This is a genomic window from Pseudoalteromonas sp. Z9A4, from assembly GCF_011378845.1.
GTDB lineage: Bacteria > Pseudomonadota > Gammaproteobacteria > Enterobacterales > Alteromonadaceae > Pseudoalteromonas > Pseudoalteromonas arctica.
The window spans coordinates 288,358-346,028 of the sequence record NZ_WTLA01000002.1; the positions used below are offsets into that span (position 1 = coordinate 288,358).

The following is a 57,671-nucleotide window of genomic DNA, read 5'->3' on the forward strand; positions in this document are numbered from 1 at the left end:
TTTCAGTAGGTAACGAATATAATGCTAAATATGATGTGAGTTATAAATTAAATATAGATAACAATACCGCTGAAATACTTTTTCTCGATAAAAACAAAAACCTTACCTCTACATTAATCTTACCAAATAAAGCGGCATATATTGAAAAAGAGAAGTTACGAGAGTTTTGTAGCTCAGATGATGTTTTATGCCCTAGAAAAAGTTATGAAAGTAACGTTATCACTTGGTCACCTGATAATGAATATTTAGCTGTGTTTGTGGGTAATACAAAAGGGTTTTGGTTTATCCCCAGTAAAGAGATAACAAAAGCCGCATTCAATAAAAATAATGTAGTTAAAGTCGGCGTACATACTCAAAACGATAAAATAAATATTGCTCTATTTCATGGCGCGGCAGGATGGGTTGATAATCATCATTACGTTTTTTCAGCGGGTTTAAGTGGTGACAATTTTGTTTATAAGTTTAACCCAAAAACAAAGGAACTTAAGGGTTTTCCTTTTGAGCTAAATGAAGATTCTACGGTAAGCAGTTTTAAAGAAGTTTTTGTTGAAAGTTTTAATTCACAAAAAAGTAGTTTTAAATTAAGTGATGTTATTCAACAACTAGATAAATTGAAATAACTACAAAAAATAAACATAAAAAAGCGCAGCTTGTGTTGGAGTAACAAGCCGCGCTTATGAATTAGTTATACAAATAAGTTTATGTGGTGCGTATTAAATAACGCTAATTTTGTTACGAATGATTTTAACCCCATCCATATTTTCTAAAAACTTTTGAGCCAGTGCGCGCTGAAAACCAGTTTGTGCTTCACCGTATAAATCTACTTCACCATTTTTTACCTGCACGCGAATATCACTTAACGCTAGGTTAGGATTAGTTCGTAGGGTGTTGGTGATAGCTTGTTGTAAGTTAGGTTGAGTGGCTACACTGCTTACTACGGCCATGTTGGTTGCTGCACTTACTTTTGTAGCGCAAGCTAATAAAAATAAACAACAAAATGATACTAAAGCGATAGTTAACTTGAAGCGGTTCATAACTTAATCCTTACATTACGGTGAATAGTGCAGCCACAATATGGAAATTCCATCGGCTAGGTTATCTTTGTAGTTACAATTTCGGTGCCAATATTAACGCTATGAAATATAAGGGAATTTTATTAAGTGGGAATTCAGGTGGGCAAAAATTACATTTAAATGAGTATGAGTTACATGCTTGGGTTACATATGTAACAGGTACAAACAGCAGAGCCTGCAAGGCTTGCATTAAAAAGCCGACAAAAGTCGGCTTAGTATAAAAATGTTTTAGGTTACTTTTTCTTTTTAACCTTAGCCTTTTTCTTGGCTTTCATTTTTACTGGATCTTTACGTTTTTTAGCCGGTGGCTTAGCTTCTTTATGCTGTGGCTCGACACCTCTAATTACACGGCGTTTTAATTTTTGTTCAACGTAGCGCTCTACTTTATATAAAATACCAATATCGTGTGCTTCAACTAGCGATATTGCTATCCCTTTTTTACCAGCACGGCCAGTACGACCAATACGGTGTACATATACGTCGGCAGTACGCGGCATATCAAAGTTAATAACGTGGCTGATGTCAGATACATCAATACCACGTGCAGCTACGTCGGTAGCAACTAATATGCTTGTTTTGCCACTGTGGAAGTTTTCCATGGCTTTCATACGTTTGTCTTGTGGCATTTCGCCGCGTAACCACGCCGCTTTTACATCATTAGTTGTAAGTTCGCCAATCAATGTTTCTAAGCGTTCGCGAGTTTTAACAAACACAATCGCTTTAGTTACGTCAGGGTTTTTTAGCGTATTAACTAATAATTCAAGTTTGTGATGATAATCGTCGGCTAAATGTACCCATTGGTGAATTTTAGCTTTTTCTTTACGTGACGATTCGGCTTCTAATAGAGCTGGGTCGCTTAATGTTTTTTCAGCAAACCTTTCTACGCTGTCACCTTCAAGTGTTGCTGAGAATAAAAAACATTGGCGACGATTTTTAGCTTCGTCACAAATACGGCTCATTTCTTTTTTGAAACCCATATCTAACATGCGATCTGCTTCATCAATAATAAGCATTTCTACGTGTTCAGCATGAAAGTTTTCGGTTTCTAGGTATTCCATTAATCGACCTGGTGTGGCGATTAAAATATCATTATTTTTTTCAAAAATTTCTTTATGCGTGCCGTAGTTAATACCGCCTGTTACTACACCAATTTTTAGGTGTGTGCGTTTAGCTAGCAGTTCACATTGTTCATGAATTTGATAAGCCAGCTCACGAGTCGGGGTCATAACGAGTACGCGCGCAAAACCAGGGTCACGACGTGGGAAATCCAGTAAGTACTGAATAGCCGGAATTAAAAATGCCGCTGTTTTACCTGTACCAGTAGGCGCAGATGCTAAAATATCGCGCCCCTGTAGTGCTTCAGGAATAGCTTGTTGTTGAATGCTGGTTGGCGTCTCGTAGCCCATTTTATTAATGGCATCGAGTAGCTTGTTATCAAGATCAAATTCAGAAAATTGCATAGAGTGTCTAAAATAAGGGACAATTACCCTGATTATACGCGCTATGCTGCGCTTGGTGAATGAAAAGGTGAAAAAATGTCTGGTTTTGTATTTAAACAATTTAAAGTTGAACACGACCACTGTGCAATGAAAGTTTCTACCGATGGCATTTTGCTTGGCGCATGGGCTAATTTAAGCGGTGCAAAGTCGTTACTTGATATAGGCACCGGCACCGGCTTACTAGCACTAATGTGTAAGCAGCGCAGTAATGAGCTTGATATAACTGCGGTAGAAATTGACGAAAGCGCCTATACCCAAGCATTACAAAATGTAGCTAATAGCCCGTGGCCAACTATAAGTATTACGCACCAAACTATTCAACGCTTTAGTAGTGAAGTTAAATTTGACGTGGTTATCTCTAATCCACCGTATTTTAATCACAGTTTAAAAGGCGATAATGTTGCGCGTAATACCGCACGCCATACCGACGGCCTAAGTTTTGAAGAGTTAATTAATGCGTTTAAACATTTAAGCCATAGTGGTTCCCGCTTTAGCTTAATACTCCCAAGCGTTGAAGGCGCATTATTTATTGAGCTTGCTACTCAAAATGGGCTTTATTTAAATGCTCATTGCCAAGTAAAAGCCACGCCCAATAAAGATATTAGCCGCAGTTTAATGACATTTAGCTACGTAAAAAGCGATATAGAATCATCAATCCTGTGTATTAGAAACTTAGATAATACCTACACTGCTGATTATATAGCCCTATGCAAAGCATTTTATTTGAAAATGTAAACTGCCTAGTTATGTAGGTTATCTAGTAATAAAGGATAATTTACCTATTATGCATACGTATTCAGTTTTTATTTAATCAATTACCAATCTAGTGTTAACCACTTGTAAATAACATCGAGTAGTTGTTTTGCTCGCTCAACAATTGGATCACACACTATGAAACTCAATAAAATAATCACCACCGCAGGTTTAAGCCTAGGGTTGCTCTTACCTAGTATTGCGACTGCTACGCCCACCACATTTGTACATTTGTTTGAATGGAATTGGCAAGATGTAGCGCAAGAATGTGAGCAATACCTAGGACCAAAAGGCTACGCTGCAGTACAGGTCTCGCCACCTAATGAGCACATTACAGGAAGCCAATGGTGGACACGTTATCAGCCAGTAAGTTATGAACTGCAAAGTCGTGGCGGAAACCGTGCACAGTTTATCGATATGGTAAATCGCTGTAGTGCAGCTGGGGTTGATATTTACGTTGATACGCTTATTAACCATATGGCAGCAGGAAGTGGCACAGGCACAGCCGGAAATAGCTTTGGTAATAAAAGCTTTCCTATTTATAGCCCACAAGATTTTCATGAAAGTTGTACCATTAATAACTCTGATTATGGCAACGATCGCTACCGAGTACAAAACTGTGAACTAGTTGGACTTGCCGATTTAGATACCGCTTCAAACTATGTGCAAAATACCATTGCAGCATATATTAACGACTTACAAGCTATTGGCGTAAAAGGCTTTCGGTTTGATGCTTCTAAACATGTTGCAGCAAGCGATATCCAAAGTTTAATGGCCAAAGTAAATGGCTCGCCAGTGGTTTTTCAAGAAGTGATCGATCAAGGTGGGGAGGCTGTTGGTGCCTCTGAATATTTAAGCACAGGTTTAGTTACTGAATTTAAATATAGCACTGAGCTTGGTAACACTTTTAGAAACGGCTCGCTTGCATGGCTGAGTAATTTTGGCGAAGGGTGGGGCTTTATGCCAAGCTCTTCTGCGGTGGTTTTTGTAGACAATCACGACAATCAGCGCGGGCACGGCGGCGCTGGCAATGTTATTACCTTTGAAGATGGCCGCTTATATGACTTAGCCAATGTATTTATGTTGGCTTATCCGTACGGTTATCCAAAAGTAATGTCGAGTTATGATTTTCATGGTGATACAGATGCTGGTGGGCCAAATGTACCGGTACATAATAATGGTAACTTAGAGTGTTTTGCTAGTAATTGGAAGTGTGAGCATCGTTGGTCATATATTGCAGGCGGGGTCGATTTTAGAAATAACACCGCCGACAATTGGGCAGTAACAAACTGGTGGGATAACACGAATAATCAAATATCATTTGGCCGAGGTAGCTCGGGTCATATGGCTATTAACAAAGAAGACTCAATGCTTACTGCAACTGTGCAAACCGATATGGCGCCAGGGCAATACTGTAATGTGTTAAAAGGCGAACTGTCAGCTGATGCTAAAAGCTGTAGTGGTGAGGTTATAACGGTTAATTCCGACGGTACTATTAATCTTAATATTGGCGCTTGGGATGCGATGGCAATTCATAAAAATGCCAAGTTAAATACCAGTTCTGCCTCAAGCACTGAAAGTGACTGGCAGCGAACGGTTATTTTTATTAATGCACAAACACAAAGCGGACAAGATATGTTTATCCGTGGTGGAATTGACCACGCTTATGCAAATGCAAACCTTGGTCGAAATTGCCAAACAAGTAATTTTGAGTGTGCAATGCCTATTCGTCATAACAATTTAAAAAATGTCACAACAAGCCCTTGGAAAGCAAATGATAACTACCTTGATTGGTATGGTATAGAAAATGGGCAAAGTAGCGAAGCAGAAGGTTCTGCTACCGACTGGACAACGAACGTTTGGCCAGCAGGTTGGGGCGCTGAAAAAACGGTAAACACAGATGGTTTTGGTGTGACACCTTTAAATATATGGGGCGAACACTATTGGATGCTTGATGTAGATATGGATTGCAGTAAAGCGGTTAATGGATGGTTTGAACTAAAAGCATTCATTAAAAATGGCCAAGGATGGGAGACTGCCATTGCACAAGACAATCCACTTTATACAAGTACTAATCATATGGCGCAATGCGGAAAAATTAATAAATTTGAGTTTAATAATTCAGGTGTAGTAATTCGTAGTTTTTAAAAGTAAGCAAAAAAGCTCATATGACAACCTAAACTAATGATTATTAGTTTAGGTTTTTTATTTTATGTACAGCGCTTTAATAGTGTGTTTATAAATCACCTGATATGATTTAGCCATTAGCCCCTTAATTTAAAGGCAGCACAATGAAAAAATTAAATAAAATAGCATTACTTAGCACGTTAGCAGCCACCATTTTTGCAAGCCAAGGTGTGTTTGCTGCTATTACGCCTATAGGGCTTTGGAAAACGATTGACGAGGATACAAACCAAGCTAAGTCGTATGTACGTATTACCCAAACCAGCGGTGTATTGACCGGCAAAGTTGAAACCATTCTTAACCCTGCAAAACAAAATGATATATGCAGTAAGTGCGATGATGAGTTAAAAGATCAGCCTATTTTAGGAATGACTATAATCACGGGTGTAAAAGCACAAGATGATGGTGTTTGGGGAGACGGTGAAATACTCGACCCAACAAATGGTAAAACCTACACTTTACAACTAACCCCGCAAGATGAAGGTAAAAAACTCGAGGTACGCGGCTACATTGGCTTTTTTTACCGAAACCAATATTGGCTAAAAGTAGAGTAAGTTTTACTACTTATTTAATCACTGGGCGTTAAATAATTAAGTATTAACTGAAATCATTTTTGCGCTTTGCCTTTCTTACTCACTAAGCCAGCTATATTTAATTGGCATTCAATTTTGAGTAATAATAAAGGAAAAAAGATGATTAAGTACATAGTTGCTTTAATAATGCTTAGCGCACTGTTAATAAGCGGTGGGGCAAATGCAAAGGATGATGCTGTAAATACGGGTTGGTTTAATAACACGGCTGTTAAAGGGTACGACAGCGTTGCTTATTTTACGCAAAATAAAGCCGTTAAAGGCAGCGACAAATACACGTTTAGTTATTTAGGTGCCAACTGGCACTTTTCGAGTGAAGAAAACAAAACGACATTTGCAGAAAACCCAAAACGTTATGCACCGCAATACGGTGGTTGGTGTGCTTATGCAATGGCTGATGAAGGTAACGCTGTAGGTATAGACCCAGAAGCATTTTATATTCACGAAGGTAAGCTTTACTTAAACTATAGCGAAAGCGTGCAGCAAAAATGGTTAAGTAATTTACTACCGTACATTGTTATGGCTGATGGATATTACCCACAAACGACCAATGTGATGACGTTTCAATAAATTACTCATATTACTAATCAAAAGCCCGCAACTAAACTAGTTGCGGGCTTTTTGCTTTTTATTTATTAGCTTATTAATTAAAGCGTTTCGCCGTATTCAGTCATTACCTGTTCAACCCATGTTGCAATGCGGTCGTCGCTTAGCTCGTATTGACTGTCTTCGTCGAGCGCGAGTCCTACAAACTGTTTACCATCAGGCGTTAATGCTTTTGAAGCTTCAAACTCGTAACTACTGTCGTTTGGCCAAAAACCAAGTTGAGTAAATGTTTGCGTATTTATTTCGTCGTGTAGCATGCCTAGCGCATCTTGAAACCACTGCCCGTAACCTTGTTGATCGCCCATGCCAAATAAAGTAATGGTTTTACCATTTAGGTTTACGTCGGCTATGTCGTCCCACTTTGACTCCCAGTCTTCTTGTATTTCACCAAAATCCCATGTTGAAATACCAAAGATGATAAAGTCATACTGCTCTGCATTTTTTAGTGGCTCGTCTTTAATATTGTGCAGGGTAACTATATCGGCACCAATAATGTCGCGAATCTTTTCTGCTGCCATTTCGGTGTAGCACGTAGTAGAACCAAAAAATAAACCAATTTGCATCGTATTTATCACTGTGTAATTGCCTGATATGATAGGCTCAAGTTTACCGTAAGGTATTTTTAATTGATACCTTAGCAAAGCATGAGAGCATAATGTGACAACGCTATCTGACGATTCTTTTGAAAATAACAGCAGTATGAGCAGTAATAGCGACTACCTAGAAACCTTTTTAGATAGCCTGTACTTAGAACAAGGCGTAAGCGAAAACACATTAAGTGCTTATCGCAGTGATTTAGATAAGTTTTGCCTATTTTTAAAGGGCGAAAATTTAATGACGGTAACAGGGCTTGATGTTGAAAGTTACTTAGCGCACCGAGTCGATTTAGGCTTAAAACCACGCAGTACGGCACGCAGTATTAGTGCGCTAAAGCGTTTTTATCAGTACTTTGTGCGCGAAAAACTAATTAGCGACACCCCCATGCTAAATATTTCTCAGCCAAAAGCAGGGCAGTCGTTACCTAAAACACTCTCAGAGGCCGAAGTTGAGGCATTATTAAATGCGCCTAATACCGAAGAAGCGATGGGACTGCGCGATAAAGCCATGCTAGAGCTACTTTATGCAACGGGTTTGCGTGTAAGTGAGCTTGTTGGACTGCGCATGGAGCAAATTAATTTGCGCCAAGCAGTGGTGTTTGTAAAAGGTAAAGGTAATAAAGAGCGCTTAGTTCCACTGGGTGAAGAAGCCATGTATTGGCTTGAGCAATTTTTAAAGGGTGGGCGTGCGCAAATGATAAAACATGCCACCGATTTTGTGTTCCCATCTAAACGCGGAGTAGGCATGACGCGACAAACCTTTTGGCATAGAATTAAACACTATGCTATTTTGGCAGCAGTTGAGTCTCCATTATCGCCCCATACTATGCGCCATGCTTTTGCTACGCACTTATTAAATCATGGGGCAGATTTACGTGTGGTACAAATGATGTTGGGCCATAGCGATTTATCAACGACGCAAATTTATACCCATGTTGCCAATGAACGGTTAAAGTCGGTACATGCAGAGCATCATCCGCGTGCGTAAGTTTGAAAGTAAATATCATTAAGCCGGTCAATATATTAAGTATTTTTAGGATAGAGAGAAGTTATGAAAAAATTAATGTTAGCAGGTGCCATGTTGTGCACAAGTATTAGTGCATTTGCAAATGGCGTTGCTGTAACACCAGATGCTAATGATCCTATTATTACTAAATTTGCCGAGCTTGGTGTAACTGTAAAGCAAATTAACCCAAGTCCAGTAACGGGTTTAAAAGAATTGATTACTAACAAGGGCGTGCTTTACGCAAGTCCAGACGGTCAATATTTAATGCAAGGTACGTTAATTGATTTAAATAATCGTAATAACCTAACAGAGCAAGCATTAAATGGCGTGCGTGTTGAAGGTCTTAAAGAATACGAAGAATCGATGATTGTGTACAAAGCGCCAAACGAAAAACACAGCATTACTGTATTTACCGACATTAGCTGTGGTTACTGTCGTAAATTACACCGCGAGTTAGACGATTTACTTGATGCGGGTATTACCGTTAAGTACTTAGCGTTTCCACGTGGTGGCTTACAAGGTTCAGGTTACGCAGATTTAATGAACGTATGGTGTGCACGCGATCAGCAAGAAGCACTAACAGAAGCTAAATCGGGCACAAGCACTAAAGTAGTTGCAGGCTGTAGCGCACCGGTTGCAGAGCATTACCAATTAGGTCAAAGCTTTGGTATTAGCGGCACACCCGCTATTATTTTAGAAGATGGTACGATGATCCCTGGTTACCAGCCAGCAGCAGCACTAAAAGCAGCATTAGAAGCTAACAAAGCGTCGTAATTAAACGCTTAGTTATTATTAAAAAGGCCTTAATGGCCTTTTTTTGTCTTTTTAATACGACTCAATAAGTTAAAACCCTGCATGAAAAAACTAATCATTGCGCGTGAAAACGTTGACGACTCGCATCTGCCGAGTAATTTACACCCTGTAATTAAACAAATTTATGCTAACCGCAATGTATTCAATGCCGAAGAGCTAAATAACAGCGTAGCTACGCTTCACGACTTCAAATTGTTTAAAGACATCGACAAAGCCAGCGACTTATTAATTGAAGCATTAAAAGCGCAAAGCCAAATATTAATAGTTGGCGACTTTGATGCCGATGGCGCAACAAGCACTGCAACATTAATGCAAGGCCTTGAGATGTTTGGCTTTAAGCATTTAGATTACTTAATTCCTGACAGGTTTAGCTTAGGATATGGCTTAAGCCCCGCGCTTGCTGAGCAAATAGTACAAATAAAACCTGATTTAGTGATCACCGTAGATAACGGCATATCGTGTATTGCCGGTATTGATATTTTAAAAGCGGTTGGCATAAAAGTGCTGGTAACAGATCACCACTTACAAGGTGAGCAGCTGCCAAATGCAGATGCAATCGTAAATCCAAATAGACATGAATGTGATTTTCCGTCTAAATCTATTGCAGGCGTTGGCGTTGCTTTTTACTTATTAATAGCGCTGAGAAGCGTAATGCGAGATTTAGGTTATTTTGAGCAGCAACCGCCGCCTAATTTAGCTAACTTGCTCGACATTGTAGCGCTTGGCACGGTTGCCGATGTAGTGGCACTTGATGCAAATAACCGTACCTTAGTACACCAAGGTTTAGCACGTATTCGCAGTGGTAAAACACGCCCTGGTATTACCGCGCTTATTGAAGTGGCTAACCGCAATGCTGCGCGCTTAAGCGCAAGCGACTTTGGCTTTTCACTTGCGCCGCGTTTAAATGCAGCAGGGCGATTAGACGACATGAGTTTGGGTATAGCGTGCTTGCTTAGCACCGATATAAACCAAGCGCGTAGTATAGCGGGCGAGCTCGATAGCTTAAACTTTGCAAGGCGCGAAATAGAACAAGGCATGCAAGCCGAAGCGCAAGCCGTGCTTGATAGACTCGCATTTAGCGACGATAACATCCCTGATGCTATTTGTTTGTTTCAAGACGATTGGCATCAAGGTGTTATTGGGATTTTGGCTGGTCGCTTAAAAGAAAAATACCACCGCCCAACAGTTATATTTGCTGGTGGCGAAAACGGTGAAATTAAAGGCTCGTGCCGCTCTATTGAAGGGCTACACATGCGCGATTTACTCGAAGGGCTTAATACAGCCGACCCACACTTGATTAATAAATTTGGTGGCCATGCCATGGCAGCCGGCTTAAGTATTAACGAGCAACACTTTAACGACTTTAAAAAAGCGTTTGATGCCGCAGTTAGCGCGCAACTGAGTGAAGAAAGTAAACGCTGTATTGTATTTACCGACGGTGAGCTGCCAAACGACTGCTTTACGATGGAATTTGCCCAGCTATTAAAGCAATCGGGCCCGTGGGGTCAGCAATTTCCTGAGCCGGTGTTTGAGCATACCTTTGAAGTAATACAGCAGCGCATAGTAGGCGAAAAGCATTTAAAGCTCGTGTTAAAGCACCAATCTGGTCGTTTAGTTGATGCCATTGCTTTTGGTATTGATGTAAAAGAATGGCCAGATACTGAGGCGAAGTTTGTAAAAGTAGCGTACCAGCTCGATATAAATGAGTTTAGAGGTAAATTTACGCTGCAATTAATAGTTAGAGAGCTTGAAAAAGTACACTAAAAAATATGTAATATCATGCATAAAATGCTAATAAAGCGCGCGGTTTTTTGTTAAAATCGGGCGTTTTTATCATTTGACGATAATTTATTGCGAAAATCCCATTTAAAGGGGCGCAATTACCTAGCCATTTTGGAGTGATGTACATGTTTGAAGTGAATCCTGTGATTAATCAAATCAAGGAAATTCGCGAACGTACTGAATTGCTTCGGGGGTACCTTTGACTACGCTCTTAAACAAGAACGCTTAGAAGAAGTTAACGCCGAGCTTGAAGATTCAGCCGTGTGGAATGAGCCTGAACGCGCACAAGCGCTTGGCCGTGAAAAATCAGCATTAGAAGCTGTTGTTGAAACAATCGACAACCTTGTAGCCGGTACTGATGACGTTGAAGGCTTACTTGAGCTTGCTGTAGAAGCTGAAGATCAAGATACCTTTGACGAAGCGCAAAGCGAGCTTGCTGATCTAAACGAGCAGTTAGAAGGTTTAGAGTTTCGTCGTATGTTTTCAGGTCCTCATGACTCAAACGATGCGTACCTTGATTTACAATCAGGTTCTGGCGGTACTGAAGCACAAGACTGGTGTAATATTCTACTTCGTATGTATTTACGTTGGGGCGAGGCTAAAGGTTTTAAAGTTGAGCTAGTTGAAGCGACCGACGGTGATGTTGCTGGTATTAAAGGCGCAACTGTCCGCTTTGTTGGCGAATACGCTTACGGTTGGTTACGCACAGAAACTGGTGTGCATCGCTTAGTACGTAAAAGCCCATTTGACTCAAGTGGTCGTCGTCATACTTCATTTGCTTCTGCGTTTGTATACCCAGAAGTTGACGATAATATTGAAATTGATATGAATCCGTCAGACCTGCGTATAGACGTTTACCGTGCATCGGGCGCGGGTGGTCAGCACGTTAACACCACCGAATCGGCGGTTCGTATCACTCACGTACCAACAAATACCGTAGTGCAGTGTCAAAACGAGCGTTCGCAGCATAAAAATAAAGCCCAGGCGATGAAGCAGTTAAAAGCTAAATTATTTGAGCTTGAACTACAACAGCAAAATGCTGAAAAACAAACGCAAGAAGATGCTAAATCTGATATTGGTTGGGGTAGTCAAATTCGTTCATACGTACTTGATGACGCACGCATTAAAGATTTACGTACAGGCGTTGAAAACCGCAATACCCAATCGGTACTTGACGGTAACTTAGATAAATTTATTGAAGCCAGCCTTAAATCTGGCCTATAACCACCAAGCTAATAAAGAGCTAAAAAATGACTGATAAAATCCAAGACGAAAACAAGTTAATCGCTGAGCGTCGCGGCAAGTTAGACGCTATACGCGAAAATTGCCCAGCCAACGGTCATCCAAACCAATTCCGTCGTGAGCATTACACGGCTGATTTGCAAGCCCAGTTTGGTGATAAGAGCAAAGAAGAATTAGTAGAGATGCAAGAAGTTGTGTCTATCGCTGGCCGTATTTTAGCAAAGCGTGGACCGTTTTTTGTAATTCAAGACATGAAAGGTCGCGTACAAGCGTATGCATCTAAAGATGTTCAAAAAGATCTTAAAGAAAAATATGGTCAACTAGACACTGGCGATATTATTGGTGTTAAAGGCGCATTAAATAAATCAGGTAAAGGCGATTTATACGTAGAAATGACTGAGTACCAACTATTAACTAAGTCACTTCGTCCGTTACCAGAAAAATTCCATGGCTTATCAGATCAAGAAACAAAGTACCGCCAACGTTACGTTGACTTAATTACTAACGAAGCAACGCGCGAAACATTCCGTATTCGTTCACAAGTAGTTGAAGGCATTCGTCGCTTTTTAGCAGACCGTGACTTTATGGAAGTAGAAACACCAATGCTACAGGTTATACCTGGCGGTGCATCTGCGCGTCCGTTTGTAACTCACCATAATGCACTTGATATCGACATGTACTTACGTATAGCGCCTGAGCTTTACTTAAAGCGCTTAGTGGTAGGTGGTTTTGACCGTGTATTCGAAATTAACCGTAACTTCCGTAACGAAGGGTTATCTACGCGTCACAATCCAGAATTCACAATGATTGAATTTTACCAAGCATACGCTGATTACATCGACCTGATGAACATCACCGAAGACATGCTTCGTACGGTTGCAGAAAACGTACTAGGTAGTGCAGTTGTAGTTAATACAACTAAAGACGAAAACGGCGAAGTAATTGACTCAGTTGAGTACGACTTTGGGCAACCGTTTACACGTTTAAGCATGAGCGATGCAATATTAAAATATAACCCTGAGTTTGATGCTGCGGTATTTAATGACCCAGAAAACCACTTTGACGAATTAAAAGCGTACGCTAAACAAGTGCACGTTAAAATTCCTGAAAATTGTGTTTGGGGCCCAGGTAAGTTCTTGTGTGAAATATTTGAAGAAACAGCAGAGCACATGCTTATTCAACCTACGTTTATTACTGGCTACCCGTGGGAAGTTTCTCCACTTGCACGCCGTAACGACGAAAATGCATTTGTTACAGACCGTTTTGAATTTTTTGTTGGCGGTCGTGAACTTGCAAATGGCTTCTCTGAGCTTAACGATGCACAAGACCAAGCTGAGCGCTTTACTCGCCAAGTTGAAGAGAAAGACGCAGGCGATGATGAAGCAATGCATTACGATGAAGACTACATACGCGCACTTGAGTACGGCTTACCGCCAACTGCAGGTGAAGGTATTGGTATTGACCGTTTAGTAATGTTGTTTACTGACTCACCTACAATTAAAGACGTTATTTTGTTCCCGCATATGCGTCCACAAGCTGACTAAGCTTTGGGTAGAACAAAGTAAGTTAATAAACGCCGCTTAATAGCGGCGTTTTTTGTTTGAAATTCATGTTTTAGTCAAAAATTACTACATCAAAAATTAAATCTAGTTATTGGTTCTGATTAATATTTAATTCAGCTTCACTGGCTTATTGTTATTGGCAGTTTTTAGTATTAGAACTAACAGTGCTATAACTTTTCAGTATGATTGTTTTTTAAACATAATGTTGTATTTATGTAAATTTTTTATGTATAATACGCACGAAATTTACACTGCTTAGTATTAGTAGTCGAATATAGATTCTTAAAGGACTTAGGATAATAGTATGAAAGACGAACGTGTAGAATATTTATCAGAGAAATGCACTACAGAGGAAGAGCGGGATGCTTATTACCGTGTTTGTATCGCTGAGTTTCAACAATTAGGTTATCAAGAGCAATACTTAGCTCAATTGACTGATGAGTTAGTTCCGATGCTAGGTGTTAAATCAGTCGGTAAAAGTACATAACCTGCTCGAAATTCAACCTAATCACACTTTAAAACCAAGCATATGTGTAATCTATAACCATATAGTCGTTTTTGGTAGAAAAGTGTTTGACATATTTTCTGAAATCTTTATTATACGCCCCACAAGACGGAGAGGTGTCCGAGTGGCCGAAGGAGCTCCCCTGCTAAGGGAGTATAGAGTTTGTAGCTCTATCGAGGGTTCGAATCCCTCCCTCTCCACCATTTCTTTTAATGGCGTGTTTTGTAAAGTTTTAAAGTATGGGTGCATAGCTCAGCTGGATAGAGTACTCGGCTACGAACCGAGCGGTCGGAGGTTCGAATCCTCCTGCGCCCACCATACTTTAATAACTCTGCTTAGAGTCTAAATAAGCAATTAAAGTGTTTGGCTTTATAACCAAGCGGTCGGAGGTTCATTCTTACAAGATACGTCCTGCGCTCACAATACTTTAATAACTCTGCTTAGAGTCTAAATAAGCAAAAGCTCTACTTAGAGTTAAAATAAGTAAACTATAAAGTGGGTGCATAGCTCAGCTGGATAGAGTACTCGGCTACGAACCGAGCGGTCGGAGGTTCGAATCCTCCTGCGCCCACCACTTTATAGACTCATACTTAGAGTATAAAAAAGTAAAGTGTTGGCTAAAGCCAAACGGTCGGAGGTTCATTCTTACAAGATACGTCCTGCGCCCACCACTTTATAGACTCTCACTTAGAGTAAAAACAAGTAACAGTAAAAATGAAAGTGGGTGCATAGCTCAGCTGGATAGAGTACTCGGCTACGAACCGAGCGGTCGGAGGTTCGAATCCTCCTGCGCCCACCACTTTCATGTTTTCATACACTTTTAAGTGTAAGAAAAATAAACCGATGGAAATCGGTTTTTTTATGTCTGAATTTATACGCTCTGCTTAGAGTTTAAATAAGCAATCTATGAAAGTGGGTGCATAGCTCAGCTGGATAGAGTACTCGGCTACGAACCGAGCGGTCGGAGGTTCGAATCCTCCTGCGCCCACCACTTTCATAAACAAGCCGACATTAAGTCGGTTTTTTTGTGCCTAAAATAAAGTGAAGTGTAGATTGATAACCTGTAGCCGCTGAGCTTGCTCGCGTGAGAAGCGCCGCTTCTAATCAGTTACCGTCGATATAACTGATACTTTATTTACGAGCTACGCTCGTCGCGTTAGCAAGCTGCACGCCTACAAGTAAAACCAGCCCTAATCTTTAAATCCAAACCCTGAGTTTATTTATCCGTTGTAGACGCTGAGCTTGCTCGCGTGAGAAGCACAGCTTCTAATCACTTACCACCGATATAACTGATACTTTATTTACGAGCTTCGCTCGTCGCGTCAGCAAGCTGCACGCCTACAAGTAAAACCAGCTCTAATCTTTAAATCCACACCCTGAGTTTATTCATCCGTTGTAGACGCTGAGCTTGCTCGCGTGAGAAGCGCTAGCTTCTAATTACTTACGACCGATATAACTGATACTTTATTTACGAGCTTTGCTCGTCGCGTTAGCAAGCTGTACGCCTACAAGTAAAACCAGCCCTAATCCTTAAATCCATACCCTGAGTTTATTCATCCGTTGTAGATACCATCTCTCATTTTAAGCTTCAAGGTCGTATTTAACTTTCTTGGAGCTTAAACGCTTCTTGGTTTTTTATTACACCAAAACATATATGAATGAGCTTTCGCATATTTGCACACACAGCTTGCATCGGTGTTTTACCATTGTTTATTAACGTTAACTTGTGTCTCTTTATTGTTTTATTCCATTGCCCTGCAACAATGGCTGCCATATAAAGTTTACATCGAATTCTGGCTGGCCCGAGTTTACTGATTGATGTTCGCCCTTTTAATTTACCCGATTCATTATGCCGTGGAATTAATCCACAATAAGCCGCCGCTTCTTTGGCTTTATTAAATCTTTTAGCCGCAAATAAATACGTCAGCTCTCTCGATAATACGGGCCCAATGCCAGGGATAGACTCAAGTAGCTTTCTGTTTCTTTTTAAATCAGGTTCATTATCTATGTGGTTATCAATGTCAGATTTAAGCTGTTTAATTTCATCGTCTAAAAACGCGATAGTCACTTTTATCGATTGGCAAACACGCGCAGAAACGTTGCTGAATTCACTTGCTTCTAATCGGTTCGCTTCTCGTTGACGATTACTCTCAAGCGCATCTAAACGACGGATAAGGGCTTTAAGCTCTCTAACTTCTAATGCATCAGGTTGCCAATAATTAACGGCTGCGTGCTTAGCACAGCCGTAATGGGCAAGCATCGTTGCGTCAGACTTGTCTGTTTTATGAATTATGTTTAAAGCGTCTGCATACTTTTTAGCTTTACCTGGATTCGCTAAAATAATATTAAAGCCTTGCTCGTGTAAAAAATACATCAGTGCTTCATGATAAACACCCGTTGGTTCGAGGGTGGTAACGAGCTCACTAGCAGCGCTTTTAGTTGTATTTAAAAGCCACTTTTCTATTGTTACAAAGTCTTGGCGCTTGTTTTTAAAGACTTTTGTTTTAATTTTATTTGTAAGTTGGTCTCTCAACCACGATAAATCAATTTTCTCTTTACTAATATCAATGCCGATAAACATCATCTCTACTTACTCCCCTTGTACATACAGCATCTACTTAAATAAAAGTGTGCTTGGATACCATTCAGTTTGTGAGAATAGAAAGTCAGGGCTTTATCTACGGAGCAGTATTAAATACTAGACGCACAGGCAAGCTCACTGACTTCGATGTGATAAATGATAGCTAATCATTTATCAACGAGAGATACAAGACGCAGAGCTTGCTCGCGTGGGAAGCGACAGCTTCTATTCCCCCTCAAAATATAATTTATAAGATTTTATTTGTTGGCAACGCCAGAAATAAGTAATTTATTCACAAAGAGGTTAAGAGGCGCTGCGCTTTTAGAGGTAGTAATAAAGCTAAGCTAAACTAATAAACCCGGGCTTATGTCTTCTCATTTACTTCTCTTTCGCTTCTCTTTGTGTAATAGAGCTTTAAGTGGTTCATTGACCAAGAAATTAAATAACTAGAAGCGTTTAGCTCTAAGAAGATTAAATACGGTCTTTAAGCTTAAAATGAGAGGTGGTATTTTCAAGTAAAACTAGCTCTAATATTTAAATCTAAACTCCGAGTTTATTTATCCGTTGTAGACGCTGAGCTTGCTCGCGTGAGAAGCGTCAGCTTCTAATCACTGTATCTGCTCAAGCCCACTTAACCCCTTTCTAAAGCTGCTCTTTATTATTACCTATGTTATTTTAAACACCTTGTTTAAAAGGATATTGCAGTATGTTTAAAACCGCATTTATTACTCTATTTTTATTTCTTGGTGCTATTTTTATTTCGAGTGCACAAGCCGACGAAGCTAATAACTCACTTGTTGTAGGTGCGCAGCAATATGCTAAATATTTACCAGAGTTAAAAAATAAACGTGTAGGGCTGGTAGTTAATCAAACATCAATGGTAGGGCAAACTCACTTAGTAGATGCTCTGCTGACTAAAAGCATAAACATAACTAAAATTTTTGCACCTGAGCATGGCTTTCGCGGCGATCACGATGCTGGCGCACATGTAAAAAATGCCGTTGATAGCAAAACCGGTATTCCGCTTATTTCTATTTACGGTAAAAATAAAAAACCTAGCCAAGCTGCTTTAGCCGATGTTGATGTCATTATTTTTGATATTCAAGATGTAGGCGTACGTTTTTATACCTACATAAGCTCTATGCACTACATGATGGAAGCCGCTGCAGAGCAGGGGATCGAATTTTTAGTACTCGACAAACCCAATCCAAATATTGCCTACGTTGATGGACCAATATTAGAGCCAGAATTTAAATCGTTTGTAGGCATGCACCCCATTCCTGTATTGCATGGTATGACCGTTGGCGAGCTTGCTAAAATGATCAAAGGTGAGGGCTGGATCAATAAAGCGGTCGATTTAAAATTAACTGTGATCCCTGTTGATCATTACACTCGCAAAAGTACGTATAGCTTACCTGTAAAACCCAGCCCTAATTTACCTAACGATCAGGCCATTGCGCTTTACCCATCACTTTGTTTTTTTGAGGCAACGCCTATCAGTATTGGTAGAGGCACCGACTTTGCGTTTCAAGTAATAGGTTACTCGCCAATTGCATTAGGTGATTTTAATTTTACGCCGCGCGCAATTAAAGGCGCTGCTTTAAATCCTAAATTTAAAAACCAAACCGTACAAGGGCTCGATTTAAGACAAGCAAATATTACAGGTTTAAATTTAACTTACTTAATAAATGCGTACACGGAGCTTAGTAAAAATAACATCTCGTTTTTTGAACGCGCTGACTTTATGGATAAACTAGCGGGTACTAATAAACTACGTTTAGCTATTGAAGCAGGGCAATCAGAGGCGCAAATAAAGCAAAGTTGGCAGGCGGGGCTTGTGCAATTTAAAGCGCAAAGATCGCCTTACTTGCTATATAAATAAGGGCTGCCCATGTTTAATGCTTTAAAAAATCAAAAGTGTAGTTATATAAAAACAGCATTTATAGTGGCGTTAAGCTTTCTTATTGTAGGTTGCACTACACCACTTGAACCAATTAGCTCGCTGCCAACACTTACAAAGAGCCAACTTGTAGAGCTGCCTAACGCACAAGTGGTTGTTACGTTTCCTGAGGTAAATCCAAGTAGCCGGTTTTATGTAAATAACCGAGGAACGTTTAAAGCTTACAAAGGGCGCGGGCAGTTATTAATACAAAACCATAACGCACAAAGCGCCGATATTTACATTAATAATCAAAAGCTCGACGTTAACCAACTAAGCACTAACACCTTATATAATTACAGCTTGGCAAAAAATACTCACAACGGCGTTAATACTTTTAAAGTTGAAAATATTCTCCCTGTTGGCGCAAGTTTAACGCTGCGTTTTGCATTTCCTACTTTAAGCGACGACCCAATAAAAAGCGTAGATTTTAGCGAAGTGGATGCGTTAATAAATCGCGATGTAAAAGCGGGTTTTCCTGGGGCTGTGTTGGCTGTTGTTAAAAATGGCGAGCTAATAAAGTTAACTGCTTATGGCGATGCAAAGCAATATCAGCAAAGTGACTTAATGCTGTTACGCCCGGAGCCAATGCAAACTAATACCTTGTTTGATTTAGCCTCAAACACCAAAATATTTGCCACCAACTTTGCCCTTATGAAATTAGTAAGCGAAGGGCTATTAAATATTAATAAACCCGTACAAAGCTACCTAAGCGAATATAAAGGCGAAGGGCGCTCACAACGCACAGTAAAAGATTTACTTACACACAGCGCCGGATACCCGCCAGTATTTGACTTTCATCGTAAAGATGGCAGCAATGGCGACGCGTTTTATTCGCAAAACAGTAAAACCACCAAACAGCTATTACTTACCAGCGTGCCTTTTAGCAGTAAATCATCTGCTCAGCCTATTTACTCAGATATTGATTACATGATTTTAGGCGTACTAATTGAGCGTATCACTGGGCAGCCCCTTGACCAATACCTAGAGCAGCACGTGTATGCGCCACTAAAATTAACTAACACGTTATTTAATCCACTTAAAAAAGGCTTTAAGCCGCAGCAATTTGCAGCCACCGAGCTTAGCGGCAACACACGAGACGGGCGTATTAAGTTTGATAATATTCGCACCACTGTTTTACAAGGCCAAGTGCATGACGAGCGCGCTTACTACTCGCTTGATGGCGTAGCAGGGCATGCGGGGCTATTTAGTAACGCTCATGACTTAGCCGTGCTTTGCCAGCTATTATTAAATAATGGTGGCTACGGCGACCAACAATTATTTAGTGCAAGCGCCTTAGCGCAATTTTTAACGCCGCAATCAAGCGACGAAACCTACGGGCTTGGCTTTAGGCTTGCTGGTAACAACCAAGCAAGGCGCTGGCATTTTGGCCCTTATGCAAGCGCGCAGGCTTATGGACACACAGGTTGGACGGGGACAGTGACCGTAATTGACCCCGCTTACGACTTAGCTATTGTTTTACTTACCAATGCTCGCCATAGTGCAATTAAAGGCTCGCTAAAGCGTTACGAATTTACAGGCAAACAATTTGAAACCGCACAGTACGGATCGGTAGTGTCGCTTATTTATGAAGCACTACTAAATCAATAAGCTATCGTATAGGTTAAAACGTACTAACTGTGCCACCTTAAGTGATTTATTTACAGGTGACTTGAGTAAGCCAATCCATTAAGCTAAGCGGTCTATAAAACTAAGCCGGTTTATGTTGTTAGGCTTAACAAATAAGCGTTAAAACGCGTACAAAGCGAGGCTACTCGCTAATAATTAAGGTTAACTTTTTATGCATTGGTATTCTATTTTACCGCCGCTAATTGCGATTGCTATCGTGTTTTGGCGAAAAGAAGTGATTATGGCGCTACTTGTTGCCGTTGCTTCTTCTGAGTTTTTACTCGCCTTGCAGGGCGAAGGTAATAGCTTGTTTGATACTTTTTTAAATACCATTGAACGTATTATTTCGGTTGCCAGCTCGCCAGGTAATACACGCATATTAATATTTAGTATTTTAATTGGTGCACTGCTTGCCTACATTCGCGAATCTGGCGGCGTTGCAGCAACTGTTAATATGCTAATGAACAAAGGCATTGCAAAAAGTAAGCGCCAAGTGGGCTTTTTAACCATGTTTACCGGTATAGCGGTATTTATAGAATCTAACCTGAGCGTACTTACCTCGGGTATTTTATCGCGTGGCTTATTCGACAAATTTAAAATGAGCCGAGCGCGTTTAGCGTATATTATTGATAGCACCAGTGCGCCAGTGTGTATTTTAATACTGCTTAACGGCTGGGGCGCATTTGTACTTGGTTTGTTAGGTAACTACGAGCTAGGTGAATCGGCTGTATCGGTATTGTGGGGCAGCGTTGGGTATAACTTTTACGCCATAATTACCCTTGTCATTGTTTTTTACACCATCGCGTTTGATAAAGTGCACGGCCCAATGAAAGAAGCCGAAGAAAAACTAGAGCTTCAAACAACCGACTTAAAAGACGAAATAAAAGCCTCTAAAGCGCGTTACATGTTAATTCCGCTTATTACGCTCATTACCAGCATGGTTGGCTTTATGTATTACACTGGTAATGGTGTATTAGCAGAAGGCAGCGGTTCTAAATCAGTATTATACGCAACGGTTTTAGCCATTGTTGTCGCTTACTTTTTAATGATTGGCTCACGTAAATTTACGCACCATCAATTAGTTGATACCGGCTTTAAAGGCATGGGCGAATTAATGCCATTGGTCGCCATTGTACTGCTTTCGCTTACACTTGGCGCAAGCCTTAAAGAGCTAGGTACTGGCGTATTTGTAGCATCACTTGTTGGCGACTACTTACCTATTTACTTAATAGTACCTGTGCTGTTTTTAACCGGCGCGGTAATGTCGTTTACTACGGGCACATCGTGGGGCACGTTTGCTATATTAATCCCAATTGGTGTGCCACTTATTCAAGCGCTAGGTTTACCGCCATCGCTTGTTGTTGGTGCTATTTTGGGTGGTGGTATATTTGGCGATCATTGCTCGCCTATATCCGACACCAGCGCTGTATCGGCTATTGCATCGGGGTGTGACTTACTCACCCACGTTAAAACGCAGCTACCGTATGCCTTATTTGGTGGTGGCCTTACGTTTTTAGCGTACTTAGTAACAAGCATTATTGTTTTATAAAATACGATAGTTTAAATAGTTAAAAGCCTGCTTAATTGCAGGCTTTTTTGTTTTCAAAATAAATAAAGCTAATTAATATAGAGCCAAGCAATACCAAACTAAAAGGCTCTATAGTTATTAGAAAAACTATTTAATTATAGACTTAAGTACCCGTATTTATATTTTTTAGGTTATTGTATAGCATGAGCTTTAAGCTTTTTGTTAGCTATAAATTCTTACTTTTTAATACCAATTCGCTTAATTAAGTAATCTATTTTGAGGCTGGAAAAACGTGTTGATAGCTAGGCAAAAAATTCGCTATTTAGTTGTTCTAAATGAGAATTTTTTAACGCAGGTAGCGACACGTTTAGCCCCGCAAAATGACTAAGTATTATTGCGGATTGGTATAATTCATATAAGGCTGTAAATCCACACTATGTTTGCAATTGATAATATCATTCTCGTTAGTGCCATTTTAATTTTACTTGGAGTGATCTCGAGCAAGTTATCTGCACGCGTTGGCTTACCGGTGCTAGTACTATTTTTACTTGTAGGTATGCTCGCAGGTGAAGACGGTATTGCAGGTATTTCATTTGATAACGCAGAGGCCGCACATGCTTTGGGTACTCTCGCGCTTGCTATTATTCTATTTGATGGTGGCTTACAAACGCCCACCAGTTCTATTAAACAAGTGTGGAAACCCGCGTCTGCTTTAGCAACCGTTGGGGTGTTATTTACCGCAATAATTACAGGCCTTGTGGCCACTTATATTTTAGACTTGCCCATATTACAAGGTGTTTTACTGGGCGCTATTGTTGGCTCTACAGATGCCGCCGCAGTGTTTGCACTTTTACGAAGTGCGGGTATTCACTTAAATAAAAAGCTTAAATCTACGCTTGAAATAGAAAGTGCCTCGAACGATCCAATGGCTATTTTTCTAACGGTTGGTTTGCTCGAAATGCTCGTTAACGATATGCCAGTAGGCCTTGGTTTACTACAGTTATTTGCTCAACAAATGGGTGTTGGCGCTATTTGTGGTCTTTTAATTGGCAAAGTATCGGTTTGGTTTATTAATCGAATTAAACTAAATGCATCGGGTTTGTATTTAGTGATGGTAACAGCATTTGGACTGCTTTCTTTTGGCCTTTCTGCAACGCTTGGCGGCAGTGGTTTTTTAGCGGTATTTATAACAGGTGTCATTTTAGGTAACAGCAAGTTTGTATATAAACGCGGTATTTTTCTGTTTCATGACGGCTTAGCATGGCTTGGGCAAATAACCATGTTTGTTGTATTAGGGCTCCTTATTAACCCATCGTCATTGGTTGATGTATGGTTAGAAGGATTGCTTATTGCACTGGCACTCATTTTTGTTGCTCGCCCATTAGCTGTAGCGCCTATTTTAAAATTGTTTGGCTTTAATAATCGCGAAACCCTGTTTGTATCTTGGGTTGGCCTTAGAGGCTCAGTACCCATTATTTTAGCTATATTCCCATTACTATTTGGCCTTTCAGGGGCTGAACTTATTTTTAATGTGGTTTTTTTCGTGGTGTTAATTTCAGCCACGTTACAGGGTTCAACAATGCCGTGGATGGCTAAAAAACTAAATTTAGTAGAGCCGCCACCTGATTTGGCTGCTGCAACGCTCGAAATCACAGCACTAAACGATATTGATATAGAAATTGTAGAATACACTTTAAGTGACGTTTCTCGGGTTTCTGGGCGCAGCTTGTCACATGCTGCACTTCCTGAGAGTGTGGTTGTTGCTATGATCACACGAGGTCCGTCAATCATCCCGCCACGAGGCTCAACTAAGTTAAAACCAAACGATCATTTATTTGTTGTTTTAAAACCAGATAACAGACCCTTTGTTGATTTAGTTTTTACAGCAACCGATAAAACAAACCATCAAGATAGCCACTTAGCCCACAACGAACTTAAAGTTAAAGGGGTAACATTGGTAGGCGATATATTTTACTCTTACCACATGCACATAGACGCCCCAGAAGAGATAAGCTTGGAAGAAGTGATTAACCAAAAGCTCGCAGGAGAAGTCAGTAAAGGCGATATTGTTGTTATTGGTAATGTGCAAATACGCGTTATAACAATGGTACATACACGCATAGTTACTATTGGCTTAAAGTATTTAAACAATCCAGAAAAGCGACTTTTAAAGCAGTAATCATTAGCAATGATTTATTAAGTGAAGACGGCACGTTTATAGCGTACGTAGGTTGGGTTGAGTGGCACGAAACCCAACGGTTCTCCAATGTAATGAGCACACCTAAAGCTGAGCATATGTAGTGTTTTTGTAGGCGCATAGCTATTTTTATATTGATATTACCTATTTTAGTTGTTTTATAATTACAAACATAATATCTTAAACTTCAGTTGCTTAGCTCGTTTTGGAATACTTATGGATATTGATTGCTCTCAGGTTATAGAAAAATTTCGAAAATACGGGTTCGAATATAAAAAAAATTCTTCAAACTCTTCTTATTTAACCTTTACGTTCAAATCAGGTTTTTTTCATAATGCAGAAGTTGTTCAATTAGCTAGCAATCCAGCTGATGAAATAGATATAACAAGGAAAATAGAAGACTTAAAAACCCTTGGGGTATCAATAAAGCGAAATAAATACGACACAATAGGGCAAATAGAAGAAGGTCTTTTTGAAGGTTTTTTTGATGTTGAACATTGGAAAATACGTATTCAAGATGAGTACAGTACATATACAGAGTCGATATTAAAAAGCTTTCCAGAATCTGGTCAGCTTGAGTATAAATATATTAATGCTCCATATTCTCTGAGTGAAAATTCTCGTGTGGTACAGGACGTTGATACACCAATAGTAGAAAATATAGCCAATAGTATGAGCGAGAAAGGGGCACAATTAATTTTAATTGAGGCCCCAGCTGGTTTTGGTAAAACATGCACATCGTATGAGCTAATTGATCAGTTAGCTAAGCGTGAAGACAATCCAATCCCGTTTTTTACTGAGTTTTCTCGGGACAGGCAAGCAAGAGTATTTGGACATGTATTTGTTAAAGAAGTTGATCGAGCATTTAGTCAAGTCAAGTCAAACGTAGTTATAGATGAATTGCAAAATGGACGAATCGTTATGGTTCTTGATGGATTTGATGAACTATTAGGGGAGGACTCTAAAGAAAAGCATGAAGATGATTACGAAAATGCTGAGCCTATGCTTGAGACTATAGGTGAACTTCTTGTCAAAAATGCAAAAATTATTATTACTTCAAGAAGGGCTGCGATATTTGATGGAAGTGTCTTTAACGAGTGGCTTGAAAGGTATTCAGATAAATTTATTTTCAAAAGATTTCGTATTCATCAACCTAGAATAGAAGATTGGCTTAATGATGAAAGGCGTTTTTCTTTAAGCGCGGCAGGTTTAGAGCTAGATAAACTATCGAATCCGGTGTTGCTTGCTTATTTACGAGCTTTAAAGTTAGAACAGTTTCACAGTCTCCTCAATACACCAGAAAGAGTTGTTTCACACTACTTCACGGCTATGTTAGAGCGAGAAATGGAAAGACAGAATCTCCCTATGCCCCCTGAAGATCAGACAAAAGTATTGGCTACTATTGCTGAACATATGTGTGAAAAAGATTACACGTCTGATGGGAAAGATAAAATAGTTGAGTTATTTAAAAGTAAATGTTTTCAAATGCTCGAGTCGACTCGAAAACTTTATCCTATAAAAGATAGACCGACAATAGATGAACTAGCTACAACTTTAGCCACCCATGCGTTTTTTGATCGTAGTAATCAAGGTGAAGGTAGAATTGAGTTCATAAACGAATTTGTATTTGGTAATTACATCGCAGAAGCAATTCTAAAATTTGAAGGAGAATGGATTGCTAGTGATGAGAGGTTTGTCGAACCGGCAATATCATCATATAGCGCTAGGACGTTAGGTGAGCGAAAAGCTTTATGGGATAGATTAGAATATATGAAAATATTCTTATCTGATTCTGATCGAATGTCTTATGAAATAAAGATGCTAGGTACAATTGAAAATGAAGATTATTGCGGTACATCTATAAATTCATTAGATGTTAACAACACTACATTCTTTGAAAATAGAGCTGTAGATGGTATTTCATTTAGCAACTGTTGTTTTTCGAATATAGACTTTTACATTGAGAATATAAAAAATGCGACATTTATTAATTGTAAATTTTATGATTGCTCTATTATAGCTGAAAATTTTGAGGAAAATTCAATAGAGTTATTGAATTGTTTAGCTAACAATAACTTTATTTATGAATTAGAAGAACATCAGGTTACTGAAGAACTTAACTTAGCAAGTGAACTTACATTACAGATTTTCAGGAGATACTTTCCTGTTGGCTCTGGCAGTTGTGAACGAATACACATACCACTAGCTAGTATTTATAAAATACAAGTAGACGGTTGTACCAAACGTGATATTACAAAAGAAATAAAGCGTCTAAAAAAAGAAGAGTTACTCATTGATGCAACAGAAGGTTCATATATCGCGATAAATAGTTCGAAAATGGCCGAAATAAAACAACTTATTGGAAGAGTTTAATGAAGTACCCTGTAGAAATAATATCTCAAGAAATACAATCAGAGTTAGTTGAAACATTGAACCAAATGGGGATTATGTATCGTATTTTTGGTCGAGTTAAAGATGGTGTTTCTTTGAAATCGAAGCTAGCAAGAGATATCAATTACGGAGTTACTAAATATCTTCAAGATCTTATAGGTATTCGTATCGTTTTATACTTTACGGATGATATTAAAATTGTTCATGAAGCAATTAGTCGTGTATTTCATGAACGAGAAAAAGATCAAAGTATCGATAATATGAACGCGACAACATTTAAACCAGTAAGATACAATTTAATTTACGACGTACCTGAAGAAAAAGATTATGAGTTATCTCCCGATATACAGAAGAAAGTTGATAAAACTTTTGAACTACAAATTCGTACTGTTTTGTCTGAAGGTTGGCATGAAGTTGAACATGATCTCAGGTTCAAATATCAAGATGATTGGACACAATTTCCGACTGAGTCAAGAATGTTAAATGGTGTTTATGCTTCATTGGAAACGAACGAATGGAATATGATAAAAATATTAGAAGAGATAGCTTATGGACATTATAAAAGGAAAAGTTGGGAAGCAATGATAAGGCAAAAGTTCAGACTGCGTTTAGCTAAAACAAGTCTGAAGGACGATATTATTAATATTTTTAACGATAATGTTAATTTGGCGAAAAAATTCTACAGGATTGATAGAGTCAAAATTATCTCATTATTTAATGAGAAAAAATTCGATTACCCCATCAATGTAAACAACATTATATATTTTTCTAATATTTTTATAGTCAAAGATCAAAGTATAGGTGCGATTACTCCACAGGTATTAGTTGATGAGTACTCATGACTAAATATTTTAATTTTTTAAGAATTAAAAACTCAAATCTCAATTAGATTTCGATATAGAGTAATATCAATTGTTGATCCATTTTCAAATATAGCCCCGGAGGTTAGTGGTAAATTAAATGGCGAGCTAACCACCAACCATCTAAGCCCCACACTGCCTAATCCCAGCTCGCGCATGTTTAAGCGCAATAATCTGCCCTTTACCGTTATGCGCCATAGCTAACATATCACCCGTGTTTATATCGCTTTCAACCGCATGTTTACCCTTTAAATCACTCAACAGCGAATGCTTAATTTGCACTAGCACCTCAAGATTACAGCCAGCAGCTGCGCAGTTGATGTTTTAATAAATACTGGGTTGTTAGGTACTTCAAGTGTGTGCATAAGCCGCTCCAAATTTTATTGATCACTACAATTAGGGTGTTTTCAAAGCTATAACGGGTGGCAAATCAAAAAGGGGTGAAATAATTTTATAAAAAATGTGGGGTTTAGTTACAATAGCCATTCGCAAATATTAAAACTTAACTTTTTAGGCTGTTATGCAACTCATTGAAATAAATAAAGCACGTTACCGTAAGCATTTAAACCGTGTTATTGCAGGATGTGGTATTGGTTTGGCTGTAGGCAGCTTAGCTATATCGCAAACGCTGATTGCTTTATTTCCTGATGAAAGTGGTAGCCACTTTCATTGGAATTTAATAGGCGTTGCTATTACTAGCGTTGGGCTTGCGTGGTTACTTCATAAATATCGTACACATACGTTTATGACAGAAGTTGTTTATGTGTGGGAGCTTAAAAAAGCACTTAATAAAATAACCCGTAAAATGGCTAAGTTAAAAGCCGCTGGCCGTGAAGGGAATGCCGATGCGTTATTAGCGATCCATTATAGTTATGCGGGCTCTCGGTTATTGTGGCAGCTAGACGATAATCTAATTACTATGGACGATTTAGCCATTAAACAAGCTGAGCTTGAATCTGTTGCAGCGCAACATAACGTAACGCTTAACGTTGAAGATTACGACGCAAGTATTTTAAAACAGTTTTAAAACAGTTTTAAAACATAGGTTTTTAAATTAGTTAGAGGAGCCTTAATGAAAAAAATACTCATAGTGTGTTTAGGTAATATTTGCCGCTCGCCAACCGCTGAGGCGGTATTAAAAGCCCGTGCTAAAAAGCTAGGCGTTAACGTTAAAGTTGATTCGGCAGGGACTATTGGTTACCACGAAGGTAAAACGCCTGATAGCCGCTCAATGGCAGCAGGGGAGAAACGTGGTTATAGTTTTAAAGGTATTTATTCGCGCAAAGTACGCAGTAGCGACTTTACTGAGTTTGATTTAATTTTAGCGGCCGATACACAAAATTTAGCTGATTTAAAAGCCCAGTGCCCTGAGCATTTACGCTATAAGCTGGCGCTGTTTTTAGAATACGGCGAGCAAGCCCAAAGCGCTATTCCCGATCCTTATTACGGCGGCGATGATGGTTTTGAAAATGTGCTCGATTTAATTGAAGCGGCTAGTGATAAAATACTCGCTAAAATTTAATTCCTATTTTTATTACTAAGGCTAAATTTAACGAGCTTTTTGTCGTATTGCATGGCGTTCCTAAAGTAAGTACATTTTATGCTTACTCAAAGGGAACTTTATGAAAATAAAAATATTACTACTCACTTTATCTATCGCTTCTTGTTCTACTTTTGCTAACGATTTTAGTTTTTCGATTGGGGGTGGCTATCCTTATTTGATTATTCCTGAAGTGTCTTTATCGGCTAACGATGATACACAGCGCTGGTATGCAAACTACAAAATAGGCCTTGATGATGGTTTTTCAGCAGGTTTTGAACAAGCGGTAAGTGATAATAAAAAACATGCTTTTGGCGCGCTTGTAGGTGCAATTGGCGCAAGAGATACAGACCAAGAGTGTGAAAGTTCAACAAATGATGTAGCAACTGACTTTGCTAATTCGCTAGGTTGTGTAATTGGCGGTATTTTTGATGAAGAAACAACAAACGGCATAGGGCTTACGTACAGCTACAACTTTAATGGATTGAACCGCGCTGGTTTTAGATTAGAGCTAGATGTGGGCTACGGTAAAGCAAGCGATAGCAATGAAAAAAGAGCCGATGGCGGTATTAGCGTAAGTTACGAATTTTAACTACGTGTGTTTTGTATTAGTTAGTTTTAAAAAAGGCGCATAAAGCGCCTTTTTTAATGAGCCGCTTTTAGTGGCGGTTAATTTTAAAGTCGAGTTGTACCTGAGAAGTAGCGCTAACGGGTTTGCCATTTTCGAACTTTGGTGAGTAACGCCATTGCTCAACAGCCGCTTGGGCTAACTTTTCATAATAATCCCTATTAACTTTTAAATTAAAATTAGGTTGACGTAATTACAACAGTTTCTTATTAATATAATTTTTGACTGAATGGTAAAACTACTTAAAGGCGTTCAAAATACAGTTCAGCTTGAGTTGTTGCATTTACAGGTTTTCCATTTTTAAACTTTGGAGCGTAACGCCATTGTTTAACAGCGGCTATCGCTGATTTTTCAAACGCTTTAGAACCTTCAGAACTAATAACCTTAGGATTTTTCACAAAGCCATGGGTATCAACAGTAATCTCTAATATAACTATTACATGACTTTTAGTTTCACCGCGAGGGTATATAGGCTCGGTTATGTAGAGTGGATTTTGCTCTGAGGTATTTTTCCAGTGCGTATTTTTAGCAAAGGCTAAGGCGTGTTTAGTCGCTTTATCGCTTTCATCTTGTTTTTCATATAGCTGAACTAAGCCAACATGCGCATTAAGCTCAAAGCTTTGATCTAAATTTTTATATTTATCAAATAAGCCAACTATACGGTTTAGCCTTTTAGTTGCTTTGTCGTAATCTTTACGGCCACTCTCAAATGAAACCATTAAAAGGTCAGACTTTATACGCTCTACTGCATTATCAGGTAGCTGGGCTTGGTAATATTTATCTGCATCTTGAGCGTATTTTTTCGCTAAAGAATATTCGCTATGGCTAAACCCATAAAGTAATGTTTCTGCAGCTTCAAATTGCATATTAGCGACAAGGCCAGGGTCATTTTGTAATTCAGCGATTTTAATGAGTTGCTTAAAGTATTTGACTGCGGTATCTGATTTATTAGTATGAGTGGCTTTGGCTAGTAGCGTATCCATAGTCTCTATTGAGTTTTCGCCATAGTTTTTAACTAAAATACGGTGGGCCTGTGAATACAAATCAAACCGTTTCTCTTCATTACCATACCCTATAGCCACAAGGTTCTTTGCAACATAACTGTTGATGGCTTTAGCGTAGTTAATAGCAAGATTCGCCGTTTCATTGCTATTTTCTCCATATAGAGCGAGCCCTTTTTGATAAGCAAGTTGTGCTTCTTTTTCAGCTTGTTGTTTGGCTGCAACGAATGCTGAGTCAGTTTCTTCGGCGTTTGCAGATACAACTTGAATGCTATTTACTTGGTTTGCGAAAGTGTAGTTAGCAAAGGCTAATAAGCTTAATCCTATTGATATGGCGAGCTGTTGGTGCTTCATAATAATCCCTATTATTTATTAGCCCATAAAATTACCAAAACTATCAAGGCCTGTCATTATTTTAGTAAATTAAAGTAAACAAGCGAAGTTGTAATATTCGGGTTATTAATTGCTTAACAATCATTGAAAATAACGCCTGTCGTCGCCATATAATTGCCATAAACAGTCTTGTACTACGGTGTATTTATCCTATTTTGTGATATTATCACTTTATTGTCGTGTCGTAGTTATTTAAATATTTGGATTTGTCGTGGCGCAAGTAAGAGCAAGAGTCCAGCTTAATGTTGGCAGAAATAGTGATATCCCTGCAGAAATAATCTCATTTACTGATTTAAAAGATGGTAAAGAACATATTGCTATGGTGTTTAACAACGCTGATACAGAGCAAGATGTACCGCTTATTCGAATGCATTCTGAGTGTTTAACAGGTGATGTATTTTACTCATCGCGTTGTGATTGCGGCGAGCAGCTAAATGAATGTATTGAAATGATGCACGAGCAAGGCGGTATTTTATTGTATTTACGCCAAGAAGGTCGTGGCATTGGTTTATACAACAAAATTGATGCTTACGTACTGCAATCGCAAGGTATGAACACCTACGAAGCTAATAATCATTTAGGCTTTGCTGATGATTTACGTGATTTTTCGGATGCTGTGTTAATGCTTAATGCGCTTAATTTAAGCCACGTTAAATTAATGACCAATAATCCTAAAAAGCTTAACGCATTAAAAGATGCCGGTATTAATGTTGACTCGGTTGTGGGCACGCATGCGCACATTAAAGCGGGTGTTGCGGGTAATAAATCGTACCTAGAAACAAAAATTAAACATGGCGCGCATATGTTAGATATTAAGAAAATTAAAAAACCTTAATCATTTAATTACGTTTCGTCTATTAATACCCCCTCACGCCAAGTTATACTTGGCGTGTTTCGTTTTAAATTAAGAGCAAGTATGTCTACACAATTACGAATTTTTAAAGCCGATGCAGGGCTAAAGTGGTTAAAAGCCGGATGGCTTATTTTTAAAACCCAGCCAGCAACCTTTATTTTTATGCATTTATTTATTGGTATTGTAGGGCTGCTGTCTTTATTTTTACCGCTGCTGCAAGTAGTAGCAGCACTAGCTACGCCATTTTTAACCGCAGGGTTTTACCAAGCGGTGCTTAGTAAGCAGCAGGGCGGAAAAATTATGCTAGCCGATATTCTCAAGCCATTTACGGCTAAGGGAAATCGTTTAGGGTTATTGCGTTTAGCACTTTATCAGATGGGTGCGGGCATTTTAATGGCGTTACTTGCTAATGGCTTATTTGCCGATGCAGTAGCTGTTATGAGCCAACCAGGACTAGATCCAAACGTAGCACTTGAACAAATGCTTGAGAGTATTTCGGGCGCGAATGTCATTTTGTTTTTTATGGCAATGCTAATTTATTTAACGGCGTTTGCTTACGCTGTACCGCTTGTTTATTTTAGTAAAGAAACACGTATTTTAACGGCGCTTAAAAAATCGTTAATGGTGTTTTATCATAACATTTTGCCACTTGGCGTTTTTGGCCTTATTTGCGCATTATTTATGGCGCTTTCGATGTTCTTATCGTTCTTACCACTGTTGATTTTAATGCCGATTTGCTACATTAGCTTTTTTGTATCTTATCAAGCCATTTTTATGCCTGTTGTACCACCAAGTGACGACATTAATGTTAAGCCACTTAGCAGTGAAACAAGCGGGCGTTTTGACGCTTAATGGATGATAAATTAAAGCAAAAACTAAAAAACTATGTACTTTGGTTACTAGGGCGCCAAGAATATTCGCGTCGTGAGTTAACGCTCAAATTACAGCAAAAAGAAGCTACAGAAGAGTTTATTGAAACGCTGCTTGATTGGTGCGAAAAGCATAATTTTATTAACGAGCAGCGATACTGTGAAGGCTTTGTAAGAAAACACATATTTAAATGCCACGGGCTTAAGCGAATACAAAGCGAAGCTATGGGCAAAGGGATTGATCGTTCGCTACTTGAATTGGTAGTTGAAGAGCTTGAAGTAGATTGGTTTGAGCTTGCGCAGGATGCGTACAATAAAAAATATTCAAATACACCGCCAGATCTCGATTACAAAGATAAAGCTAAGCGCGTGCGCTACTTAATGTATCGGGGTTTTAGCTACGATGAAATTAATTTTGCAATGCAAGCACAGTAAATACAGGTGAGACTTTCAAATGCAGCACATGACTACCGCACAAATTAGGCAACAGTTTTTAGACTTTTTTGCCAGCAAGCAACATCAAATAGTACCTTCTAGCTCGCTTATACCGGGTAACGATGCCACGTTGTTATTTAACAATGCCGGCATGGTGCAATTTAAAGATGTATTTTTAGGCGCAGAAAGCCGCCCTTATACACGTGCGACAAGCTCGCAGCGCTGTGTACGTGCTGGCGGTAAGCATAACGATTTAGAAAACGTAGGCTACACTGCTCGCCACCATACATTTTTTGAAATGTTAGGTAACTTCAGCTTTGGTGATTACTTTAAGCAAGACGCGATTAAGTTTGCATGGGAGTTTTTAACTGAGGTAGTAAGCCTACCTAAAGAAAAACTTTTAGTAACTATTTATCATGATGATGAAGAAGCGTTTGGTTACTGGGCTAACGAAATTGGCTTACCTGAAGACCGCATTATTCGTATTGCGACCTCAGACAACTTTTGGTCTATGGGCGATACTGGCCCGTGTGGTCCGTGTTCTGAAATATTTTATGATCACGGCGAGCATATTTGGGGCGGGCCTCCGGGCTCTCCTGAGGAAGACGGCGACCGTTTCATCGAAATTTGGAACCTTGTATTTATGCAATACAACCGTCAAAGCGACGGTACAATGTTGCCTCTACCTAAGCAATCTGTTGATACGGGAATGGGCCTTGAGCGTATTTCTGCTATTTTGCAGGGCGTGCATTCAAACTACGAAATCGATTTATTTCAAGGCTTAATTGCTGCTGCTGCAAGTGTTACTAATGCACAAGACATGGACGACAAGTCACTACGTGTAGTGGCCGATCATATTCGCTCGTGTGCGTTTTTAATCTCAGACGGTGTTATGCCATCTAACGAAGGCCGTGGTTATGTACTACGCCGTATTATTCGTCGTGCTGTACGCCACGGTAATAAGTTAGGTGCACAAGGTTCGTTTTTCTATAAATTAGTTGCTGCGCTAATTGAGCAAATGGGTCAAGCGTATCCTGAGCTTGCTAAGCAACAAGAAATTATCGAAAAAGTATTACGCATTGAAGAAGAACAGTTTGGTAAAACACTTGAGCGTGGCTTAGCTATTTTAGAAGAAAGCTTAAGCGACCTTAAAGGCGATATTATACCGGGCGACTTAGTATTTAAGCTTTACGATACGTATGGTTTCCCTGCTGATTTAACAGCTGATGTTGCGCGTGAGCGCCAGATGACGATTGATCATCAAGGCTTTGAAGAGTGCATGGCTGTACAACGTAAAACAGCGCAACAAGCGGGTAAGTTTGGTGCAGATTATAACGACCAATTAAAATCAGATAAACACACTGACTTTAAAGGTTACGACAGCACGCATTACAGCGCGACCGTTATTGAAATTTTTGCTGGCGGCGAAGCTGTACAGTTATTAGAAGATGGTCAAAAAGGTATTGTAGTACTAGACCGCACACCGTTTTACGCAGAATCTGGCGGCCAAACGGGTGACACCGGTACTATTACAGTTGCTGGTGGCGAATTTAACGTTACTAATACCACTAAGCTTGGTAATGCTTTTGCTCACCACGGTACAGTACAAGGCCGTATTGGTGTTAACGATAAAGTGGATGCAACTATTGATGATACGCGCCGCGACAGCATCAAGAAAAACCATACCGCTACGCATATTTTACACGAAGCACTACGCCAACTATTAGGCGAGCATGTAGGTCAAAAAGGCTCACTTGTTCAGCCAGATCGTTTACGTTTTGATTTTTCGCATTTTGAAGCCGTAACTAAAGATGAGCTACGTGAAATTGAGCGTGTAGTTAATGACGAAATTCGTCGTAACTTTGCACTTAATACTGAGCTTATGGCTATTGATGATGCTAAAGCGAAAGGTGCTATGGCGTTGTTTGGCGAAAAGTACGATGACGAAGTACGTGTAGTAACTATTGGTGACTATTCTATTGAGCTTTGTGGTGGTACGCACGTTGAGCGCGCTGGCGATATTGGCTTATTCAAAATAGTATCTGAAAGCGGTATTGCCGCAGGTGTTCGCCGTATTGAAGCCGTAACTGGTGCAGAGGCTGTAGCGTACGTTAGCGAGCAAGAGCAACAACTTAGCGATGTTGCAGCTTTAGTTAAAGGCGATAGCGCATCGGTACTTGAAAAAGTAACTGCGTTGCTTGAAAAATCTAAAGGCCTTGAAAAGCAAATTGCACAGCTTAGCGATAAGCTAGCAAGTGCAGCGGGCGCGTCTTTACTTGACTCAGTTGTAGAAATTAATGGCGTTAAGTTACTTGTAGCTAACGTTGAAGGGACTGAATCTAAAGCGCTTCGCGGTATGGTTGATGACCTTAAAAACAAGATTGGCTCAGGTGTTATTGCGCTGGGTGTTGCCAGTGGCGACAAAGTAAGCCTAATTGCCGGTGTAACTAAAGACTTAACAGGTAAAGTAAAAGCCGGTGAGTTAGTTAACCATATGGCAGGTCAAGTAGGTGGTAAAGGTGGCGGTCGTCCAGATATGGCACAAGCTGGTGGTAGTGAGCCACAAAATCTTGCTGCTGCACTAGATAGCGTTACAGCTTGGTTAACTGAGCGTACTTAAGCCTAAGTGGCGCTTATTGTTCAAAAATTCGGTGGCACTTCGGTCGGCTCAATAGAGCGAATTGAAGCGGTCGCCGACCTTGTTGTTAAAACCAGACAACAAGGACATCAAGTGGTTGTGGTTCTCTCTGCTATGTCGGGAGAAACCAACCGCTTAATTAACCTCGCCAAACAAATTGATACTCGCCCGAGTAGCCGTGAACTAGATGTACTTATTAGCACCGGAGAGCAGGTTTCTGTATCACTGCTTGCTATGGCTATTATCAAACGTGGTCATTCAGCTGTAAGCTTATTAGCCGATCAAGTCAATATTCTAACCGACAATATGTTTGGTAAAGCCCGTATTGAAGACGTTGCCGCTACACGTTTAAAGCATGAGCTTGAGCATAACCGCATTGCTATTATTGCTGGCTTTCAGGGGCGTGACGTTGAGGGCAATATTACAACGCTTGGACGCGGCGGCACCGATACATCGGCTGTAGAAATAGCAGCGGCTATAAAAGCCGACGAATGCCAGATCTATACAGACGTTGATGGCGTATATACTACAGATCCTCGTGTTGAACCTAACGCGCGCAGAATGAGCCAAGTTACTTTTGCCGAAATGCTAGAGCTGGCAAGTTTAGGCGCAAAAGTTTTGCATATTCGCTCGGTAGAAGCTGCAGGTAGACACAATGTGCCACTTAGGGTGCTTTCTAGTTTTAATCCTGATGAAGGCACATTAATAAGTTTTGAGGAGAACGATATGCCAAGCAAGGTGGTATCGGGGATTGCGTTTAATCGTGACGAATGTTTAATTAAAGTAGATGGTGTGCCAAGCGGTACGCAATATCTTTCAAAAATATTGAAACTTTTTGCTGATAATGGCATCGAAATAGATATGATTAATCAAGTTAATCATATCTTTGAAAAAATAGACTATGCTTTTACTGTGCACTCGAATGATTATCTGCAAGCACTTGAATTATTGAGCGAAGATCAAGCTCAACTCAGTGCTCAAAATATAAGCGGATTACCAACAGTAGCTAAAGTTTCTGCTGTTGGAATGGGTATGAAATCGCATTCTGGTGTAGCAAGTTTATTTTTTGATGCATTAGCGCAGGAAAATATTAATGTAGTTTTAGTCTCGACTTCTGAGATTAAAATTTCAGTTTTAATAGATGAAAAGTACCTAGAGTTGGCAGTTCGTGCATTACACAAAGCATTTTTAACAGAAAATGGATAGATTGAGAGTTTTTACTTACTTTTCAGTCTAATTTTCATTAGTATGTTTAAGCGGAATCTTATAATTTTTATTGGAACATGGGAGCAAGAGAATGCTAATACTAACTCGTAGAGTAGGTGAAACCCTAATGATTGGTGACGAAGTAACAGTTACTGTTCTAGGTGTTAAAGGAAATCAAGTTCGAATCGGTGTTAATGCACCAAAAGACGTATCAGTGCATCGTGAAGAGATTTACATGCGCATACAAGCTGAAAAGTCGAACCCTAATCCGGGCAATGCTTAATCAACACGTATACGTAGTTGAGTAATTAGCTCAACTAGACTAAAAGCCACTCACTGAGTGGCTTTTTTGTTTATAAAAGCGAGTGTTTCTGGGGTTAGTATTTGTTTTGAAATGTACTGCATTCCGCTTTTATTTTTAATAATAATACCTTGCTGAGTATCTATTACTTCGCTTATGTCTTGCCAAGTTAGCTGAAAGTTTTTGTAATGATTAGCCGATTTAATGCCTTCTTCATCAAAGGTAAGTGTTACCTCAGAGCCTGACGCTCTGCTGAGCATTTGTCTGGTTACCCACCAAGGTCTGCGATAGTAAAAAGCGACGCACTCTAGTACACCTAGCATGATCATAAATGATCCTAAGTAATGATCGTTTAAAACATAAATGCCAAATAAACCAAGCGCAACGAGGAGTACAAGTAAAAAGTACTTAGGTTTGGCGCGCTTACTGTACGGGAGTGACTCATCAAAGCACTCGTAAAAGTAAGGTTTATCTAGTGTGTAGGTTGTTGTAAATGCCATATTGCCTTGCTTTAAATATCGTTTTTTTTATTTTAACAAGCTAACCGCTAAATGAGCAGCTTTATAGTCAGTGATTTTATTACAGACACAAAAAAACGGCCCTAAGGCCGTTTTTTAGCGATACAAGAAGAATTAACAGTTAGTTTCTTCAGCGTTCACGCCTTCTTTAACATTTTCACATGCATCTTCTACTTTGTTTTGCACGTCAGTTACTGCTTCGTCAATACGTTCGCCTGCGTCTTCTGCGTGATTGTCTTCACAACCCATGATGAAGAAACTTGCGAATAGACCGATTAGTGCTGCTTTTACAGTTGTTGAATTCATAATGTAATTCCTTGTAAGTATTAATTAAATTTTAGTGTTTGTTAGTTGAATGCTTTATCTACCTGGGTGATTTACCACGTAGTGCACCTGAAACTAATGAGATCACTAAAAGTACTAAAAATATAAAAAATATAATTTTTGCTATACCAGCTGCGGCACCTGCGATGCCACCAAAACCTAACACTGCAGCGATTAAAGCAATAACTAAAAATGTAATTGTCCAGCGTAACATTGTTTTCTCCTTGGTTATCAAATTTGCTCATAACAACTAATGCCAGTTATATGCCAAAGTTTATTTTTGTTTTATATCAGGTAGTTATGGTTTTTAACTGTGTTTTTAGTTATTAGTTAGTTAGTAATTTTTACGCTTTGTTATGTAAGTTATTCACACTGTTACAAGTTACTGGTAAATATTCACTAAAAATAATTTTTTTGGTAAGACCAATTAACAATTGATGTGTGTTTTTGTACTTATTATAAAATTTGGCGGTTATTTTTATTAAGTCGAATAGTTAATTAACAACTTCCATATAACTATTAGCTATAGTCGTTATTTTCTGTATGTATTGTAGGGCGCATGATTGCTGAGTTATGGCATGTAAATTTGTTGAGTGTTATGTTGTTTATAGTTTAATTGGTTTTACCAATTTACAAGATGTAGACAATGCGACTAGTTTTGTTATTATCCAGTGAATAAATATTTAATTAAATCGATTTTTTATTTTCGATATGGGTTTCAAGGGGGAGAAAAATGGATATAGGTGCTCTACTCACAACGGCTGGTAGCTTAATGCTGACTGGCATGGTTGGAGTGTTTGTATTTCTGTCGATATTAATTGGTGCAGTAACGCTTATGTCTAATTTGGTGACGCGCTATAGCGAACCAGAGGCATCACCAGCTAAATCACCGTCTTTTAAATCTCAAGGTGTGCCTAATGAGCACATCGCTGCTATTAGTGCTGCCATTGCTCAGTACAAATCAAATAATAAATAAGGGGCACACACATGGCTAAATTAAAATTAACAGAATTGGTATTACGCGATGCGCACCAATCATTGCTCGCAACACGTATGCGCTTAGACGATATGCTACCTATTGCTAGCAAGCTAGATGATGCAGGTTATTGGTCTATTGAATCGTGGGGCGGTGCTACATTTGATTCGTGTATTCGTTATTTAGGCGAAGATCCTTGGGAGCGTATTCGTGCGCTTAAAAAAGCGATGCCTAATACTAAACAGCAAATGCTATTACGCGGTCAAAACCTATTAGGCTACCGCCATTACGCTGATGATGTAGTTGAAAAGTTTGTAGAACGCGCACATAAAAATGGCGTTGACGTATTTCGTATTTTCGATGCAATGAACGATGTACGTAACCTAGAAACAGCGATTAAAGCGGCTATAAAGGTAGGCGCGCATGCTCAAGGTACTATTTCGTACACGGTAAGTCCTGTTCATACGCTTGATATGTGGCTGACTCTTGCTAAGCAATTAGAAGATTTAGGCTGTCACTCAATTTGTATTAAAGACATGGCGGGTTTATTAAAGCCGTACGACGCTGAAAAACTAATTAAAGCTCTTAAAGAAACCGTATCGGTTCCTATTGCTATGCAGTGCCACGCTACAACAGGTTTAAGTACTGCGACTTATCAAAAAGCGATTGATGCAGGCATTGATATGCTTGATACCGCTATTTCATCTATGAGTATGACTTACGGGCACACAGCAACTGAAACTATTGTATCGATAGTTGAAGGGACTGAGCGCGGTACTGACCTTGATTTAAACCATCTAGAAGAAATTGCTGCTTACTTTAGAGATGTACGTAAAAAATATGCGGCATTTGAAGGTAGCTTAAAAGGGGTTGATGGTCGTATTTTACTCGCTCAAGTACCTGGTGGCATGCTTACAAACATGGAAAACCAACTTAAAGAGCAAGGCGCGGCAGATAAGCTTAATGAAGTTTTGCTTGAGATCCCACGGGTACGTGAAGATCTTGGTTTTTTACCTTTAGTAACACCCACGTCGCAAATTGTAGGTACTCAAGCAGTACTTAACGTGCTAACCGGTGAGCGTTATAAAACAATTACTAAAGAAACTGCTGGCGTATTAAAAGGTGAATATGGCTTAACACCAGCACCAATGAATAAAGAGCTACAAGAGCGTGTGCTTGATGGAGCAGAGGTTATTACTTGTCGCCCTGCAGATAACATTGCACCAGAGCTTGCAACGCTTGAAGCTGAATTACTAAAAGAAGCGCAAGAGCAAGGTTTAACACTGGCTGATGAGCAAATTGATGACGTACTAACTTATGCATTATTTCCGCAGGTTGGTTTGAAATTTATTAAAAATCGTAATAACCCTGATGCATTTGAGCCTATTCCTACCGTTGAAGATAAGAGCAATAAGGCAGCACCAAAATCGGGATCAAATAATAACAGCGTTAAAGCTGAGCAATACAGCGTAAAAGTAGATGGTAAAGTTTACGACGTAGTAGTGGCGCAAGGTGGTGAGCTAAAAGAAGTAACATTAAAAGACTCTGAGCACATTCCTCAGTCTGCTTCAGTTGCATCAGGTGAAACACTTAATGCCCCTTTAGCCGGTAATATTTTTAAGATTAAGGTAAAAGCTGGGCAAGTTGTTAACGAAGGTGATGTAGTGATTATTATGGAAGCCATGAAAATGGAAACCGAAATACGCGCAATGCATACCGGAACTATTGCCGAAGTGTTGGTTGGTGAAGGCGATGCCGTAACTACCGGCGACGCTATGATTGCATTAGCTTAGGAGCAAATAGAGGATGGACGGTATTTTAAACCTCTGGAATGCGACCGGCATTGCTAACTTTACAATCCCATCGTTAATTATGATTGCGGTAGGGTGTTTATTACTGTTTTTAGCGATAGCTAAAGGCTTTGAACCACTATTATTATTACCAATTGGTTTTGGTGCAATTTTAACAAATGTACCAGTGGCAGGTTTGTCAGACCCAGGTGGGCTTTTGTATTACGTTTATTACGTGGGTATTGATACGGGGATTTTTCCGTTATTAATATTTATGGGAGTAGGGGCGCTGACCGACTTTAGCGCGCTTATTGCAAACCCACGTATGTTGTTATTAGGTGCGGCTGCACAGTTTGGTATTTTTGCTACACTGTTTGGCGCAATATTACTTAACTATGTGCCAGGCTTTGAGTTTACTTTACAGGATGCATCGGCTATTGCGATTATAGGTGGAGCAGATGGACCGACTGCAATATTTTTAGCGTCAAAACTGGCACCTGATTTACTTGGTGCAATAGCGGTAGCCGCATACTCATACATGGCACTTGTGCCAATTATTCAGCCGCCAATTATGCGTGCGTTAACAACCCCAGAAGAACGTAAAATTAAGATGCCAGAGCTTCGCAAAGTATCTAAAAAGGAAAAGATTATTTTTCCTCTTATGGTGCTTAGTTTAACGGCTATGTTTTTACCGGCTGCTATACCGCTTGTAGGTATGTTTTGTTTAGGTAACTTAATGCGAGAGTCGGGTGTTGTTGATAGATTAAGTAACAGTGCTCAAAACGAAATCATCAATGTTACAACTATATTTTTAGGTTTAGCTGTAGGTTCAAAGCTTGCTGCAGATAAGTTTTTAACTGTTGAGACGATTGGTATTTTAGTGCTTGGCGCACTGGCTTTTGCAATTGGTACGGCATCTGGCGTATTTATGGCAAAAGGACTTAACCGCATATCTAAAACACCTATAAACCCATTAATTGGAGCGGCAGGTGTATCGGCTGTGCCAATGGCGGCACGAGTAGTTAATAAAGTTGGCCTTGAAAGTAACCCACATAACTTTTTACTTATGCATGCTATGGGACCCAACGTAGCGGGTGTACTTGGTAGTGCAGTTGCTGCGGGTATTTTATTAGCACTTGTTGGCTAATAATTAACGTGGTAGTTAATAAATGATTTAGCGCAGTTTACTGCGCTTTTTTTTGTTCTTAATTTGTTCACCGCTAAATAGTTTCTTGTTCAGCGCTTTTTGTTTACAGTAACAGCTCTTCAAAATTTTAAGGATAGTTATCATGCTTCACACACCTTTAGCAAAGCACTTACCTCATGTTAGTAAACTTGTATTCGGATGCATGGGTCTGGGCGGCGGTTGGAATAAAGACGCAATCACTGATGCACATGTTAAGCAAACTCATGAATGCATAGATAACGCTATTGAAGGTGGCATTAACTTTTTTGACCATGCTGATATTTATACTTTTGGTAAAGCGGAGCAGGTTTTTGGTAAAGCATTAAGCGAGCGACCAGAGCTTAGAGAGCACATGTATATTCAATCTAAGTGTGGGATTCGTTTTGAAGATGACTTAGGGCCAAAGCGCTATGATTTTTCATCAAAGTGGATTGAGCAATCAGTTGAAGCATCCTTGAAGCGATTAAATACAGACTATTTAGACGTACTTATGCTACATCGTCCTGATCCACTCATGGAAGCTAACGAAATTGCTCGCATATTTAGTTGCTTAAAAGAAAGCGGTAAAGTGCGCAATTTTGCAGTATCAAATATGCAGCAACATCAAATGAATTTTTTACAGCATGCACTTGATATGCCGATTGTGGCTAATCAAATTGAGGCTAGTTTACAAAAACATCAGTTTGTTGATGAAGGTGTATATGCCGGTAACAGTGACGGTAAGGATCTTAATTTTACGCCCGGTAGTATTGAGTACTGTCGCCATTTTGAAATTCAAATTCAAAGCTGGGGCAGTTTATGCCAAGGATTATACAGCGGCAGTGATTTATCAAACGCATCGCAGGCTGATATAAACACCAGTCTTTTAGTTAATAAGCTGGCTGCACTTTATGATACGTCTGCTGAGGCTATAGTCATTGCATGGTTACTGCGCCATCCCGCATCTATTCAGCCGATTATTGGAACAACTAATGCCAAGCGTATTAAAGCCTCTTGTGATGCTGTAAACGTACAGCTAACTCGTGAGCATTGGTATGCACTTTATGTAAGCGCTAAAGGCCATGAGCTACCATAAGAAGGGCATTGATATGAATATATTCGTTATTTTAATTGGTTTGTTTGTCGCGCTAGCGATACTTATTCCATTGCTTGAAAAATATCAAAGTAAAATAGGGCTCAACGGTGCAACCAAATACAGCAAATATATTTGGCCATTAGTGATGGTGTCTTTAGTTATTCAGCTCATTTATGTATTAATGTACTAATGGTTTTTAGCGTACACAAAAAAGCCTTTGCAGGTTTAACCTGCAAAGGCTTTTTTAATGTTTATTAATAAACTTTATTTAAGTGCTAACTGTAGCTCGCGATTGCGCTCAAGTTGGGCAATAAAATTATCTGCAATAGGTTTAAACTTAGCAAGTTCTGAGCGAGGTAATGGCTCTGACTTAGGAAGTTTTACTGTTTTAGGATTACGGTGAACGCCATTTACTAAAAATTCATAGTGTAAATGCGCGCCAGTAACACGACCCGTAGAACCTACAGTACCAATTTGTTGGCCCTGTTTAACTTTTTGGCCCGTTTTAACTAGTTTCTTATTTAGGTGTAAGTACTTAGTTACATATTGTGTGCCATGGCTAATAAAGACGTAGTTACCGTTGTACTTGCTGTAACCCGCTTTAACTACCTTACCGTTCCCTGATGCAACCACCGGTGTGCCAGTGCGTGCCGCAAAGTCGATACCACGGTGCGCTCTAACTTGCCCAGTAACTGGGTGTAAGCGACGAGGATTAAAGCTCGAACTAATATACTTAAAGCTTACAGGTGCACGTAAAAATGCTTTTTTCATGCTACGCCCTTCAGGCGTATAAAAATTGCCGTCGGTATGGCGAATCGCTGCAAAGCGCTGACCTTGGTTTACAAATTCAGCGGCAATAATTTTACCGGTACCAATAAACTCGCCATCAACATAATGAGACTCATAAATTAAGCCAAACACATCGCCTTTACGAATGTCGTTTGCAAAATCAACATCCCAACCAAATATGTCAGCAAAGTTCATTATTTGACGTTCGCTTAAACCAGCCGCTATTGCTGAAGTCCAAAAGTTGTTAGATATCTCGCCGCCAGCGGTTTTAGTTAACGTTTCAATTTCTTTACTATCAATAGCTGTATCGTAGTTACCTTCTTCATTTAAGGTAACAAATAAAGTATCGGTTTTTGAAATCACATAGCGCAGTTGAGCCAAAGAGCCATCTTCAGCTGTCGCAAAGCTAAGTATTTCACCGGGGTGAATTTTAGTTAGCTTGCGCGTTTCTGCGTTAGTGTTAATTAGTTTATGGAGCGTTTGAGCTGAAAAACCAGCACGTTTGAAGATAATTGCTAAATTGTCGCCATTTTTAACTTTATGATCGACAAAGTCGTATTCTGGTAACTTTTCTGCTGCTTGCTCTGAATTTAACTCAGTTAATTTTTCGTTGTCATCAACTTTAACTTGTAACTCATAGCGCTTGCCTATCTCTAATGCATCTGCATTATTGTCTTTAGAAGCAGTCGCTTTTTCAGAAGGAAGAAATGCCAAGCCGGCAATAGCAGAAACTAAACCTAAAATAAGCAATTTGTGTTTTTTTGGGAGAGTGTTAACCACGTGAACCATAACGTGCCTTTTTCTGCTGTCAAGATAATAAATACATAATATTGCAGGATATACTTAATAATGTACGAATACTAGTGCTTTGTAGATTTAAACTAACCTTAAACTACGCTAAAATCAGGGTTAGGAAGCCTTTTTTAACGTCCTATCTAGCTAAGACTCAATTCATTTTGTTTAGTTGCATTAATAACTTAAAAAGTTATTTTAATTAGGTAGAAATTTGTTATGTTAGCTACATATATATATTCGGTTTAAACCTATATTAAACCGTGATTACAAGTAACTAGTCCGCCCCTTCGTAGGCAGAATTTTGGAGTAACACAAAGTGGATTTACAAACCGCTCTAGCAGAGATAAAACGCGGTGCAGAAGAAATATTAATTGAAGACGAACTAGTTGAAAAACTAAAGTCGGGCAAAAAGCTAAAAATAAAAGCTGGCTTTGATCCTACAGCCCCTGATTTACATTTAGGGCACACTGTACTCATTAATAAAATGAAAACCTTTCAGGATTTAGGTCATGAGGTTATTTTCTTAATTGGTGACTTTACTGGCATGATTGGCGACCCAACAGGTAAAAACGTAACGCGTAAACCACTTACTCGCGAAGACGTACTAGCCAATGCCGAAACATATAAAGAACAAGTATTCAAAATTCTAGATCCTGCTAAAACCACTGTTGCATTTAACTCTACTTGGATGGAAAAGTTAGGCGCTGCAGGCATGATTAAACTTGCTGCAAACCAAACCGTAGCACGTATGCTTGAACGCGATGACTTTAAAAAGCGTTATGGAAGTGGCCAACCAATTGCAATTCATGAGTTTTTATATCCACTGGTACAAGGTTGGGATTCGGTTGCACTAGAGTCAGATGTTGAACTAGGTGGTACTGATCAGCGCTTTAACTTGCTAATGGGTCGTGAGCTACAAAAAGTTGAAGGGCAAAAGCCGCAAACAGTATTAATGATGCCATTACTTGAAGGTACTGACGGCGTTCAAAAAATGTCTAAGTCGCTTGGTAACTACATTGGTATTACTGATGCGCCAAACGATATGTTTGGTAAAATAATGTCAATTAGTGATGTGCTAATGTGGCGTTATTACGATTTATTAAGCGCGCTTTCTATTGAAGAAATTGCAGCTCAAAAAGAACGTGTTGAGCAAGGTACTAATCCGCGCGATATTAAAATAGAATTAGCTAAAGAGTTAATTGCTCGTTTTCATAGTGAAGCTGATGCACAAGGTGCACATGATGATTTTATTCAGCGTTTTCAGAAAAAAGCGTTACCAGATGAAATCCCAGAGCTGACAATCACTATCGCAGAAGATACTATTTTAATTGCTAACTTGCTTAAAGAAGCAAATTTAGTAGTTAGTACGTCAGAAGCAATGCGTATGATTAAGCAAGGTGCAGTTAAACTTAACGGTGAAGATAAAATCACTGACACCAAACTTGAAATAGCAAAAGGCACAACAGCTATTTACCAAGTAGGTAAACGTAAGTTTGCAAACATCACTGTAGCTTAAACGCAGTTTAAAAACTAAAAAACCAGCCTCGGCTGGTTTTTTTGTGCTTGTATTTTGGGGTCTGTAAATAGTTACGAGGTAGTCACTAAATAGTCACTAAATCACTTTTAATATTTCGATACTTACAATTACTAACAACCAAAATACACGCGCTTGATTTAATCTATTAATTATTACAGGTACATCCTCCGGTGTAGGTAGTCTATCAGTACCAATACGCATTTTATTAAAGCGAGTACCTAAATAAACTGCTGGCCCGCCCAGTTGCACGCCAAGTGATGCAGAGCACGTGCTTAACAGCCAACCTGTATTTGTTTGATAAAAATGTCTGCCGTAATACTTAATGTAGCGCATGCTTTGTTTGCTCGCTCTACTTGCTGCAATAGTTAAAGCCAGTAAGCGCATCGGTATATATTCAATAATAAACAACAGAGTTTTAAGCGGTTTTAAAAAGTAGCTATTTGGGGATATGCCACTACGCCACGCTTGTTGTATTAAGGTAAGCAACCGATAGGCGAGGGCAGCGATAGGGCCAAATGCTAAAAATATAAATATAACTACGAAATAGTATCTAGCAGTGCGCAGTATTAAGCTTTCAATTAATGCTTTGATAATACCAGGAGATGAAAGCCTATTAACTTCACGGGCAAGCAGTGGTTTTAGTAATTCGCGTGCTGTCGATTTTTGATTTTGTTTAGTTAACTTTGCAATTCGGAGCGCTTTTTTATCAATACTCTTACTCTCTAAGCATAAATATAAAATAAGACCTGCGAGTAATTCTGGGTAAAAAGCAAATTCGAGTAGTAACATTACAATAATAAGAATGACACTTAAAATGAGCGTACTTGCGAGTATTGCAGCTAAATATTGATAGCTCTTAGGTTCTTTGCTTTTGTATATGCGTTTGCCAATCGCACTAAAAACAGCATTCAATGCCGTATTAGGATGATACCAGCTAACAATGGGAATAAAGCGCTCAGCAAGGAGCGCTAGTACAAAGGCAATAAAGTCCAAGTGGTTTTGAACAATATTGCTAAGCATTTACAGAGACACTGCAGTTAGCTTTTCTAAAAGTGCGACAACCATTTTAGATGAGTTGATTGATGCAGTTTCTAGGTATTCTTCAAATGATTGTGGTGACTCTTTACCTGCAATATCAGACATTGAGCGAATTACAACAAACGGTGTATTAAGCGTAAAACACGTTTGTGCAATTGAAGCGCCTTCCATTTCAACGGCAAGCATTGTAGGAAAATCACTACGTGCTTTATCAATACGTACCGGGTCACACATAAATGTGTCACCAGTACAAATTAAGCCAACAAGTGTTTTAACATCACTGATCTGTTCGATTGTTTGTTGTGCTGCTTCAACTAATTTAGGGTGAGCTGCAAAGCCTGCTGGCATTTGCGGTACTTGGCCAATTTCGTAGCCGAAAGCAGTGACATCTACATCGTGATGACGTACTTCTGACGAAATTACTACATCGCCAACACTTAGAGAAGGATCGAATCCACCGGCAGAGCCTGTGTTAATTACGCAATCAGGTTTAAAGTTATCGATAAGTAACGTGGTTGCAATCGTTGAGGCAACTTTACCAATACCAGATTGAACAAGTGTTACTGTGTTACCAGCTAGCTCGCCAGTATAAAAAGTGAAACCTGCTTTAGTTAAAATTTGTGGGTTTTGCATTGCTTCACGTAAAATTTTAACTTCTGGCTCCATTGCGCCAATAATACCAACATTCATAATGTTTTATTCCTGAGTTTGAATTACTTGATTATACGTGAAGTTAGCTATAAAAAACAAAAAAGCGAGCAGTTTTCACTGCTCGCTTTAAATACTTTTTAGGAAGGTATTTAATTCGGTTTTTAAATTTCAGCTAAAGCAGTTGTTTGTGCTTTGGCTTGAGAAGGTGAAAGTACCGCTGGCTTATGTGAGCGGTTACGAACAGGACGCTGCGTTTGTGCTGCTGCAGGCTTACCAAGTTTAAACATAATTGCATCGCGTACTTCAGAAGGGCGGTAGCCCGACTTAACTTTCATACGAATATGTGGAATGCCGGCAGACTCTAGTGCGCCATTTACAAACCAGTCACGTTGAGCTTTGTGGCCACCTTTATTGGCATTGTTAACTAGGTCAACGGCCGCAACAATAGTTAGTTTTTCTTTATCGATTAGCACGTAATCAAGCTGTTTATTTTTAGCTTTTGCTAAAGCAGCACGTTTAGATTTTACTGAAAGGCCTTGCTTACAGTCAATAACATCAACTAACTTAACGCGACTAACAATTTTATATTGATCGCCAACAGCACGCTCTAGAAGATTTAAAAAAGCCCCTTCAACCTGTGTAAACACAGTTTGCTTGCGGATAAAAGGGTACGGGTTTCCGCCATCGTCATTAAATTTTGACGCAACAACAGAGGCCCCGACAACTAATACTAGGATTAATAATAAAGCGAATTCCATACGGTAACTCCATAACAACAAATTGACACTGCTCAAACAAAGCAATTTACGTGCCTAAAAAGTGTGAGTTATAAAATAATTACCAACTGTTTATAAAAGCTAAAGCGATGCAGCTATTAAGCTTTGTATCCACCTTCAATACCTTTAACCGCAATAGCTACAGCATCGTGTGCATGGAGTGATTCATAATGGTTTATTTGCAGCCAGTAATCGCTGTAATTATCAGCTTCTAGCAAGGCTTTAATTTTGCGCGCTGCATCTTCACAAAACATTAGATTTTGGCCGTTTAGGCGGGCAAACTCTTGCTCGTCTTCACGTTTTACAGCCGCTTGTACAGGCGTTTTAAGTTCTGCTTCAAGAGTATTTATTAGAGTCACTACATCAAACTCTTGAATGTTGCTATCAAGCTTTACTTTTACGTTGGCAATAGAGCGCTGCGAGTGAGGTGTAGCAACTATGCCTTGTGTAGTGCCTAGCCATTCGTGCACATCTTTTTGGCTTAAGGTTTCTTGGTTAAACTTTTCGTTAAACGCGTTTTGTATAAGCTGGCGTGCAAGTGCTGCAGAGCAAGGGCATGTTGAAGAATAGGTAACATCTACGGTTAGCTCGTAGCTAATAATGTTATTTTCAATTGTACTGGTAAGTACAACTGGGTAGCTTTTCCAGCCCGCTTTACCACTTAATAGTGATTTACGGCGTAGCGGTAATTCAAATTTAAATTCAATTTGTGCTTTATCGCTCAGCCCTTCGTGGCTAGTTATAAAGGTATCGAGTGCTTGCGCTATTGTTTGCGGATTGACTTGCTGCTCAGTTGAAAGCAGGTCAAGTGCTAAAAATAGACGTGACATATGAATGCCTTTGGCATCTTCTTTATGCAAATTTACAAATGCACGAGCTTTGGCATTTACTGTAACTGGAGATAAGTCTAGTGACTCAAAAATAAATGGCAGTTCGATTTCGCCCATGCCAACCCAGTCTAATTTACCTGTTTGTAAAGCGGGTGCAGTGTCTGCTATATCTGGCATATTGGTTTGCATGTGCGCTACTCGTATTTTGGAGATAATAAAGCGGGGCATTTTACACTAAATAATTTATTGCTGAAATGATGAGTTTAGGGAATGAGCAAAATCAAACATGAAAAATTTTGTTTTTATCGCACAACATGGGTAGTGGTAGGAGAAAAATGCTAAAATCTGGGAAAATGGTATGTTTATACATGCGCATTGCCTTCTTTATATTTAAGCACACAGCTAAGAGATAAAATTACGTATGACCGATTATTCTTTGAGCCCTTGGGCTCGGGTACTTTCCAGCTCAATAACGCGATTTGGTGAATTTAAAACCGCAGCTATTTGTTACACTTTATTTTTAACTGTATCTCTTATTTTATCGAGCATGTTTTATTATGTTGCGATAGGCGAATTACACCTTGTTGATATTTTGGCTGTGGTATTTTTTACCGCTGTGGTTTCCCCTTTAATTATAAGTGTATTACTTAATTCAATTCGTCAATTAGATGCCTCGTATGCTTATTTAGATAGTGCAACCAAACAGGAAAAACTCTTAAATCAAACCTTAAAAGATAATATTAGCCGTTTGAATATTGAAATTGATGAGCGTAAAATGGCATTTCATGCCAAGCATCGCGCTATCGAAGAGCTGCGCCGAGAAATTGCAGAGCGTAAAAAAACACAACAAGAACTTGCTCAACAAAGCATGCTGCAGCGCTCAATAGTTGATTCATCTCCTGATTTATTTTATTACCGCGATAACAATGGCGTATTTGCTGGTTGTAATAAAATGTTTGAAGAAGTAATGGGCAAATCAAGTAGTGAGCTAATTGGGAAAACGGTTGAGCAAATATTTCCGAGTCACTTTTTATCTGAGGTTTTAAAAACTGATAAGGAAGTAGAGCAAAGCCATAAAGCGCTGACTATCGATGTGGGTTATGAAGTAAATGGTGAAACACGTTGGTTTGAGCTGCGTAAATTACCTTTTATAAATGATGACGGTGACTACATTGGATTACTGGGTTTTGGTCGTGATATCACTAGCCGTAAAGAAGCAGCACAGGCACTCGAAACAGCTTATAAAGACAAAGGTAAGTTTATTGCTACACTGAGCCATGAACTACGTACACCATTAAATGGCATTGTTGGTTTAACGCGTATGTTATTAGATACAGAGCTTAATAAGCAACAGCGTAGTTGGGGTAACACTATTTTTTCGAGCGCTGAGACACTCGGGAATATTTTTAATGATATTATAGATTTAGATAAAATAGATAGAGAGCAGCTCGATATAGCAACCAATTCTATTAATGTTTCTGATTTTATAAACGATGTAGTTAATTTTGCAGGCTTAATAGCAGAGCAAAAAGAGCTTGAGTTTGATATTAAACGCAATGGCATACTTGATGTTTACGCGCAACTCGATCCGACTCGATTACGCCAAGTTGTTTGGAACTTGATTAACAACGCCGTTAAGTTTACTCAGCAAGGGAAAGTAACACTCGAATGTAGCAGAGAAAATCGTGTAGAAGGCCCATGGTTAGTTATTAAAGTATTGGATACCGGCCAAGGTATTCCACCAGAGCAGCTTGCCCATATATTTGATATGTATTACAAAGCGCCGGATTTAAAAGGAACCAACGCGATAGGCTCAGGTATTGGTTTGGCTGTAACTAAGGCACTTGTAAGTGCAATGAAAGGGATAATTACAGTCAATAGTACCGAAGGCGAAGGAAGTTGTTTTACAGTGCAAATACCGCTTAGTTTATGTGTTGCACCAACAGAGCAAAGCTATGTTGGCCGCGGTTTGTATATTCTACTAGTAGAAGATGTGCCTCTTAACGCCGAAATTGCTACAAACCTATTAGAGCAACGCGGCCACGAAGTATTATGGGCTGAAACCGGTGAAGATGCGCTCTCGTTTGTCGAAACCGAAGATGACTTAGATTTAGTACTACTTGATATGCAATTGCCAGATATAAACGGTGACGTGGTTGCTAAGCAAATACGCTCAGATAGCCACTTCGATAAATTACCTATTGTCGCTTTAACTGCCAATGTACGCAGTGCTGAAAAAGAGCTTGAAGGTATATCAATACAAGGTGCGTTGGCTAAACCAATTAACACAGTGAAGCTTGATAAAATGCTGGCTGACTTATTTGGTATTAAGCAAAGTGAATGCACAGAGCCACAGCTAAAAGTAAGTGAAGAGGCGCTAGAGGGCATTGATGCACACTTATTAGATATTGAAACAATAGAAGACTTTGTAAATTCGATGGGCTTAGTTGTATTTAGACGCAGTAGTCAGTTATTTGAAAAGCTAAGTCCACAATATCAGCAAGAATTACTTACTTCATTAAATGCCGGCGATAGGGAAGAGTATGAATCAGTAGCACATAAACTTAAAGGTGCGGCTGGATCGGTAGGTCTAAATGATGTGCAGCTTCATGCCAAGGTAATGGAGCATGGTGCGATTGATGAATCTGATGAAGTATTAAAGCAGTGGTTAGATGTTTTAGAAGATAAAATAAATGAAGGACAAAAAGCCCTTCATTTATTTTTACAGCAATTAGAGTAAAACTAATTAGCTCTAATTAAGCGTCAATTTTACCAATGAAACGGTAACCTTCACCATGGATGGTGCTGATTAACTCTGACGTTGAGTTATCACTTTCAAAATGCTTACGAATGCGACGAATAGTAACGTCAACAGTACGGTCATTTGCACGAAGCTCACGGCCTGTCATATGCTTAATTAATTGCTCGCGGCTGAAAATACGACCAGGAGAATCAAGCATTAAACGAAGTGCTCTGTATTCACCTTTCGGCAAGCGCTTAGCATCGCCACCAGGTGAGGTAAGGCAACGGCTATTTTCATCAAGTTCCCAACCGTTAAACGTAATAACACCATTTGTTTCTAGTGCTGACTCTTCACCGCCTAAAGCAGTACGAGTAATAAGGTTGCGAGCTCTAATAGTTAATTCACGTGGGTTGAATGGCTTAGTAACATAGTCATCTGCGCCAATTTCAAGACCTAAAATACGGTCAACATCGTTGTCACGACCGGTTAGGAATATAAGACCCACTTTACGCTTTTGGCGTAATTCACGGGCTAAAATAAGACCGTTTTTACCAGGAAGGTTGATATCCATAACTACAAGATTAACGTCATCGTTATTTGTAAGCTTGTCATGCATATCATCGCCATCAATGGCTTCAATAACTTTGTAACCTTCAGCTTCAAATAAACTAACTAGGTTCAGTCGAGTTACGTCTTCATCTTCTACGATTAGAATGACTGGCGTTTGCATTATTAATTAACCTTTTGGAATATTTTATTTATAAAAAATCGGTGACGAATTTATAACCGATTACTAGAGATTATAGGATTATACCCATTTGTTAACAAGGAAAAAACAAATTGGATAAAAATAAAACAGCAGGTTGTCCAAAGTCTACTAAAAAGGGCAGTGCAAAAACTACTGTTTAATTGATATATACGTGGATGTAGCTATTTGAATTATAAAGTCGAAGCCATTTCCCTTTAATAATTGATACATCATTCAATCAAACAGGGTACTTAAAATAATCAGACTAATTCAAAGCAAAACTATATCACTTTCTAACCTTTCATCAATGTATGTGATACAGCAAAGATAAAAAAGTTCATAAATCGTTTGGTAATAATTATTTAATGCAATTAAATAATGTTACGCGCTTATCACATGCCTCATTAATGAGGTCATTTAATGCTAATTCAAGGATAAATTTTAAATATATGCACTTTTAGTGATCTTTATTTAAGGGATAGTAATTATAAAGCGAGCACCGCGTTTTTCTTCAAGATCAAACATAACTCTTCCACCGAGTGCCTGTGTTACTAGGTTATATACCAAGTGCATGCCTAAGCCGCTTGCACCTTGTCCACGCTTTGAAGTTACAAAAGGATCAAAAATTCTATTTTTAATATTTTTATCAACGCCTTGACCATTGTCAGAGTAAACTATTGTTAATTTTTTCCCTACCAGTTCTACGTCAAAGCGAATTTCATTATTTTCTTTACCTATAAATCCATGAATCACAGAGTTCATAAGCAATTGCTGAAACACTTGTTGCAGAGGCTCAGACTTACTATGAATAGCCAAGTCGTTCGGGCAGTTAATAATAACGGCAGGCTTTTTAGGCAGTAATTCAGATTGAATCGATGTTAAAACATCACTTATTAATTTATGCACATTAATATAGGTATTAACACCGTCGTCTTGAATAACGGCGACTTTTTTAAAGTTAGATATCAGGTCTGCAGCACGATTTAGATTACGATAAATTAAGTCTAAGTTTTCAATACCTTCATTTATAAAGCGTTTTAAATGGCTTGAGGTTAGTTTTTTATCGTCAAAGCTTTGTTGTATATCTGCCAGTTTATCTCGTAGTAATGTAGAACCAGTAATCCCTAGCCCTATTGGTGTATTCACTTCATGGGCAACCCCTGCAACCATTTGCCCAAGCGATGCCATTTTTTCATTTTCAACAATTTGTGTTTGATACTGATGCATTCGCTCAAGAGTTGATAAAAGCTCTTGGTTTGCTTCTCTGAGAGCGATTGTTCGCTGGTTTACTTTTTCTTCAAGACTTTGGTTTAACTGTTTTATTTCTTGTTTATCTTTTTCGTGGCGCTCCAGTTGCCTCTTAGTACGTGTAAGCATAATATTTAAACTATTTGAAAGAGCGGTTATTTCTTTTACATCGGTTATCGGCGCGCGTGCATCATAGTTATGATTTTTAGATACATCCTGTAATAGCATGCTTAGCTGCTCTATTGGCTTGGCTATACGTCGTTGAACTTTTATAGCAATAAAGTAAACAACGATTAAAATTAAGAGTGTTAATAACACGTCTATTAATATTTTTCTTTCAATATAGGTCTCTAAACTTTCGAGACTCCCTCGCATATATACATAACCTACCAACTGTTCGTTATCGTAAATAGGACGGGTTAATTCAATATGATCGCTCGTAATTCGTGGCGTTTTTAGCTCATCAACACTGTCTATTCTTAACGGCACTGGAGGCATTTTTTTTGCATTGAAGCTAATAAAAAAAACGGGTTTTTGGGATGCTTTTTCTATTGAATAAATATGTATGTTTTTTACAAGAGGGATATTTTCAAATGATTTAAGGCGTTTTTCTTCTGTTTTTCTATCATCCTCAATTACTGAGTTAGCAGCATCGAAAGCTACAATTTCAGAAAGTATAACGAGTTTATTAATGATTAATTGCTTTTGCTCCTTAACGCTCAAGTACGTCGAAATAGAAATAGAGAGCGATAAGCAAATAGCTGTAATAAGCATAATTAAATTTAGGAGTGCTTTACGAATGCTACTTTGTTGAACTTTTTTAGGCATTATTTCGTTATCGCCTGAATTAATTTTAATTATTTAGAGTTTTAGTTTAGCAAAAACGGAGGGAAGTGAAGGATAAAAACTAAATTAATTCTTATATTTATTCGAAAGTTAGATTAAGCACGTTTGTGCTTAATCATTCTATAAAGTTAAATTAGCTACTATACACAGCAAATTTATTGTTCTTAAATACAGTTTGATAGCTTTCAAATTGCGTTTCTAAAATAGGCGGGTACTTTAAAAAGCTGTTAGCAACAATATTCAGTTTTCCTAACTTAGTTAAATGCTGTTTTGCATTTGCTAAAAATGTTTCTGCTACTGTGTAGTCAGTCGCAATACCAGTATGAAAAGGTGGATTGCTAATAATTAAATCAAACTTACCGGTAATGCTTTTAAGGCCGTTACTTAATATCGCTTCGCCTTTGATGCTGTTAAGCTTCAGAGTTTGCTGTGTTGCGTAGGTTGCCAGTGCACTTACATCACTACACACAAACTCAAGTGCTGGATTATGCAGCCCTAAAAAGGTTGCTATTAAACCTGCGCCACAGCCAAAGTCGAGAACCCTACCTTGCTTAATTGTCGGTGCGTTTTCGAGTAGAACTTTCGTTCCCATATCTAAACTACCGTGATTAAACACCCCTGGGACACTAATAGCTGTAAACTCGGTGTCGGCAACATTAACAACAAACTTTTTATGGTAGGTCGTAATATCAAAATCAGGGTGCTGGGTAATCTCAGCAAATGAGTAAAGAACGCAGTGCTTAGCTGAATCAATTTTGTTACTAAACTCAGCTTTACCAGCTAATTGCTTTTCAATTGATTTAACACCACTTTTATTTTCACCTACCACCAATAGTTCGGCATCATCAGTAATAGCAGATCGAATATTATCAAGCGCCATTAATAACTCAGGTTTTGATTTAGGGTAGTAAAGAATAACTAAATCGTAGCCGTTGCCAGGTATTGTGTGGTTTACATGAATATCAACGTCTTTAGTGTTTTTAGCAAACTCACCGTTAGCATGGTTGTAGCTAAATGCAGTTACCTTGCTTTGTGGGTTAAGTTTTTTAAGCTCTGTTAAAAAGCCATCTTGAACAAAGTTGACCACCAAGATAGATTTGCCCGTTAGTGCCTCGCTATTACGAAGTAACAGTAAACTTGGGTTGGTTAGTACGCTCATAAATGGCTTTGCCTTACAGTATGTTTAGTTTTATTAAAAATAAAAGTGAGTGCTTAAAGTTACTAATTACTCAGTACGTTCAAACATTAAATCCCATACGCCATGACCTAGGCGATGCCCGCGCTGCTCAAACTTAGTAAGCGGACGCAAATCTGGACGTGGAACATAATCGTTTGTTTCTGATTGGTTTTTAAAACCAGGAGCTACATTCATTACTTCGAGCATATGCTCTGCATAGTTTTCCCAATCTGTTGCCATATGAAAAACGCCACCCATTTTAAGTTGAGCTCTTAGTTTTTCAACAAACTCAGTTTGTACGATACGGCGTTTGTGATGGCGCTTTTTATGCCAAGGATCAGGGAAAAATAACTGCAGTGTTGTTAAGCTTTCATTAGGTATACAGTCAGCAAGTACTTCAACAGCGTCGTGTTCAAAAATACGTAAGTTAGTAATGCCTGCTTCATCAGCATCCATTAAACAAGCACCAACGCCTGGGCGGTGTACTTCAATACCAATAAAGTTTAGGTGTGGAGCATTTGTTGCCATTTCGACAAGTGATTTACCCATACCAAAACCAATTTCTACTACTACATCGTTGTTGTTGCCAAAAACTTCGCTTAAATCAAGCATACCGTTTTTATGCTCTAGGCCCATTGTTGGCCAGCATTTTTCGATTGCAGCGGCTTGGCCTTTGGTTAATCGACCTTCGCGTTTTACAAAACTGCGAATGGTGCGGATGTATTTACCTTCTTGCTTAGCTTGCTCAAGGTTAGTGTTGCTTGATTCACTCATATTATTGGCCTGACAAAAACAATGTGTTTAAAAATGGTTGCATATTATCCCTGACCGAGCCCGCAATCACAAGTATTAGCTGGTTTTACACGCCCTATAGCTTGATCTTTTTATTAACTACAATAGACTGAGCCGCCATTGAGCATCAGTAAAAGTACAATATGTTGGATTTAAATAAAGAACAGTCTAATTTGTTTTCTAATCAAATCGTTGATTGGTATCACCTTCATGGGCGTAAAACACTCCCGTGGCAGTTGGGTAAAACACCTTATAAAGTATGGGTGTCTGAGGTGATGCTGCAGCAAACTCAAGTTATTACTGTTATCCCATATTTTGAAAAATTTATGCAAAGCTTTCCAGATATTATTGCTTTAGCTGATGCTGATGAAGATTTAGTACTGCATCACTGGACCGGTTTAGGGTATTACGCTCGTGCGCGTAACTTACATAAAACAGCTAAAATAGTGCGTGACAAATACCAAGGCGAATTTCCACAAACGCTTGATGAGGTAATGGATTTACCCGGAATAGGGCGCTCTACAGCGGGTGCTGTTTTGTCATTGTCGCTTGGGCAGCATCATCCAATTTTAGATGGGAATGTTAAGCGAGTCTTAGCGCGCTACTTTATGATAGAAGGTTGGTACGGTGTT

52 protein-coding genes, 5 tRNA genes and 1 pseudogene (2 of these 58 only partly in view) are annotated in these 57,671 nt (G+C 39.1%); 39 read left to right on the plus strand and 19 right to left on the minus strand.

The window, feature by feature from the left end; genetic code table 11:
* Positions 1-620 carry the 3' portion of a hypothetical protein gene (locus tag GQR54_RS02980; RefSeq protein WP_166376490.1) on the plus strand. 64 nt of this gene lie to the left of the window's left edge, so only the last 620 of its 684 coding nucleotides appear in the window; the start codon falls outside the window, past its left edge; its stop codon occupies positions 618-620.
* A 93-nt stretch (positions 621-713) separates the two neighbouring features.
* Here GQR54_RS02980 and GQR54_RS02985 read toward each other — a convergent pair whose 3' ends face one another.
* Positions 714-1,034, minus strand: coding sequence for a BON domain-containing protein (locus GQR54_RS02985; RefSeq protein WP_010553266.1), 321 nt, complete (start codon positions 1,032-1,034; stop codon positions 714-716).
* A gap of 272 nt (positions 1,035-1,306) precedes the next feature.
* Positions 1,307-2,533, minus strand: a complete 1,227-nt coding sequence (gene srmB, locus GQR54_RS02990; RefSeq protein ID WP_166376491.1) for an ATP-dependent RNA helicase SrmB — start codon at positions 2,531-2,533, stop codon at positions 1,307-1,309.
* A 75-nt stretch (positions 2,534-2,608) separates the two neighbouring features.
* On the opposite strand from srmB, the gene GQR54_RS02995 reads away from it, so the two are divergent.
* From GQR54_RS02995 to GQR54_RS03010, 4 genes are all read left to right on the plus strand, one after another.
* A complete protein-coding gene (locus tag GQR54_RS02995; protein ID WP_166376492.1) occupies positions 2,609-3,307 on the plus strand; it encodes a methyltransferase in 699 nt (232 codons plus the stop codon).
* A gap of 156 nt (positions 3,308-3,463) precedes the next feature.
* Entirely contained in the window at positions 3,464-5,473 is a 2,010-nt protein-coding gene (locus GQR54_RS03000; RefSeq protein ID WP_166376493.1) for an alpha-amylase family protein, read from the plus strand.
* A gap of 143 nt (positions 5,474-5,616) precedes the next feature.
* A complete protein-coding gene (locus GQR54_RS03005) occupies positions 5,617-6,063 on the plus strand; it encodes a DUF2147 domain-containing protein (protein WP_166376494.1) in 447 nt (148 codons plus the stop codon).
* 138 nt (positions 6,064-6,201) lie between these two features.
* The gene (locus GQR54_RS03010; RefSeq protein WP_166376495.1) at positions 6,202-6,669 is read left to right on the plus strand and encodes a YHS domain-containing (seleno)protein; all 468 of its coding nucleotides are present in this window, start codon (positions 6,202-6,204) and stop codon (positions 6,667-6,669) included.
* A 77-nt stretch (positions 6,670-6,746) separates the two neighbouring features.
* Here GQR54_RS03010 and fldB read toward each other — a convergent pair whose 3' ends face one another.
* Complete coding sequence (gene fldB, locus GQR54_RS03015; protein WP_166376529.1) at positions 6,747-7,268, minus strand: flavodoxin FldB; 522 nt, start codon at positions 7,266-7,268, stop codon at positions 6,747-6,749.
* Positions 7,269-7,362: 94 nt separating this feature from the next.
* Here fldB and xerD point away from each other — a divergent pair, with 94 nt between their 5' ends.
* From xerD to GQR54_RS03070, 11 genes are all read left to right on the plus strand, one after another.
* The gene (xerD, locus tag GQR54_RS03020; protein ID WP_024590718.1) at positions 7,363-8,289 is read left to right on the plus strand and encodes a site-specific tyrosine recombinase XerD; all 927 of its coding nucleotides are present in this window, start codon (positions 7,363-7,365) and stop codon (positions 8,287-8,289) included.
* A 63-nt stretch (positions 8,290-8,352) separates the two neighbouring features.
* Positions 8,353-9,081 carry a bifunctional protein-disulfide isomerase/oxidoreductase DsbC gene (gene dsbC, locus GQR54_RS03025; RefSeq protein WP_007583768.1) on the plus strand — a complete coding sequence of 243 codons (729 nt, stop codon included), beginning with the start codon at positions 8,353-8,355 and terminating at the stop codon, positions 9,079-9,081.
* 81 nt (positions 9,082-9,162) lie between these two features.
* Positions 9,163-10,884 (plus strand): single-stranded-DNA-specific exonuclease RecJ, encoded by a 1,722-nt coding sequence (gene recJ / locus GQR54_RS03030; RefSeq protein ID WP_007583770.1) that lies wholly within the window; start codon positions 9,163-9,165, stop codon positions 10,882-10,884.
* A 143-nt stretch (positions 10,885-11,027) separates the two neighbouring features.
* Positions 11,028-12,126 (plus strand): peptide chain release factor 2 gene (prfB, locus tag GQR54_RS03035; RefSeq protein ID WP_138950671.1). Its coding sequence is split into 2 segments (ribosomal slippage): positions 11,028-11,102 and positions 11,104-12,126, totalling 1,098 coding nucleotides; the frame shifts between segments, so codons are not numbered across the junction.
* Positions 12,127-12,152: 26 nt separating this feature from the next.
* Positions 12,153-13,688 (plus strand): lysine--tRNA ligase, encoded by a 1,536-nt coding sequence (gene lysS / locus GQR54_RS03040; protein ID WP_166376496.1) that lies wholly within the window; start codon positions 12,153-12,155, stop codon positions 13,686-13,688.
* Between the two features lie 322 nt (positions 13,689-14,010).
* A complete protein-coding gene (locus tag GQR54_RS03045) occupies positions 14,011-14,193 on the plus strand; it encodes a hypothetical protein (protein WP_166376497.1) in 183 nt (60 codons plus the stop codon).
* 128 nt (positions 14,194-14,321) lie between these two features.
* Positions 14,322-14,414, plus strand: a tRNA-Ser gene (locus GQR54_RS03050).
* Positions 14,415-14,452: 38 nt separating this feature from the next.
* Positions 14,453-14,529 (plus strand) — tRNA-Arg (locus GQR54_RS03055).
* A 179-nt stretch (positions 14,530-14,708) separates the two neighbouring features.
* Positions 14,709-14,785, plus strand: a tRNA-Arg gene (locus tag GQR54_RS03060).
* Between the two features lie 148 nt (positions 14,786-14,933).
* A tRNA-Arg gene (locus GQR54_RS03065) sits at positions 14,934-15,010 on the plus strand.
* A gap of 115 nt (positions 15,011-15,125) precedes the next feature.
* Positions 15,126-15,202: transfer RNA gene (locus GQR54_RS03070), tRNA-Arg, on the plus strand.
* A gap of 609 nt (positions 15,203-15,811) precedes the next feature.
* On the opposite strand, the gene GQR54_RS03075 is transcribed toward GQR54_RS03070, so the two are convergent.
* Positions 15,812-16,795 carry an IS110 family transposase gene (locus GQR54_RS03075; protein ID WP_166376498.1) on the minus strand — a complete coding sequence of 328 codons (984 nt, stop codon included), beginning with the start codon at positions 16,793-16,795 and terminating at the stop codon, positions 15,812-15,814.
* A 703-nt stretch (positions 16,796-17,498) separates the two neighbouring features.
* On the opposite strand from GQR54_RS03075, the gene GQR54_RS03080 reads away from it, so the two are divergent.
* The 6 genes from GQR54_RS03080 to GQR54_RS03105 all read left to right on the plus strand — a co-directional run bounded on the left by GQR54_RS03080 (position 17,499) and on the right by GQR54_RS03105 (position 27,318).
* Positions 17,499-18,674: a DUF1343 domain-containing protein gene (locus GQR54_RS03080; RefSeq protein ID WP_166376499.1), complete on the plus strand. Its 1,176-nt coding sequence runs from the start codon at positions 17,499-17,501 to the stop codon at positions 18,672-18,674.
* A gap of 9 nt (positions 18,675-18,683) precedes the next feature.
* Entirely contained in the window at positions 18,684-20,342 is a 1,659-nt protein-coding gene (gene pbp4b / locus GQR54_RS03085; RefSeq protein ID WP_166376500.1) for a penicillin binding protein PBP4B, read from the plus strand.
* Positions 20,343-20,532: 190 nt separating this feature from the next.
* Complete coding sequence (locus GQR54_RS03090; protein ID WP_166376501.1) at positions 20,533-21,909, plus strand: Na+/H+ antiporter NhaC family protein; 1,377 nt, start codon at positions 20,533-20,535, stop codon at positions 21,907-21,909.
* Positions 21,910-22,324: 415 nt separating this feature from the next.
* A complete protein-coding gene (locus GQR54_RS03095) occupies positions 22,325-24,067 on the plus strand; it encodes a potassium/proton antiporter (RefSeq protein ID WP_166376502.1) in 1,743 nt (580 codons plus the stop codon).
* A 234-nt stretch (positions 24,068-24,301) separates the two neighbouring features.
* Positions 24,302-26,458 (plus strand): right-handed parallel beta-helix repeat-containing protein, encoded by a 2,157-nt coding sequence (locus GQR54_RS03100; protein ID WP_166376503.1) that lies wholly within the window; start codon positions 24,302-24,304, stop codon positions 26,456-26,458.
* Complete coding sequence (locus GQR54_RS03105) at positions 26,458-27,318, plus strand: RelA/SpoT protein (protein ID WP_166376504.1); 861 nt, start codon at positions 26,458-26,460, stop codon at positions 27,316-27,318. The genes GQR54_RS03100 and GQR54_RS03105 overlap by 1 nt, the downstream gene beginning before the upstream one ends.
* A 141-nt stretch (positions 27,319-27,459) precedes the next feature.
* Here GQR54_RS03105 and GQR54_RS03110 read toward each other — a convergent pair whose 3' ends face one another.
* Positions 27,460-27,618: a hypothetical protein gene (locus GQR54_RS03110; protein ID WP_165742055.1), complete on the minus strand. Its 159-nt coding sequence runs from the start codon at positions 27,616-27,618 to the stop codon at positions 27,460-27,462.
* Between the two features lie 238 nt (positions 27,619-27,856).
* Here GQR54_RS03110 and GQR54_RS03115 point away from each other — a divergent pair, with 238 nt between their 5' ends.
* The 3 genes from GQR54_RS03115 to GQR54_RS03125 all read left to right on the plus strand — a co-directional run bounded on the left by GQR54_RS03115 (position 27,857) and on the right by GQR54_RS03125 (position 29,468).
* Positions 27,857-28,363 (plus strand): DUF3087 domain-containing protein, encoded by a 507-nt coding sequence (locus GQR54_RS03115; protein WP_007583795.1) that lies wholly within the window; start codon positions 27,857-27,859, stop codon positions 28,361-28,363.
* 45 nt (positions 28,364-28,408) lie between these two features.
* Positions 28,409-28,858: a low molecular weight protein-tyrosine-phosphatase gene (locus GQR54_RS03120; protein ID WP_166376505.1), complete on the plus strand. Its 450-nt coding sequence runs from the start codon at positions 28,409-28,411 to the stop codon at positions 28,856-28,858.
* A 100-nt stretch (positions 28,859-28,958) separates the two neighbouring features.
* Positions 28,959-29,468: a hypothetical protein gene (locus GQR54_RS03125; RefSeq protein WP_166376506.1), complete on the plus strand. Its 510-nt coding sequence runs from the start codon at positions 28,959-28,961 to the stop codon at positions 29,466-29,468.
* Positions 29,469-29,535: 67 nt separating this feature from the next.
* On the opposite strand, the pseudogene GQR54_RS19700 reads toward GQR54_RS03125, so the two are convergent.
* Positions 29,536-29,655: pseudogene (locus GQR54_RS19700) on the minus strand (energy transducer TonB); the annotation flags it as partial.
* Between the two features lie 91 nt (positions 29,656-29,746).
* Positions 29,747-30,859, minus strand: coding sequence for an energy transducer TonB (locus GQR54_RS03135; protein WP_166376507.1), 1,113 nt, complete (start codon positions 30,857-30,859; stop codon positions 29,747-29,749).
* A 250-nt stretch (positions 30,860-31,109) separates the two neighbouring features.
* Between GQR54_RS03135 and ribA the strand changes: the two genes are divergently transcribed.
* The 6 genes from ribA (at position 31,110) to csrA (ending at position 37,182) form a co-directional block, all read left to right on the plus strand.
* A complete protein-coding gene (ribA, locus tag GQR54_RS03140; RefSeq protein ID WP_007583803.1) occupies positions 31,110-31,733 on the plus strand; it encodes a GTP cyclohydrolase II in 624 nt (207 codons plus the stop codon).
* A gap of 81 nt (positions 31,734-31,814) precedes the next feature.
* A complete protein-coding gene (locus tag GQR54_RS03145) occupies positions 31,815-32,603 on the plus strand; it encodes a BPSS1780 family membrane protein (protein WP_007378958.1) in 789 nt (262 codons plus the stop codon).
* Entirely contained in the window at positions 32,603-33,055 is a 453-nt protein-coding gene (locus GQR54_RS03150; protein WP_121954069.1) for a regulatory protein RecX, read from the plus strand. Before GQR54_RS03145 ends, GQR54_RS03150 begins: the two co-directional genes overlap by 1 nt.
* 19 nt (positions 33,056-33,074) lie before the next feature.
* Positions 33,075-35,675 (plus strand): alanine--tRNA ligase, encoded by a 2,601-nt coding sequence (alaS, locus tag GQR54_RS03155; RefSeq protein WP_166376508.1) that lies wholly within the window; start codon positions 33,075-33,077, stop codon positions 35,673-35,675.
* A 6-nt stretch (positions 35,676-35,681) separates the two neighbouring features.
* Positions 35,682-36,899, plus strand: a complete 1,218-nt coding sequence (locus GQR54_RS03160) for an aspartate kinase (RefSeq protein WP_101217461.1) — start codon at positions 35,682-35,684, stop codon at positions 36,897-36,899.
* A gap of 91 nt (positions 36,900-36,990) precedes the next feature.
* Positions 36,991-37,182, plus strand: coding sequence for a carbon storage regulator CsrA (gene csrA / locus GQR54_RS03165; protein ID WP_004587515.1), 192 nt, complete (start codon positions 36,991-36,993; stop codon positions 37,180-37,182).
* A gap of 50 nt (positions 37,183-37,232) precedes the next feature.
* Here the strand turns inward: csrA and GQR54_RS03170 are convergent, their stop codons facing one another.
* From GQR54_RS03170 to GQR54_RS03180, 3 genes are all read right to left on the minus strand, one after another.
* Positions 37,233-37,700, minus strand: a complete 468-nt coding sequence (locus GQR54_RS03170; protein WP_166376509.1) for a YcxB family protein — start codon at positions 37,698-37,700, stop codon at positions 37,233-37,235.
* Positions 37,701-37,832: 132 nt separating this feature from the next.
* Positions 37,833-38,024 carry a hypothetical protein gene (locus GQR54_RS03175; protein WP_007378921.1) on the minus strand — a complete coding sequence of 64 codons (192 nt, stop codon included), beginning with the start codon at positions 38,022-38,024 and terminating at the stop codon, positions 37,833-37,835.
* 58 nt (positions 38,025-38,082) lie between these two features.
* Complete coding sequence (locus GQR54_RS03180) at positions 38,083-38,256, minus strand: DUF1328 family protein (RefSeq protein ID WP_002961939.1); 174 nt, start codon at positions 38,254-38,256, stop codon at positions 38,083-38,085.
* Positions 38,257-38,775: 519 nt separating this feature from the next.
* Between GQR54_RS03180 and GQR54_RS03185 the strand changes: the two genes are divergently transcribed.
* From GQR54_RS03185 to GQR54_RS03205, 5 genes are all read left to right on the plus strand, one after another.
* A complete protein-coding gene (locus GQR54_RS03185; RefSeq protein ID WP_007583814.1) occupies positions 38,776-39,018 on the plus strand; it encodes an OadG family transporter subunit in 243 nt (80 codons plus the stop codon).
* Positions 39,019-39,029: 11 nt separating this feature from the next.
* Positions 39,030-40,811 carry a sodium-extruding oxaloacetate decarboxylase subunit alpha gene (gene oadA, locus GQR54_RS03190; protein WP_166376510.1) on the plus strand — a complete coding sequence of 594 codons (1,782 nt, stop codon included), beginning with the start codon at positions 39,030-39,032 and terminating at the stop codon, positions 40,809-40,811.
* A gap of 13 nt (positions 40,812-40,824) precedes the next feature.
* Positions 40,825-41,955, plus strand: coding sequence for a sodium ion-translocating decarboxylase subunit beta (locus GQR54_RS03195; RefSeq protein ID WP_076925246.1), 1,131 nt, complete (start codon positions 40,825-40,827; stop codon positions 41,953-41,955).
* Between the two features lie 142 nt (positions 41,956-42,097).
* A complete protein-coding gene (locus GQR54_RS03200) occupies positions 42,098-43,069 on the plus strand; it encodes an aldo/keto reductase (RefSeq protein ID WP_165727246.1) in 972 nt (323 codons plus the stop codon).
* Positions 43,070-43,082: 13 nt separating this feature from the next.
* Positions 43,083-43,259, plus strand: a complete 177-nt coding sequence (locus tag GQR54_RS03205; RefSeq protein ID WP_007583822.1) for a hypothetical protein — start codon at positions 43,083-43,085, stop codon at positions 43,257-43,259.
* A gap of 74 nt (positions 43,260-43,333) precedes the next feature.
* Here the strand turns inward: GQR54_RS03205 and GQR54_RS03210 are convergent, their stop codons facing one another.
* Positions 43,334-44,647, minus strand: a complete 1,314-nt coding sequence (locus GQR54_RS03210) for a peptidoglycan DD-metalloendopeptidase family protein (protein ID WP_007585425.1) — start codon at positions 44,645-44,647, stop codon at positions 43,334-43,336.
* 322 nt (positions 44,648-44,969) lie between these two features.
* On the opposite strand from GQR54_RS03210, the gene tyrS reads away from it, so the two are divergent.
* Positions 44,970-46,169, plus strand: coding sequence for a tyrosine--tRNA ligase (gene tyrS / locus GQR54_RS03215; protein ID WP_007585427.1), 1,200 nt, complete (start codon positions 44,970-44,972; stop codon positions 46,167-46,169).
* A 96-nt stretch (positions 46,170-46,265) separates the two neighbouring features.
* Here tyrS and ampE read toward each other — a convergent pair whose 3' ends face one another.
* The 4 genes from ampE to folE2 form a co-directional block, all read right to left on the minus strand.
* Positions 46,266-47,210 carry a regulatory signaling modulator protein AmpE gene (gene ampE, locus GQR54_RS03220; RefSeq protein ID WP_166376511.1) on the minus strand — a complete coding sequence of 315 codons (945 nt, stop codon included), beginning with the start codon at positions 47,208-47,210 and terminating at the stop codon, positions 46,266-46,268.
* The gene (gene mtnN / locus GQR54_RS03225) at positions 47,211-47,918 is read right to left on the minus strand and encodes a 5'-methylthioadenosine/S-adenosylhomocysteine nucleosidase (RefSeq protein ID WP_024607949.1); all 708 of its coding nucleotides are present in this window, start codon (positions 47,916-47,918) and stop codon (positions 47,211-47,213) included.
* Positions 47,919-48,040: 122 nt separating this feature from the next.
* A complete protein-coding gene (locus GQR54_RS03230; protein WP_166376512.1) occupies positions 48,041-48,637 on the minus strand; it encodes a DUF2726 domain-containing protein in 597 nt (198 codons plus the stop codon).
* A gap of 116 nt (positions 48,638-48,753) precedes the next feature.
* Entirely contained in the window at positions 48,754-49,674 is a 921-nt protein-coding gene (folE2, locus tag GQR54_RS03235; protein WP_166376513.1) for a GTP cyclohydrolase FolE2, read from the minus strand.
* Positions 49,675-49,906: 232 nt separating this feature from the next.
* On the opposite strand from folE2, the gene arcB reads away from it, so the two are divergent.
* Positions 49,907-52,225, plus strand: coding sequence for an aerobic respiration two-component sensor histidine kinase ArcB (gene arcB, locus GQR54_RS03240; protein WP_166376514.1), 2,319 nt, complete (start codon positions 49,907-49,909; stop codon positions 52,223-52,225).
* A 16-nt stretch (positions 52,226-52,241) separates the two neighbouring features.
* On the opposite strand, the gene arcA is transcribed toward arcB, so the two are convergent.
* From arcA to trmB, 4 genes are all read right to left on the minus strand, one after another.
* Positions 52,242-52,958, minus strand: a complete 717-nt coding sequence (gene arcA, locus GQR54_RS03245) for a two-component system response regulator ArcA (RefSeq protein WP_166376515.1) — start codon at positions 52,956-52,958, stop codon at positions 52,242-52,244.
* 489 nt (positions 52,959-53,447) lie between these two features.
* Positions 53,448-55,052: a HAMP domain-containing sensor histidine kinase gene (locus GQR54_RS03250; protein WP_166376516.1), complete on the minus strand. Its 1,605-nt coding sequence runs from the start codon at positions 55,050-55,052 to the stop codon at positions 53,448-53,450.
* Between the two features lie 151 nt (positions 55,053-55,203).
* Positions 55,204-56,229 (minus strand): methyltransferase, encoded by a 1,026-nt coding sequence (locus GQR54_RS03255; protein WP_166376517.1) that lies wholly within the window; start codon positions 56,227-56,229, stop codon positions 55,204-55,206.
* A gap of 66 nt (positions 56,230-56,295) precedes the next feature.
* Positions 56,296-57,021, minus strand: coding sequence for a tRNA (guanosine(46)-N7)-methyltransferase TrmB (gene trmB, locus GQR54_RS03260; protein ID WP_007582957.1), 726 nt, complete (start codon positions 57,019-57,021; stop codon positions 56,296-56,298).
* A gap of 161 nt (positions 57,022-57,182) precedes the next feature.
* Here trmB and mutY point away from each other — a divergent pair, with 161 nt between their 5' ends.
* Positions 57,183-57,671, plus strand: the beginning of a protein-coding gene (gene mutY, locus GQR54_RS03265) for an A/G-specific adenine glycosylase (protein ID WP_166376518.1). The gene runs 573 nt beyond the window's last position; the window shows 489 of its 1,062 coding nt (coding positions 1-489); its start codon is at positions 57,183-57,185; the stop codon falls past the right edge of the window.

Excerpts from the sequence above, each read along its gene's own strand:
- GQR54_RS03200 (WP_165727246.1), top strand. The coding sequence starts at position 42,098 with ATGCTTCACACACCTTTAGCAAAGCACTTACCTCATGTTAGTAAACTT.
- fldB (WP_166376529.1), bottom strand. The coding sequence starts at position 7,268 with ATGCAAATTGGTTTATTTTTTGGTTCTACTACGTGCTACACCGAAATG.
- oadA (WP_166376510.1), top strand. The coding sequence starts at position 39,030 with ATGGCTAAATTAAAATTAACAGAATTGGTATTACGCGATGCGCACCAA.
- GQR54_RS03210 (WP_007585425.1), bottom strand. The coding sequence starts at position 44,647 with ATGGTTCACGTGGTTAACACTCTCCCAAAAAAACACAAATTGCTTATT.
- GQR54_RS03010 (WP_166376495.1), top strand. The coding sequence starts at position 6,202 with ATGATTAAGTACATAGTTGCTTTAATAATGCTTAGCGCACTGTTAATA.
- GQR54_RS03180 (WP_002961939.1), bottom strand. The coding sequence starts at position 38,256 with ATGTTACGCTGGACAATTACATTTTTAGTTATTGCTTTAATCGCTGCA.
- pbp4b (WP_166376500.1), top strand. The coding sequence starts at position 18,684 with ATGTTTAATGCTTTAAAAAATCAAAAGTGTAGTTATATAAAAACAGCA.
- GQR54_RS03185 (WP_007583814.1), top strand. The coding sequence starts at position 38,776 with ATGGATATAGGTGCTCTACTCACAACGGCTGGTAGCTTAATGCTGACT.
- GQR54_RS03250 (WP_166376516.1), bottom strand. The coding sequence starts at position 55,052 with ATGCCTAAAAAAGTTCAACAAAGTAGCATTCGTAAAGCACTCCTAAAT.
- lysS (WP_166376496.1), top strand. The coding sequence starts at position 12,153 with ATGACTGATAAAATCCAAGACGAAAACAAGTTAATCGCTGAGCGTCGC.
- GQR54_RS03170 (WP_166376509.1), bottom strand. The coding sequence starts at position 37,700 with ATGGCATTTACAACAACCTACACACTAGATAAACCTTACTTTTACGAG.
- GQR54_RS03150 (WP_121954069.1), top strand. The coding sequence starts at position 32,603 with ATGGATGATAAATTAAAGCAAAAACTAAAAAACTATGTACTTTGGTTA.
- GQR54_RS03205 (WP_007583822.1), top strand. The coding sequence starts at position 43,083 with ATGAATATATTCGTTATTTTAATTGGTTTGTTTGTCGCGCTAGCGATA.
- GQR54_RS03195 (WP_076925246.1), top strand. The coding sequence starts at position 40,825 with ATGGACGGTATTTTAAACCTCTGGAATGCGACCGGCATTGCTAACTTT.
- GQR54_RS03045 (WP_166376497.1), top strand. The coding sequence starts at position 14,011 with ATGAAAGACGAACGTGTAGAATATTTATCAGAGAAATGCACTACAGAG.
- arcA (WP_166376515.1), bottom strand. The coding sequence starts at position 52,958 with ATGCAAACGCCAGTCATTCTAATCGTAGAAGATGAAGACGTAACTCGA.
- GQR54_RS03100 (WP_166376503.1), top strand. The coding sequence starts at position 24,302 with ATGGATATTGATTGCTCTCAGGTTATAGAAAAATTTCGAAAATACGGG.
- GQR54_RS03255 (WP_166376517.1), bottom strand. The coding sequence starts at position 56,229 with ATGAGCGTACTAACCAACCCAAGTTTACTGTTACTTCGTAATAGCGAG.
- GQR54_RS03005 (WP_166376494.1), top strand. The coding sequence starts at position 5,617 with ATGAAAAAATTAAATAAAATAGCATTACTTAGCACGTTAGCAGCCACC.
- dsbC (WP_007583768.1), top strand. The coding sequence starts at position 8,353 with ATGAAAAAATTAATGTTAGCAGGTGCCATGTTGTGCACAAGTATTAGT.
- GQR54_RS03145 (WP_007378958.1), top strand. The coding sequence starts at position 31,815 with ATGTCTACACAATTACGAATTTTTAAAGCCGATGCAGGGCTAAAGTGG.
- csrA (WP_004587515.1), top strand. The coding sequence starts at position 36,991 with ATGCTAATACTAACTCGTAGAGTAGGTGAAACCCTAATGATTGGTGAC.
- GQR54_RS03105 (WP_166376504.1), top strand. The coding sequence starts at position 26,458 with ATGAAGTACCCTGTAGAAATAATATCTCAAGAAATACAATCAGAGTTA.
- GQR54_RS03230 (WP_166376512.1), bottom strand. The coding sequence starts at position 48,637 with ATGGAATTCGCTTTATTATTAATCCTAGTATTAGTTGTCGGGGCCTCT.
- srmB (WP_166376491.1), bottom strand. The coding sequence starts at position 2,533 with ATGCAATTTTCTGAATTTGATCTTGATAACAAGCTACTCGATGCCATT.
- trmB (WP_007582957.1), bottom strand. The coding sequence starts at position 57,021 with ATGAGTGAATCAAGCAACACTAACCTTGAGCAAGCTAAGCAAGAAGGT.
- GQR54_RS03115 (WP_007583795.1), top strand. The coding sequence starts at position 27,857 with ATGCAACTCATTGAAATAAATAAAGCACGTTACCGTAAGCATTTAAAC.
- GQR54_RS02995 (WP_166376492.1), top strand. The coding sequence starts at position 2,609 with ATGTCTGGTTTTGTATTTAAACAATTTAAAGTTGAACACGACCACTGT.
- GQR54_RS02985 (WP_010553266.1), bottom strand. The coding sequence starts at position 1,034 with ATGAACCGCTTCAAGTTAACTATCGCTTTAGTATCATTTTGTTGTTTA.
- GQR54_RS03125 (WP_166376506.1), top strand. The coding sequence starts at position 28,959 with ATGAAAATAAAAATATTACTACTCACTTTATCTATCGCTTCTTGTTCT.
- arcB (WP_166376514.1), top strand. The coding sequence starts at position 49,907 with ATGACCGATTATTCTTTGAGCCCTTGGGCTCGGGTACTTTCCAGCTCA.
- mtnN (WP_024607949.1), bottom strand. The coding sequence starts at position 47,918 with ATGAATGTTGGTATTATTGGCGCAATGGAGCCAGAAGTTAAAATTTTA.
- recJ (WP_007583770.1), top strand. The coding sequence starts at position 9,163 with ATGAAAAAACTAATCATTGCGCGTGAAAACGTTGACGACTCGCATCTG.
- GQR54_RS03135 (WP_166376507.1), bottom strand. The coding sequence starts at position 30,859 with ATGAAGCACCAACAGCTCGCCATATCAATAGGATTAAGCTTATTAGCC.
- ampE (WP_166376511.1), bottom strand. The coding sequence starts at position 47,210 with ATGCTTAGCAATATTGTTCAAAACCACTTGGACTTTATTGCCTTTGTA.
- GQR54_RS03090 (WP_166376501.1), top strand. The coding sequence starts at position 20,533 with ATGCATTGGTATTCTATTTTACCGCCGCTAATTGCGATTGCTATCGTG.
- GQR54_RS03175 (WP_007378921.1), bottom strand. The coding sequence starts at position 38,024 with ATGAATTCAACAACTGTAAAAGCAGCACTAATCGGTCTATTCGCAAGT.
- GQR54_RS03095 (WP_166376502.1), top strand. The coding sequence starts at position 22,325 with ATGTTTGCAATTGATAATATCATTCTCGTTAGTGCCATTTTAATTTTA.
- folE2 (WP_166376513.1), bottom strand. The coding sequence starts at position 49,674 with ATGCAAACCAATATGCCAGATATAGCAGACACTGCACCCGCTTTACAA.
- GQR54_RS03000 (WP_166376493.1), top strand. The coding sequence starts at position 3,464 with ATGAAACTCAATAAAATAATCACCACCGCAGGTTTAAGCCTAGGGTTG.
- GQR54_RS03120 (WP_166376505.1), top strand. The coding sequence starts at position 28,409 with ATGAAAAAAATACTCATAGTGTGTTTAGGTAATATTTGCCGCTCGCCA.
- GQR54_RS03080 (WP_166376499.1), top strand. The coding sequence starts at position 17,499 with ATGTTTAAAACCGCATTTATTACTCTATTTTTATTTCTTGGTGCTATT.
- alaS (WP_166376508.1), top strand. The coding sequence starts at position 33,075 with ATGCAGCACATGACTACCGCACAAATTAGGCAACAGTTTTTAGACTTT.
- GQR54_RS03075 (WP_166376498.1), bottom strand. The coding sequence starts at position 16,795 with ATGATGTTTATCGGCATTGATATTAGTAAAGAGAAAATTGATTTATCG.